We start from the raw sequence: 56,281 nt of genomic DNA, 5'->3' as shown, positions 1-56,281 counted from the left end.
CGAAGGTGTCGATGCCCAGCCCGTGCACCCATTCGCGCAGTTGCTCACCGCCGAAGGCCTGCAGCCAGGGCCGCAACTGCTCGCTGCGGCTGCCGTAGCGAGACAAGAACGGCTCGGCCGGCTCGGAGTGGGTGATGTTCATGCCGCCGACGCCGGCCAGCAGGAACTTGCGCCCGACCGAGGGCATGGCGTCGTAGACGTCGACCTGTGCGCCTTGCCGGCTCAGCACTTCGGCCGCCATCAGTCCGGCCGGACCGCCGCCGACGATGGCGACGCGGCGGCTCGGGCCTGTTGCTGTCGTGGTCATCGTCGGCGCTCCGTGGTGGCGGGCGGCATGGCGGCGTGTGTCATCGCTTCTGGTCCTGGCTATGGCTGGTGAGTGGCGGGCGGCGACGGCGGCCGCTAACGCCTTGTTTTGGCGGGCAAAGGCAAGCGTCACGTGGCGTCCCTGCCCGAGAGGGGCTGATTGTCACAGAAACGTCGTCAAAACCCAAGCGGGCCGCCGCCAGCCGCCGCCGCCCTTGTGCGGGTGTGGTGTTCGGATTTCCGTGTGCTAATGTCCGGGGAAGTACGGTGTTCCGTCTGTTTGTTGGAGTGGCCGGAATTTGTTCGATAAAAATCAATGGGTTGGGTTTTGGTTTGTCTGGTCGCGGGCTGGCCCGATTCCTGCTCAATAGCGACCCGGGCTAGAACATGGCAGCAGGTCGCAAGAACCTGCGCCGCTTGCCGGGGGCGCCCCGCCTGCCGCCATCGAGGCGGCCGTGGCGACCCCGCCTCTACCGGTCGGGGCGAATCACGCTCTGGCCACGATGAATCCTCAAAGGAGAGAACATGTTTGTCGATAAACGCTTTGCTCGCGCTGCCGCCCTGCTGGCTTGCTCCGCCGTCTTTTCCTTCGCCCATGCCGAAGACGCCGCTCCGGCCAAGCTGCCCAACGTGGTGATCCTGGCCACCGGCGGCACCATCGCCGGCACCGGTGCTTCCACCACCACCACCATCGGCTACACCGCCGCCAAGGTCGGTGTCGACAAGATGATCGAAAGCGTGCCGGAACTGAAGAAGGCCGCCAACGTGCGCGGCGAACAGGTGGTTCAGATCGCCAGCGAAAGCATGACCAATGAGGTGTGGTTGAAGCTTGCCAAGCGCGTCAACGAACTGCTGGCGCAGAAGGACGTCGACGGCGTGGTGATCACCCACGGCACCGACACCATCGAAGAAACCGCCTACTTCCTCGACCTGACGGTGAAGAGCAAGAAGCCGGTGGTGATCGTCGGCTCCATGCGCCCGTCCACCGCGATCAGCGCCGACGGCCCGATCAACCTGTACAACGCCGTGCTGCTGGCCGGTAGCAAGGAAGCCGTCGGCAAGGGCGTGCTGGTGACGCTGAACGACCAGATCAACGCCGGCCGCGATGTCACCAAGACCAACACTTCCACCGCCGACACCTTCAAGACGCCGGAACTGGGCTTCCTGGGCTACATGCAGGACAACAAGCCGCACTTCTACCGTCTGCCGGTACGCAAGCACACCGCCGAGACCGAGTTCGACGTCAGCAAGCTCGACAAGCTGCCGCAGGTCGACATCGTCTACGGCTACGCCAACATGAACCGCGTGGCGCTGGACGCCGACGTCGCCGCTGGCGCCAAGGGCATCGTCCAGGCCGGCGTGGGTGACGGCAGCATGGCCGCTCAGATGCTGCCGGCCTTCCGCGAAGCCCGCCAGAAAGGCGTCATCGTGGTACGCAGCTCGCGCGTGGGTTCCGGCATCGTCGCCCGCAACGGCGAAGTCAACGACGACAAGGAAGACTTCGTCGTATCCGACACGCTGAACGCGCAGAAGGCCCGTATCCTGCTGATGCTGGCCATGACCAAGACCAACGACACCAAGAAGATCCAGCAGATGTTCTACACCTACTGAGCGGCTCTTCGCCCGGTCACAAACAGCAGCCCGCGGGCTGCTGTTTTTTATTGGCGGGAAGCCGGCCCGGCGCGGCAAAAGGTTGGCCGAAGATTGCCCGTACAGGCCCGGGAATGCGCCGCACGCCGTCTGCAATAGCGAGACGTGCCGGCCGGGGAAGCAGGGGAAAAGGTATCGACACGCCTCAGGATAGAGGGAGTTGCAGCGCCTCGGTGCTGGCGGGGCGCGCACGCAAGGCGGCGTACCAGCGTTCCAGTTCCGGGCGTGGCGTGCGCTCCAGCGGCAGGTTGAGCCAGGTGTGCACGCTGCAGCCGAGCACGATGTCGGCCATGGTGAAGCGCTCGCCGCTCAGCCAGGTGCGCCCGGCCAGCTGCTGCTCGAGCAGGCCGGCCAACCGGTCGACCTTCACGCGCGCGGTGTCGATCGCGTCCTGGCTGCGCTGCTCCGGGGCCACGCGCAGCAGGTTGTAGATCGCCGGCACCAGGGCCGGGTTGAACACCGTGGCCTGCCAGTCCATCCAGCGGTCGGCGTCGGCGCGCTGCTGCAGATCGTCCGGATACAGGCTGCCGTGGCCGTACTTGGCGGCCAGATAGCGCACGATGGCGTTCGATTCCCACAGGGTGAAGCCGTCGTCGTCGATCAGCGGAATGGTCCCGTTCGGGTTGCGCGCCAGGAATTCCGGCGTGTCGAGCCCGCCGAACGGGCCGCCGGCGTCGATGCGCTCGAACGGCAGCCCCAGTTCGGCCGCGCACCACACCACCTTCTTGACGTTGAGCGAGTTGAGCCGTCCCCAGATTTTCAGCATGCCTTTGTCCTTTCGTGGTGGATTCGGCCATTGTAGCCCGAAACCGCTGGACGGCTTCGGGCGAGGGTTCAGGCCCGCGGCTTACCCTGCGCCGTGATGACCACGTTGCCGTACGTCAGCTTTTTGTCATGGGCCTTGTGTGGCATTCTGGAGAGAATGGGCGCAGCAGCCCGAATTGCCACCTTCAGGGCGCCTGTTGCTTGGCCCTCGAGCCGAGGAGTTACCGATGGTTGCCGTTCCCGATCTCTTGCTTTTTGCCGGTGCCTCCCTGCTGATGGTGCTGACGCCGGGGCCGAACATGATCTACCTGATTTCGCGTTCGATCTGCCAGGGGCGCCAGGCCGGGGTGATTTCCTTGTGCGGGGTGGTGGCCGGCTTTCTGGTCCACATGCTGACGGCCGCTCTGGGATTGTCCGCGCTGTTCCTGGCGGTGCCCTTTGCCTACGAGCTGCTCAAGTGGGTCGGGGCGCTTTATCTGCTCTGGCTCGCCTGGCAGGCCGTGAAGCCGGGGGCGCGCTCGCCGTTCGAGCCGCGGCAGCTCGCGGCGGACCCTGTGCCCAAGCTCTTCCTGATGGGTTTTCTCACCAATCTGCTCAATCCCAAGGTCGCCGTGTTCTATCTGTCGATTTTCCCGCAATTCGTGTCGCCCGAGCACGGCTCGGTGTTCGCGCAGAGCGTCACGCTGGGGCTCACGCAGATTGCGGTGAGCTTCTCGGTCAATCTGCTGATCGCGCTCAGTGCCGCCGGCATGGCGTCGTGGTTCGCGCGCAAGCCGCTGTGGCTGGCGGCGCAGCGCTACCTGATGGGCTTCGTGCTGGGGGCGTTGGCACTGCGCCTGGCCCTCGAGCCGCGTCGCAGCGTCTAGTCGTGTGGTGCGCGCCATGAGTAAACGCATCCTCGTCATCCAGGGACATCCCGACCCCGCCGGTGACCACTTCTGCCATGCGCTGGCGGAGGCCTACGTCCAAGACGCGCGCGAGGCCGGGCACGAGGTTCGGCTGATCGAGGTGGCCACGCTCGACTTCCCGTTGCTGCGCTCCAAGGAGGAGTTCGATAACGGTACGCCCGTCGAAGTGATCCGGCGGGCGCAGGAGAGCATCAACTGGGCCGAGCACCTGGTCATCGTCTACCCGCTGTGGCTGGGCTCCCTGCCGGCCTTGCTGAAAGCCTTTCTGGAGCAGGTGTTCCGTCCGCAGTTCGCTTTCGACCAGTCCAACGGTAAGGGATGGCGCAAGCGCCTGAGCGGTAAATCGGCCCGCATCGTCGTCACCATGGGCATGCCGGCGCCGATCTACCGCTGGTATTTCGGCGCTCATGGCCTCAAGAGTCTGAAGCGCAGTATCCTCGGCTTTTCCGGCATCGGGCCGATTCGAGACAGCCTGATTGGCATGGTCGAGGCGGAGGATGGCGAGCGACGTGGCCGGTGGCTGGAAACGATGCGCCGGCTGGGGCGGGAGGGGCGTTAGGGCGGAAGCGCCCTGGCCATCTTCCGACGATAAAAAGCCCCGCGTGTGAACCACGCGGGGCTTTGTTATGGGTGCTCAGCGCCGGCCGCGCGGTTTGGCGCTGCCGCTGCTCGCGGCGGCCTGGCGCGAGGCCGGCTTGGAGGCGGGTTTGCCACCCGGTTTGGCGGAGGCTCCTGCCGGCTTGCCGCGCGTGGCGGCCGGGGCGCGGCCGCGTGGCGGCGCGTCCTGGAAGCGCTGGGTCGGGTGGTGCGCGGTGCGCGCCACGTTGAAGCGCTTGCCCTTGTCCTCGGCGCCCTTGGGCGGAGTCGGCGGGATCAGCTGGTGCTTGCCGTAGCCGATCAGGTCCTGGCGGCCCATGTTGATCAGCGCCTCGTACAGGATGTGCCAGTTGTCCGGGTGGTGGTAGCGCAGGAAGGCCTTGTGCAGCTTGCGGCGGTAGCCGTCGCGCACCACGTCGACCTTTTCCGAGCTGCGCGCCAGGCGCTTGAGCGGATTGCGCCGGGTGTGCCACATGGTGGTGGCCATGGCCATCGGCGTCGGCGTGAAGGTCTGCACCTGGTCGAGGCGGAAGTTGTTCTTTTTCAGCCACAGCGCCAGGTTCATCATGTCCTCGTCGCTGGTGCCGGGGTGGGCGGCGATGAAGTACGGGATCAGGTACTGTTCCTTGCCGGCCTGGCGGCTGAAGCGCTCGAACAGTTCCTTGAACTTGTCGTAGGCGCCCATGCCCGGCTTCATCATCTTCGAGAGCGGGCCTTCCTCGGTGTGCTCCGGGGCGATCTTGAGGTAGCCGCCGACGTGGTGCGTCACCAGTTCCTTGATGTACTCCGGCGAGCGTACCGCCAAGTCGTAGCGCAGGCCGGACTGGATGTTGATCTTCTTGATGCCCGGCAGCGCGCGCGCCTTGCGGTAGAGCTGGATCAGGTGGCTGTGGTCGGTGCCCAGGTTCTCGCAGATGTCCGGGTAGACGCAGGACAGCTTGCGACAGGACGTCTCGATCTTCTTGTCCTTGCAGGCGAGCCGGTACATGTTGGCGGTGGGGCCGCCCAGGTCCGAGATGTGGCCGGTGAAGCCGTCGGTCTTGTCGCGGATTTCCTCCAGCTCCTTCAGGATCGATTCTTCCGAACGGCTCTGGATGATGCGGCCCTCGTGCTCGGTGATCGAGCAGAAGGTGCAGCCGCCGAAGCAGCCGCGCATGATGTTGACCGAGTACTTGATCATCTCCCACGCCGGGATGTGCGCCTTGCCGTAGGACGGGTGCGGGTTGCGCGCGTAGGGCAGGCCGAACACGTGGTCCATTTCCTCGGTGGTGAGCGGAATCGGCGGCGGGTTGAGCCACACGTCGCGCTCGCCGTGCAGTTGCACCAGGGCGCGGGCGTTGCCGGGGTTCGATTCCAGATGCAGGATGCGGCTGGCGTGGGCGTACAGCACCGGGTCGTGCGCCACCGCCTCGTAGGCGGGAATCCTGACCACGGTCTTGGCGCGCTGCGCCTTGCGCGCCGCCACGCGCTCCTGCAGCGGCATGAAGGTGATCGGCTGGGCGGCGGCGGGGTCCTTGCCCTGGCCGCTGGCGCAGGCGGCTTCTTCCTTTTCCGGCACCATCTCGTACGGGTTCTGATGCGCCTCGACCTTGCCCGGCTGGTCGAGCGTGGTGGAGTCCATCATCTGCCAGTCGTCGCCCGGCATCCAGCCGTGCGGCGCCAGGAAGGCGGTACCGCGCACGTCTCGGATCTCCGACAGCTTCTCGCCGGCGGCGGCGCGGTGCGCCACTTCCACCAGCGCGCGCTCGGCGTTGCCGAACAGCAGCAGGTCGGCCTTGGAGGTGACCAGCACCGACTGGCGCACCTTGTCGCTCCAGTAGTCGTAGTGAGCGATGCGGCGCAACGACGCCTCGATGCTGCCGATCATCACGCCGACGCCCGGGTAGGCCTCGCGGCAGCGCTGCGCGTACACCGTCACCGCACGGTCCGGACGCTTGTTGGCCTCGGCGTGCGGGGTGTAGGCGTCATCCGAGCGCGGTTTACGGTCCGCGGTGTAGCGGTTGATCATCGAGTCCATGTTGCCGGCGGTGACGCCGAAGAACAGGTTGGGGCGGCCCAGTTCGCGGAACGGGTCGGCCGAGTGCCAGTCGGGCTGGGCGATGATGCCGACGCGGAAGCCCTGCGCCTCCAGCAGGCGCCCGACCAGTGCCATGCCGAAGCTCGGGTGGTCGATGTAGCAGTCGCCGGTGACGATGATGATGTCGCAGGAGTCCCAGCCCAGCTCGTTCATTTCGGCACGGGTCATCGGCAGGAACGGCGCGGTGCCGAAGCGCTGGGCCCAGAATTTGCGGTAGGAGGTGATCGGTTTTACGGGGGCGGAAACGGTGGTCATGGTGCGTGCGATTATTCGGTTGACGCGCATTGTGCCAGATTTTGCCCCCGGAGATCAGTAAATTTGATTGTTTTTCAAGGGCATAACCCCATTTTCAGGCGGGTTTTTGGGGGCGGGACAGGGTTGGCCGAAGGCCGCGGAAAACGGCCTGCACCCGGCACGGCACGCCCGGTGCATTCGGAATATCGACGCTAAATCGGGTACAATCGGGCCATTGGAATCCACCGAAACACTAGACATTCATCCCATGAGTACGGAAAACAACGCGCCCGTTGTCAGCAACTTCATCCGCAATATCATCGACGAGGACCTGGCCTCGGGCAAGCACGCCTCCATCGTGACGCGCTTCCCGCCCGAGCCGAACGGCTACCTGCACGTCGGCCACGCCAAGTCGATCTGCCTGAACTTCGGTCTGGCCGACGACTACCAGGGCAAATGCAATCTGCGCATGGACGACACCAACCCGGAGAAGGAATCCGACGAATACGTCGAGTCCATCAAGGACAGCGTGTCCTGGCTGGGTTTCAAGTGGGATGGCGAAGTGCGTTACGCCTCCGATTATTTCCAGCCGCTGTACGGCTATGCGGTGGAACTGATCAAGGCCGGCAAGGCCTTCGTCTGCGACCTGAACGCCGAGGAAATGCGCGCCTACCGCGGCAGCCTGACCGAACCGGGCAAGAACAGCCCGTACCGCGACCGCAGCATCGAGGAAAACCTCGATCTGTTCACGCGCATGAAGAACGGCGAGTTTCCGGACGGCAGCAAGACGCTGCGCCTGAAGATCGACATGAGCTCGGGCAACGTCAACATGCGCGACCCGGTGATCTACCGCATTCGTCGTGCCCACCACCACCGTACCGGCGACACGTGGTGCATCTACCCGATGTACGACTACACCCACTGCATTTCCGATGCCATCGAAGGCATTACCCATTCGTTGTGCACGCTGGAGTTCGAAGACCACCGCCCGTTGTACGACTGGGTACTCGACAACATCAGCATCGGTTGTCACCCGCGCCAGTACGAGTTCTCGCGCCTGGAACTGCTGTACGCGCTGACCTCCAAGCGCAAGCTGCAGGCCTTGGTGAACGACGGCCTGGTCACGGGCTGGGACGACCCGCGCATGCCGACCATCGCCGGCATGCGCCGCCGCGGCTTCAGCCCGGCCGGTATCCGCTTGTTCGCGCAGCGCATCGGTGTGTCGAGAGGGGAGAACATCATCGACATGAGCGTGCTGGAAGGCGCCGTGCGCGAGACGCTGGAAGCCGAGGCGCCGCGCGTGATGGCGGTGCTCGACCCGATCAAGGTGACGCTGATCAACTTCGAAGAGGGCGTGACCGCCAGCCGCAGCGCGCCGTTCCACCCGCACCACCCGGAATTCGGCGAGCGCGAAGTGCCGATCTCGCGCGAGATCTACATCGAGCGCGACGACTTCGCCGAAGTGCCGCCGCCGAAGTGGCAGCGCCTCACCGCCGGCGGCGAAGTGCGGCTGCGTTATTCCTACGTGATCAAGTGCGACGAGGTGATCAAGGACGCCACTGGCCGCGTGGTCGAGCTGAAGTGTTCGATCGACCACGACACGCTGGGCCAGAACCCGGTCGGCCGCAAGGTCAAGGGCGTGATCCACTGGCTGTCGTGCGAGCACGCCATCGAGGCTCAGGTGCGTCTGTATGACCGCCTGTTCACCGAGCCGCGTCCGGACGCCGTGCGCGGTGAGGATGGCGAATACGTCGACTTCCGCCAGTTCCTCAATCCGCACTCGCTCGCGACCGTGACCGCCTGCGTCGAAGACGTGGTGCTCAAGGCCGAGCCGGAAACGCGCTACCAGTTCGAGCGCCTCGGCTACTTCGTGACCGACCGTTACGAGCACCAGCCGGGTGTCAAGGCAGTGTTCAACCGTACGGTAGGGTTGAAGGATTCCTGGGCCAAGTAAAAACCTATTTCATTGGGCGGCTGTGCCTTTGCATCTTGAGTGCCGGCGCTGCTCTGAGCGTGCGAGTCTCTGCACGGAGACTCGGTCAGCCATGATCCTCATGGGCTACGTGTCCATTCCGGTTCCAGTGCTCCGGCAGCCCTCAACCTGCTTTGGCCAGCTCGCCTACTAAAATCGGTTGTTGGCTGATCCGCATTAGTAAAATGGCGGCCCCGTGGGGTCGCCATTTCTTTTGGCGTGAGGCCTCCGCGTCGAATGGCCGGCAAAACGATTCGTTGACGCATGTCAATAGCTTGCGGTTGCTCCAGGCTCACTATGGGAGTTGAAGCCATTCACGATCGGAGGTCAAAATGTTCCCACTACTACGCAGAGTTGTTCCCGTGGCCGTGCTGGTGTTTGCCGCCCAAGGCAGTGCATGGGCGGATGCCAAGCTGGACGTGGCGATGAAGCAACTGGCGGCGACCAGCGGCTGTGTTGCCTGTCATAGCATCGAGTCGGGCAAGCCGGGTCCGGCAGGCGTGGCGCCGATCGGTCCCGCGTGGCAGGACGTGGCCGCCCGTTACAAGGGTCAGGAAGGCGTCTCGGAAAAGCTGCTGAGAACCGTGATGGAGGGCTCCAACCCCTATGCCAGCCACTGGAAGGGCAAGGTGAGTGGATTGGCGATGCCGCCCAACGCGGTGGCCATCCAGGAGGCGGATGCCAGAAAGCTGGTCCAGTGGATTCTGGACTTGAAACAATGAACTCCAGCTAGGCCGTCGAGCCCGCGACAAGGTGTTCGGGCTCGCCATACGGCAAAGAAAAGCGGCGTCCTGATGGCGCCGCTTTTTCTATATATACCTGCTTGTCGCCAAGGGTGGGTCCCGGTATGTGCCGTCAGCCCGTCCGGATCAGGGTGGCGAGCGACGGAACAGACCGAAGATTTCGCTCTTCTCGCGTGGCCGGCTGCCCTGCCAGAGCATCTGCCAGCCGGGTTCGGCCAGGCCCTCGGCCGGGGTACGGCTGACCAGCAGGTAGTGGCAGGGGACCGGACGACCGGGCGTGTACGGGGTCAGCTTCAGTCCGCCGAAGTAGTGCCAGCTCAGTCGTGTCAGCAGATTGTCGCGTTCGGTGGCCACGCAGCGCGCGTCGGCGGGCAGCGCACGCATCATGCTCACCACCACCGGCCGATAGCTCTTGGCGGCGTCCAGCCACGGCAGCCACAGGCTCATCGCCAACCCCCAGAACAGCGTGATGCCGGCAGCCCAGTTCGTCACTGCCTGCCGTCCGCGCAGGTTGCGGCGCGTCACCGCCCACAGCCACACCAGGGTGGCAAACAGCGCGCACAGTGCGGCCAGTGTCGAGACCGAGGGTTCGTAGTAGGGGCTGAAGTACTTGGCGCGTTGCGCCAGCCGTTCTGGCCAGCCAAAGTTCATCGCCGCCCAGCCGGCCCAGATCAACAGCCCGAAAAAGCCGAAGGTCATCAGGCCGAACCAGTTCAGGAACGCCGCGGCACCGCGCTTCAGGGTGTCGAGCTCGACCGCGGCCAGCATGGCCATCGGCAGCAGCATCGGCAGGGCATACTCCGAGCTTTGCCGAGTAGACAAGGTCAGCAGGATCATGACCACGCCGAAGAACATCAGCGGCAATTGCAGTACCGGCTTGTCGAGATGGCGGTGGCGGTACAGCGTCCACGCTGCCAGTGGCCAGGCGGGCCAGGTGTACCACAGCGAAACCAGGGGGTAGTAGCCGAAATCGTGGAAGACACCGACATGGCCGAAGCCGTTGAGCGGTCCCAGCGCGTGTCCTTGCCACCAGGCGGCGAATACCGCCGGCTGCGCCTTGGCCAGCATCATTGGCCAGATCATCATCAGCGGCAGGGCCAGTACCAGGCCCATGAGCAGGGTGATCAGGTAGCGTTGGCTGCGCCAGGCGCTGAACGCCGGCAGCAGGATTGCCACCAGCCAGATCAAGGTTACCTCGAGCAGGCTGGCCGAGAGGAATACCGTCGCGGTGGCGGCTCCCAGGATTGCCCCGGCCAGGCCCGGGGAGCGCAGCGTCAGTACCAGTGCGTAGAAGGCCGCGGCAAAGCCGGCAAAGCCGGCGACCGCGGCATTCATCTGGTGGCCGGTGGCGATCAAGCCGATGCATCCGATCAGGATCAGCACCACGCTGCGGCCGTGGCGCCGGCCTATCAGTTCGCGTCCGGCCAGACCGGCCAGCGTCAGCCCGATCGCCATGAAGAACGGCGTGGCCAATCGGGCCGCGTCGTGCAAGGGCAGGGCCCAGGGGGACAGCAGCCGCGCAAAGCCGGCCGCGACCCAGTAATACAGCGGTGGGGACTCCAGGTACGGCAGACCCTGGATGGAGGGCAACAGCCACTGGTGGTGCCGCAGCATGCCTTCGACTACCGCCAGGACGTAGGGCTCGTCAGGTTTCCATGGGTCGTGGCCCAAGATGCCGGGCCAGAGCCAGACGAAGGTCAGCAGCAGCAGAAGCCAGGGCTTCTCGGTCGGTTGGGCGAGACGGGAGTCGGAGTCCGGGGTGTACGTCAGCATGCGGGAGCGGGAAGGGCGCGGTCAAAGGCAGTAGCTTAGCGCCCATTTCACCGGGCGGCTACGGCTACGCGTCTGGAGTATTGGCGGGATGGCTAAAGGCACGGCGGCCGGCATCGGCTTGTCGTCGGCGCGGTGGTGCGTCCTTGCCATGGTTCATGGCGGGATCGCTTCCGGTTTGGCGGCTGTCGGGCAAGGCAATGGAGGGTGGAATGCAAAAAAGGCAGCTCGCGCTGCCTTTTCTCTACCCGAAGGGGCAATCCCGAAGCGCTTAGCGCTTGAAGAAGCTGCCGAACTTCTGGTTGAACTTGTCAACGCGGCCGGCGGTGTCGACGATCTTCTGCTTGCCGGTGTAGAACGGGTGGCACTGGGAGCAAACTTCGATCGTGAAGTTTTCTTTGGCCATGGTCGACTTGGTCACGAACTGGTTGCCGCAGGAGCAGGTCACGTTCACTTCGTGATAATTCGGGTGAATATCGGTTTTCATCGTGGTTCCCTTTCAAATCGGGTACAGGGGTTTTGCCTGTACCGCTTGTCGAAACGCCAGATTATCCGCCCTTTGACTTGACTTGACAAGCGCAAGGGGCGGCGTTTCCGTAAATGACGGACTCAGAGCGGGTGAAAGAAACCGCAGGGTGCCCCCGAGGCCGGTCAGGGACGCGCAGCCGTCCAACTGGCACGGTGAGCGTCATAGGTCCGGCATGGGGCGGCGGGTTTATTTCCAGCCTAATCAGGCGCGGCGCCAGGTGGTGCCTTGGGCTCCGTCTTCCAGGATCACGCCTTTGGCGGCCAGTTCGTTGCGGATGCGGTCGCTTTCCGCCCAGTTCTTGGCGGTGCGGGCGTCGCGGCGGGCCTGGATCAGTGCCTCGATGGCGTCGGCCGACAGTTCGGCCGCAGTACTGCCACCTTGCAGGAACTCCTGAGGGTCACGCTGCAGCAGGCCAAGCACTGCGCCCAGGGCCTTCAGCAGGCCGGCCTGCACGGCGGATTCGCCGCGGTTGACTTCACCGGCCAGATCGAACAGCACGGCCATGGCTTCCACGGTGTTGAAGTCGTCGTCCATTGCCTGCCTGAAGCGGCGGGCGTAGTCGTTTTCTTCCCAGTCGATAGCGATGTCGGTGGCTGCCACGTTCTTCAGCGCGGTATAGAGGCGCGTCAGCGACTGCTTGGCGTCGTCCAGGTGTACGTCGGAGTAGTTGAGCGGGCTGCGGTAGTGGGCACGCAGGATGAAGAAGCGCACCACTTCGGCATCGTACTTCTCGAGCACTTCGCGGATGGTGAAGAAGTTGCCGAGGCTCTTCGACATCTTCTCGTTGTCGACGCGGATGAAGCCGTTATGCAGCCAGTAGTTGACGAAGTCGTGGTTGTGCGCGCCTTCCGACTGGGCGATTTCGTTCTCGTGGTGTGGAAACTGCAGGTCAGCGCCGCCGCCGTGGATGTCGAAGTGTTCGCCCAGGTGGTGTTCGCTCATCACCGAGCATTCGATGTGCCAGCCCGGGCGGCCTTCGCCCCAGGGGCTCGGCCAGGAGGGTTCGCCCGGTTTGGCGGCCTTCCACAGCACGAAGTCGAACGGGTCGCGCTTGTTGACGTCCACTTCGACGCGCTCGCCGGCACGCAGATCTTCCAGGCTCTTGCCGGACAGCTTGCCGTAGCCGGGGAACTCGCGTACCGCGTAGTACACGTCTCCGTTCGGTGCGGGGTAGGCGCGGCCGTTGGCGATCAGCGTCTCGATCAGCGCGATCATGCCCGGCACGTGCTCGGTGGCGCGCGGCTCGAAATCGGGGTGGATGACGCCCAGTGCATCGAAATCCTCGTTCATGGCGTCGATGAAGCGGGCGGTCAGCGCCTGGATCGGTTCGCCGTTCTCGGCGGCACGCTTGATGATCTTGTCGTCGATGTCGGTGATGTTGCGCACGTAGGTCAGGTCATAGCCGGTGGCGCGCAACCAGCGTGCCACCATGTCGAACACCACCACCATGCGGGCGTGACCGAGGTGACAGTAGTCGTACACCGTCATGCCGCACACGTACATGCTGGCTTTGCCGGGCGTGATCGGTTTGAAGACTTCTTTCTGTCGGGTCAGGGTGTTGTAGAGGTTCAGCATGGTGGTCATAAACCTGTAGCGTCGAAGGCAAAAAAGGGCATTGTACCAGAGCGGTCAAGTGCCTGTTGTGCCGGGACAACGCCGCATTCAATGCCTGGCGGGTAAACTTGGGTTGAGGCACTTGTCATGAAGGCCGATGCAGCAAGCCTTGCAGGGCAAGCTCCGGGCGAGGCAGGCGTTGATGATGTAAGGGCCGGGGTATTGCCTGTTCTCAAAGAGGAATAAAAACGGTTATCATTAACTAGATACTACACAACTCGGAGTCAACTCACGTCATGCGTACCCTGCTTGCTTCTGCCCTGATGGTCTTTGCTGTTTCCAGCTATGCCGCTGATGCCGACAGCTTCACCCTGAACCTGACCGACAAGGGCTTCGAGCCGGCCTCCCTCGAGGTGCCGGCAGGTAAGCCGTTCAAGGTAATGGTAAACAACCAGACCAAGAAGACGGCCGAATTCGAAAGCAAGCAGCTGCACAAGGAAAAGGTTGTGGCCGCAGGCAAATCGGTCAGCGTCAGCTTTGCCGCACTGAAGGCCGGCACCTACAACTTCGTTGACGAGTACAACGAAGACAAGGCCAAGGGCACCATCGTCGCCAAATAAGTTTTACCGTCGTCTGAGGCGGCGGATGCTTCGGGTTCGCCGTTTTGTATTGAGAGAAGGAACACATCATGTTCAACGCCCTGTTCATCATCTGGCGTGAAAGCGTCGAGGCTCTGTTGGTGGTCGGCATTCTGCATACCTGGCTGAAAACCAGCGGCTATGTGGCGCAGGGCGGCCGCTATCTGTGGGGCGGCGTTGCCGCCGGTCTCGGCTTGGCCGGGGCGCTGGCCGGGGTGATGCTGGTGCTGGAGAGTAGCCTGCCGGAGGGGGCGCTGGAGTATTTCCAGGTCGCGATGGTGCTGGTGGCGGCGGTGTTGATCGTGCAGATGGTGTTCTGGATGCGCAAGCACGGACGCAAGCTCAAGAGCGAACTGGAAGGCGAGATGGCGAAGACGGCATCGAGCGCCAACTGGTGGGGCATGTTCGTGGTGGTGATGCTGGCGGTGGCACGTGAAAGCGCCGAAACAGTGGTCTTCCTGTACGGGTTGGGCAGCGATATCGCCAACACCGGGCTGGCCAGCTTCCTTGGCGTGACGGCAGCCGGTTTCGGACTGGCCTATCTGACTTTCTGGCTGCTGCAGCAGGGCGGCAAGTATCTGTCGTGGCGGCTGTTCTTCCGCGTCACCGAAATCATGCTGTTGATGCTGGCCGGCGCCTTGCTGGTGACCGGCATCGACAAGATGATCGGCATGGGTTGGTTGCAGGCCTGGTCCGGTTCGGTGTGGGATACCTCGGCGCTGCTGGACGATTCCACCCGCTTTGGCGGTACGGTGGCGGCGCTGACCGGCTATCGCGCGCAGCCGGCGGTGGCGATGCTGGTGGCCTACGCGGGCTACTGGTTGGTGGTGCTGGCCGGGCTGAAACGGCTCAAGCGTTGATGCTTCCTGATCGGCAGGCACGATAATTCGAGGCCGGCCGAGTCAGGAGGTTAGCGAGTACTGACTGGCGCACAAGCCAAGAGAGGCGCCACGGCAAGAGACACGATGCGTCGATGCCGATTTCCGAATGGCCGCAGAGCGATCTGCGGCCATTGTCGTTTCATCGTCCGGGAGGGCCGCGGAAATGGGGGTCGAAGCGGCGGTAGTCTTGCTGCGGATTCGGCCGGAACAGCGGGGCGCCCCGTCCGTGCGGGTAGCGCCGTTCCAGGTCGTTGTGCCATCGGGGCGGCACGCGCACCCAGCGTCGGTCATGATCCCAGTAGCCCCAGCCGAAGCTGGCATCGAAGATGATGGGGTAGGGATAGCCGGCGACGAACTGGACCGGCGCGCCATCGATGTATACCGGGTAGGCGTCGACCTCTGCCGTCGTGGCTTGGACCGGGTAGCCGTAAGGGGCGACCACGCAGCCCTGCAGCAGGGCGAGGGTTAGCAGGGGGATGAGGGCCAACTTCGTTGCCATGTTTCCATCCTTCACATTCCGTTGGGGCAACAACGCTGCCCGTTTACGGGCATGGCTGCCGCTACCCTGTAACTGTAGCCAGAGAGCGAGGTAGTTGCACCCGCGATCGACACCCTAAGCGGGCCATCGGGGCCAGGAATGGGGTGGCTCGCACGGAAACAGGCCGGCACCGGCACCGTGATGAAACGAAAATGGCTGCCTCTCGCGGTGAGGGCAGCCATTCAGGAACATCCACCGCCACCAGGCTGTTGCGGCCTGTCATGGTTGACGGGCCGGCTCGCGGTCCGGTGCTAGGAAGATCAGCTCTGCAGTTCCCGCAGGTGCTCGAACAGCTTGAGCGCCTGCGGGTTGGCCAGTGCCGTGACATTGCTGACTGGCTCGCCGTGGATCACGTTCTTGACCGCCAGTTCGACGATCTTGCCGCTGATGGTGCGCGGAATGTCGGCGACCTGGATGATCTTGGCCGGCACGTGGCGCGGGCTGGCGCCGTGCTTGATCTTGTCGCGCAGCCGGTCGACGAGGTCGGCGTCGAGCGTCAGCCCCTCGCGCAGGCGCACGAACAGGATCACCCGCTCGTCGTCCTGCCAGCGCTGGCCCACCGCCAGGCTTTCCAGAATGTCCTCGAACGCTTCCACCTGACGGTAGATCTCGGCGGTGCCGATGCGCACCCCGCCGGGGTTGAGCACGGTGTCGGAGCGGCCGTAGATGATCAGGCCGTCGTGCTCGGTCAACTCGGCGTAGTCGCCGTGACACCAGGTGTTGGGGAAGCGCGCGAAGTAGGCCTTGCGGTATTTCTCTCGCTCCGGGTCGTGCCAGAAGCCGATCGGCATCGACGGGAAGGGGCGGGTGCAGACCAGTTCGCCTTTCTCACCGCGCACCGGCTGGCCGCGGTCGTTCCAGATGTCCACCGCCATGCCGAGGCCGCGGCACTGCAGTTCGCCACGGTACACCGGCAGGTTGGCCGAACCGAGCGCGAAGCACGACACGATGTCGGTGCCGCCGGAGATCGACGCCAGGTTGAGGTCCTGCTTGATGTGCTGGTACACCCAGTCGTAGCTTTCCGCCACCAGCGGCGAGCCGGTGGAGAAGATGGCGCGCAGTTGGGAGAGGTCGTACTCGGCGCCGGGCTCCACGCCGAACTTCTTCAGCGCGTCGAGGTACTTGGCCGAGGTGCCGAAATGGCTGCAGCGGTAGGCGCTGACGTAATCCCACAGGACGCGCTGGTTGGCGGCGAACGGCGAGCCGTCGTAGAGCAGCAGCGTGGCGCCGCTGGCGAGCCCGGAGACCAGCCAGTTCCACATCATCCAGCCGCAGGTGGTGAAGTAGAGCAGCACGTCGCCCGGGTGCAGGTCGCCGTGCAGCTGGTGTTCCTTGAGGTGCTGCAGCAGCGTGCCGCCGTGGCCGTGCACGATGCATTTGGGCTTGCCGGTGGTGCCGCTGGAATAGAGGATGAACAGCGGGTGGTTGAACGGGACGCGTTCGAAGCTCACCTCGTTGGCGATGTAGGGTTGGATGAAGTCGTCCAGCGTGACGGCCTTCGGGACGGCAGCGGCGAAGGCTGCGGTCTGGCCGAGGTAGGGCAGCACCACGACCTTTTCCACGCTGGGCAGGCCGTCGGCGATGACCTGCATCTTGCCGCGGATGTCGATGGCCTTGCCGCCGTACCAGTAGCCGTCCGGGCAGAACAGCAGCCTGGGTTCGGTCTGGCCGAAGCGGTCGATCGCGCCGTCGGTGCCGAAGTCGGGCGAACACGATGTCCAGATCGCGCCGAGGCTGGTGGCGGCCAGCATCGCAGCGACGGTTTCCGGCATGTTCGGCACGAAGCCGGCGACGCGGTCGCCGGCGCGCACGCCCATCGCCGACATGGCCTGCTGCAGGCGCGACACCAGGTCGTGCAGTTCCCACCAGGTCAGCTCGCGCTTGACCTTGTCCTCGCCCCAGAACACCAGGGCCAGCGCGTCGTCGCGGCGGCGCAGCAGGTTCTCGGCGTAGTTGAGCCGGGCGTCGGGAAAGAAGCGCGCGGCGATCATGTCGTCGCCGTGAATGAGGGCCGTCTCTCCCTTGCTGCCGATCACGCCGGCGTAGTCCCACAGCAGCGACCAGAAGCGAGCCGGGTCGTCGATGCTGGCCTGCCACAGCGCGTGGTAGTCGTCCAAAGGTTGGCCGAAGGCGGTTTCGGCGAGGCGGGTGAAGGCGGTGAGGTGGCTGCCGGCCAGACGGCTCGGCGAGGGTTGCCAGATCGGGCTCCAGTCTTCCTGCATGGTTTCTCCTCTAGCCCGACGCGCCGGCGGTGCCGGCGGCCGTGGATTGTTATCTTTAAGCAGCAGTGTCAGCGGGGGCGGGCGACAACGCAGACGCTTGCTGTCATTCGGGCAAGGCCAAGGCCTTGCCCACGCGCGAACCGACTTCCCTGCCCAATGCGCCGGAAATGAAACGGGCCGTCGCCACCAGCTGCGGCAGATCGATGCCGGTCTCGTAGCCGAGGCCGTGCAGCAGGTAGACCACGTCCTCGGTGGCCACGTTGCCCGAGGCTCCCCGAGCATACGGGCAGCCGCCCAAACCTGCAACCGAGGAGTCGAATGTGCCGATGCCGGCGCCTAGTGCGGCATGAATATTGGCGATGGCCATGCCGTAGGTGTCGTGAAAATGCCCGGCAAGCCGTTCTGTTGGCACAAGCTTGCTGACGGCACCCAGCATCTCCAGCACCGTGTTGGGGGTGCCCACGCCGATGGTGTCGCCCAGCGAAATCTCGTAGCAGCCCATGTCGTACAGCGCCTTGGCCACCATGGCGACTTGCTGTGGCGCGATCCTGCCCTCGTAGGGGCAGCCCACCACGCACGAGACGTAGCCGCGCACGCGAAGGTTGGCCGAAGCGGCGCGTGCCATCACGCTTTCGAAGCGCTGCAGGCTCTCGGCGATGCTGGCGTTGATGTTCTTGCGGCTGAAGCTCTCGCTGGCGGCGCCGAACACGGCGATTTCCCTGACGCCGCAGGCAAGCGCGGCGTCGAGTCCCTGCTCGTTGGGCACCAGCACCGGGTAGTTGACCGGCCCGGACAGGTCGAGCGCCTTGAGCACCTCGGCCGAATCGGCCATCTGCGGCACCCACTTGGGCGATACGAACGCCCCGGCTTCGATGGTGGTCAGGCCGGCGTCGCGCAGCCTTTTGATCAGTTCCAGCTTGGTCGCCAGCGCGACCGGCTGCTTCTCGTTCTGCAGCCCGTCGCGCGGGCCGACTTCGACGATCTTGACGTGTTTCATGACGACGATATCCAGTAGGGCGCCCGCCGTTGCGGGCACCGGGTCAAGCGAAGGGCGTCAGCGCGGGACGACCGGAAGGTAAATCTCCATCTGGCGCCCCGTCTGGCCGGGGCCGCTGCGGCCGTCGTAGCGTTCGAACGATTCGCTGCCGGCATGCTGCCAGGGTGCCGTGGGCAGCCAGTCCTGGTAGGCGGCCTGCCAGGTGGCGACGATGGCGCGCGAGAAGGCCTCGTCGTTGTCGGCGGGCGGCGTGGTGAACATGGCGTAGCGCGCCGGGGCGATGGCATGGCGGCACGCGCCCTCGGGCAGTTGCGGCGCGCCCTGGCATTCGATGCCGATCAGGTAGTCGAAGGTGCTGCTGGCCGGATCGAAGCCGCGCACGACGCCGTATTCGACGGCGTGCGGCAGGTTGAGCGACGCCAGCAACGGCGTGCGCAAGCTCTGGGCGTAGCGCTGCCAGAACGCCGGGATGTCGCGCAGATTGGCCTGCTCCTGCAGGCTGGTGCGGATGGCGAAGCCGGCGAGGGTGATGCCGGGGTGGTCGACGATCTGGGGTGTCATGTCCATTCTCCGTGAGGGTTGGGTTGATCTTTCATGCTTTTGGCATGGAGGATCATGCCCTCACTCCGCCTCGAAATCCACCAGCTCGTCGCCGTCCTTGACCTGTTCGCCGGCGGCGAAGTAGAACGCCAGCACCTTGCCGTCCGCCGGCGCGGTGATGGTGTGCTCCATCTTCATCGCTTCCAGGATCAGTAGCGGTTCGCCCTTGGCGATCGCTTTCCCCGCTTCGGCCAACAGCGCCACCACGCGGCCCGGCATCGGCGCCTTGAGGTGGGTTTCGCCGTGCATGCCGGCTTCCTGATAGGCGTAGGGGTCGACGTAGTCGAGGGCCAGGCGTTCGCCGGCGGCAAACAGCACGCGCTGCAGACCGTGGCGCACCAGGGTGGCGTCGAGCTGCTTGTCGCCCAGCGTCGCCGCGAGGCGGTTCTGCTCGAGGCGGGCGCTGGCCTGGATTGTGTCGCCGCCAATCTCCAGCGCGAAGCTGTCGCCCAGATAGCTCACCATGACCTCATGGCGGGTCTCGCCGTGCTGGAAGGCCACGCGGCGCTTCAGCGTGCCATTCAGGCGCCAACCGGCGAGCACGCCGAAGGCGTGGCGGTCGTCGGTCTGCGTGGCGAGCACCTCGCCCAGCGCCAGCAAGGCCAGTTGTTCGCGGCTCGGTGCCGCCGCGGGCGGCAGCAGGCTGTCGTGGTAGCGGGCGATCAGGCCGGTATCGACGTCGCCGCTGGCAAACGCCGGGTTGGCGACGATGCGGCGCAGGAAACGGATATTGGTGGTGACGCCCGCGACCTGGTACGCCGCCAGCGCGGCGTCGAGCTGTTGCAGCGCGGCCTCGCGCGTTTCGCCCCAGACGATCAGCTTGGCGATCATCGGGTCGTAGAACGGGCTGATGGTATCGCCCTGCAGTACGCCGGTATCGACGCGCACCTGGGCGTTCTCCGCCGGTGGCACCAGGTGCAGCAGGGTGCCGGTGGCGGGCAGGAAGCCCTTGTCCGGATCTTCGGCGTAGATGCGCGCCTCGATGCTGTGGCCATGGATCGCCAGCTTGTCCTGGCTCAGCGGCAAGGGCTGACCCGAGGCCACCTTCAGCTGCCACGCCACCAGGTCCTGGCCGGTGATCATCTCGGTGACCGGGTGCTCCACCTGCAGGCGGGTGTTCATTTCCATGAAGTAGAACCGGCCTGAGTCCACGTCCATGATGAACTCGACCGTGCCGGCGCCGACGTAGCCCACGGCGCGCGCGGCGGCGACGGCGGCCTCGCCCATGGCCTGGCGGGTTTCCGCAGGCAGGTGCGGGGCAGGGGCTTCTTCCAGCACTTTCTGGTGGCGGCGCTGCACCGAGCAGTCGCGCTCGAACAGGTAGACGCAGTCGCCCAAGCTGTCGGCGAACACCTGGATCTCGACGTGGCGCGGGCGGGTCAGGTATTTCTCCACCAGCACCTTGTCGTCGCCGAAGCTGGCGCGCGCTTCGCGTTGGCAGGAGGCGAGGGCGGCGAGGAAGTCGTCGGATTTCTCGACGATGCGCATGCCCTTGCCGCCACCGCCGGCGCTGGCCTTGATCAGCACCGGGTAGCCGATGGCGTCGGCCTGGCTCTTGAGGAAATCCGGTTCCTGGTTGTCGCCGTGATAGCCCGGCACCAGCGGCACCTGGGCCTTTTCCATCAGCGCCTTGGCGGCGGACTTGCTGCCCATCGCGGCGATGGCGGAGGCCGGCGGGCCGATGAAGGCGATGCCGGCGGCCTCGCAGGCGGCGGCGAAGCCCTCGTTCTCGGACAGGAAGCCGTAGCCGGGGTGGACGCCCTGGGCGCCGCTCTGCCTGGCGATGTCGAGGATCAGCTCGGCCTTGAGGTAGGACTCGGCGGCCGGCGCCGGACCCAGCCGGTAGGCCTCGTCGGCCAGCTTGACGAAGCGGGCGTTTGCGTCGGCGTCGGAATACACCGCCACGGTGCGGATGCCCATGGCGCGTGCGGTCTTGATCACCCTGCAAGCGATCTCACCGCGGTTGGCAATCAGTATCTTGTTGAACATGGTGGGGCGCTTCCCTGTTTCTGTTTTCGCCGTTTCCGGAGGAATGGCCGGGCGGCGGTCGGCAAGGTTGGCCGAAGGCGGTGCGGCAAAGGCGCTGGGCGTCGGGTAGGCGTGCATCTCAGTCCTTCGCCCACGCCGGCGGGCGCTTGTCGAAGAACGACGCCAGTCCTTCACGCGCCTCGGCGCCGACGCGGATGGCGGCGATGCGCTGAGCGGTGTCGTCCAGCAGCACGTCGTCGAGTGGCGAGCCGTCGCGCAGCAGCCCCAACAGGTCCTTGGCGGCGGCCAGGGCCTGCGGTCCGCCCTTGGCGAACTCGGCGGCCACTTCGGCCACGCGGGCATCCAGTTCGTCGGCGGCGACGACTTCGTGCACCAGGCCGATCTTCAGCGCGGTGGCGGCGTCGATGCGCTCGGCGCTGAGGAAGTAGCGCCGCGCCTGGCGCCAGCCGATGGCGTCGGCGACGTAGGGGCCGATGGTGGCCGGGATCAGCCCCAGCCGCACTTCGGTCAGCGCGAACCTGGCGGCGTCGGTGGCGATCGCCACGTCGCACACAGCGGTCAGTCCGGTGCCGCCAGCCATTGCCGCGCCGTGGATGCGCGCGATGACGGGTTTCTTGCTGCGGTAGATGCCCTTCAGCATGGCCGCCAGCCGGTTGGCATCGTCCAGGTTCTGCGCCTCGCTGTAGCCCGCGGCGCGGCGCATCCAGTCGAGGTCGGCCCCGGCGGAGAAGCTCTTGCCGCGCCCGGCCAGCACGATCACGCGCACGCCGGCGTCCTCGTTCAATTCGACGAAGGCCCGCGTCAGCTCGGCGATCAGCACCTCGTTCATGGCGTTGTGCAACTCGGGCCGGTTCATCCACACCGTGGCGAGGTGCCCGGTGCGTTCGATTTCCAGGGTGGTATAGCTCATCGTCGCCTCCTTACATACGGAATACGCCGAAGCGCGTCTTCTCGATCGGTGCCGACAGGGTGGCTTCCAGTGCCAGGCTCAGCACCTCGCGTGTCTGCGCCGGGTCGATCACGCCGTCGTCCCACAGCCGCGCGCTGGCGTAGTAGGGGTGACCCTGGTGCTCGTACTGCGAGCGGATCGGCGCCTTGAAGGCTTCTTCTTCCTCGGCCGACCAGGCGTCGCCCAACTGGTCGCGTTTGACCTGGGCCAGCACGCCGGCCGCCTGTTCGCCGCCCATCACCGAGATGCGGCTGTTCGGCCACATCCACAGGAAGCGGGGCGAGTAGGCGCGGCCGCACATGCCGTAGTTGCCGGCGCCGAAGCTGCCGCCGATCAGCACGGTGAACTTGGGGACGCTGGCGCAGGCCACCGCCGTCACCAGCTTGGCGCCGTCCTTGGCGATGCCGCCGTTCTCGTACTTCTTGCCCACCATGAAGCCGGTGATGTTCTGCAGGAAGATCAGCGGAATGCCGCGCTGGCAGCACAGCTCGACGAAGTGGGCACCCTTGAGCGCGGATTCGCTGAACAGGATGCCGTTGTTGGCGATGATGCCGACGCGGTAGCCGTTGAGGCGGGCGAAGCCGGTGACGAGCGTGGTGCCGTAGTTCTGCTTGAACTCGTCGAGGTCCGAATCGTCCACTAGCCGCGCGATGATCTCGCGCACGTCGAACGGTTTTTTCGGGTCGGCCGGAATCACGCCGTAGATTTCCTCCGCGGCGTAACGCGGCGCTTTCGGCTCGGCGCGGTCGAGTTCGCCCTGTTTCTTCCAGTTGAGGTCGGATACGATGCGGCGCGCGATGGAGAGCGCGTGCGCGTCGTTCTGCGCCAGATGGTCGGCCACCCCGGAGATGCGGGTGTGCACGTCGCCGCCGCCCAGTTCCTCGGCATCGACCACCTCGCCGGTGGCCGCCTTCACCAGAGGCGGGCCGCCGAGGAAGATGGTGCCCTGTTCCTTGACGATGATGGTCTCGTCGCTCATCGCCGGCACGTAGGCGCCGCCGGCGGTGCACGAGCCCATCACCACGGCGATCTGCGGGATGCCGGCGGCGGAGAGCTGGGCCTGGTTGTAGAAGATGCGGCCAAAGTGCTCGCGGTCGGGAAACACCTCGTCCTGCAAGGGCAGGAAGGCGCCGCCGGAGTCCACCAGGTAGAGGCAGGGCAGGCGGTTTTCGCGGGCGATTTCCTGGGCGCGCAGGTGCTTCTTCACCGTCATCGGGTAATAAGTGCCGCCCTTCACCGTGGCGTCGTTGGCCACGATCATGCACTCCACCCCGGCCACGCGGCCGATGCCGGCTACCACGCCGGCGCCGGGGGCACCGTCGTGGTACATGCCGAGGGCGGCGAGCTGCGACAGCTCGAGGAAGGGCGCGCCTGGGTCGAGTAGCAGGTCGATGCGCTCGCGCGGCAGCAGCTTGCCGCGCGCCACGTGCTTGGCGCGGGCGGCATCGCCGCCGCCCAGGGCGTTTCGGCCAACCTTTTCCTTGAGGTCGGCCACCAGCGCGCGCATCTTGTCGGCGTTGGTCTGGAACTCCGCTGCGCGCGGCGACAGTTTGGATTCGAGTGTCGGCATGGCTTACCTCGTTTCGGCCATCAGTTCGCGGCCGATCAGCCAGCGGCGGATTTCGCTGGTGCCGGCGCCGATTTCGTACAGCTTGGCGTCGCGCAACAGGCGGCCGGTGGGGTATTCGTTGATGTAGCCGTTGCCGCCCAGGCACTGGATGGCATCGAGCGCCATCTGCGTGGCGTTCTCGGCGGCGTACAGGATCGCCCCGGCGGCGTCCTTGCGCGTCTGGCGTCCGGATTCGCCACGGTCCAGCGCCTGGCCCACGGCGTAGACGTAGGCGCGGCTGGCCGACAACTTGACGTACATGTCGGCAAGCTTGCCCTGCATCAGCTGGAAGTCGCCGATCGCCTGGCCGAACTGCTGACGGTCGTTCAGGTAGGGCACCACCACGTCCATGCATGCCTGCATGATGCCCAGCGGACCGGCGGCCAGCACGGAGCGCTCGAAATCCAGCCCGCTCATCAGCACCTTCACGCCTTCGCCTTCCTTGCCCAGGATGTTCTCCGCCGGGACTTCGCAGTCGTCGAAGAAGATCGGGTAGGTGTTGGAGCCGCGCATGCCGAGCTTGTCGAGCTTGCTACCGTGGCTAAAGCCGGCAAAGCCCTTTTCGACGATGAAGGCGGTGATGCCTTTCGGTCCGGCGTTGACGTCGGTCTTGGCATACACCACCAGGGTGTCGGCGTCGCCACCGTTGGTGATCCACATCTTGCTGCCGTTGAGTACGTAACGGTCGCCCTTCTTGTCGGCGCGCAGCTTCATGCTCACCACGTCGGAGCCGGCGTTGGGTTCGGACATCGCCAGGGCACCGACGTGCTCGCCGGAGATCAGCTTGGGCAGGTAGTGGCGCTTCTGATCTTCGTTGCCGTTCTTGCGAATCTGGTTGACGCACAGGTTGGAGTGGGCGCCGTAGGAGAGGGCGACCGAGGCGCTGGCGCGCGAAATTTCCTCCATCGCGATCATGTGTGCGAGGTACCCCATGTTGCTGCCGCCGTATTCCTCTTCTACGGTGATACCAAGCAGGCCCAGATCGCCGAACTTCTGCCACAGGTCGGCCGGAAACAGGTTGTCGCGGTCGATGTCGGCGGCGCGCGGGGCGATCTCGGCGTCGGCGAAGGCCTTTACCGAGTCACGCAACATTTCATAAGTCTCGCCATGGGCAAAACGCAGGCTGGTGAACATGATCGTTTTCTCCTCTGTCATTCTCGGCGCAAGGGCCATATCGTCGATTTATTTTGGTTTACGTTTACGTAAGCGTCAATATGAAAATGCAAAAAAACCAGCTTGGTGGGGTTCAGATTGCTGACAAACCCGGTCGAGCGCAGTGAGGCCCCCTTGCCGGGCAAGGGCGGACTGCGTGCGAATCTTTAAGATTCACTCAGCGAAGGATTGGGGATAGATAGAGAGGCTGCGGAATCAAATGCTTAGGTGGAGAGGCCCAGCTCTGCCGGGTCCTGTAAACACGTACCAGAGTACTTTGTGAGCAGCCTAACCCCACTTGGCGGGGCTGGGTTCAGCCGTTGGCGGAGTCGGACTTGGCTGTCATCTCGTCGATCACGGTGCGGCAGTGCGCTTCCAGCGTGTCGATCTCGGCCAACACCGCATCGATGTCGTCGCGCTGTTCTTCCAATTGCTGGCGGCGCTCGCTCAACAGCCGCAACAGCTTAAGCGACTGGCTCGCCTCATCCTTCGCCAGTTCATACAAGTCGAGGATTTCGCGGATTTCCTGCAGCGACAGCCCGATGCGTTTGCCACGCAGGATCAGCTTGAGACGGGCGCGATCGCGGCGGGTGAATACGCGCTGGCGGCCGGCGCGTTCCGGCTCGATCAGACCCTGCTCTTCGTAGAAGCGGATGGTGCGCAGGGTGACGCCGAAGTCGCGGGCCAGGTCGGAGATGGAGAATAGCTCTTGCTGGGTCATGGTGATTCCTGTCCTTATGTCGCGATTGTAGCGTTTTCTCCACGCTTGCAGGTCGGTCTTGTGATTACGTTTACGTAATAGTAACTTATCGTTCAGAAGAAAAGCACATCAATTACCGCGTTCCGCGACACAGGAGGAGAGAGCATGACCCAAGCCAGTTATGTCCATGGCGCCAGCGAGACCCCGTTGATCGGGCAGACCATCGGCCAGTACTTCGACGCGACCTGCGCCCGCCACGCCGCGCGTGAGGCGCTGGTGGTGCGCCAGCAGTCCGTGCGCTGGAGTTACGCCGAACTCCACGAGCAGGTGGAACGGCTGGCATGCGGTCTGCAGCGGCTCGGGCTGAAGCCGGGCGAGCGCATCGGCATCTGGTCGCAGAACAACGTCGAATGGGTGCTGATGCAGTTCGCCAGCGCCAAGGCCGGGCTGGTGCTGGTCAACATCAACCCGGCCTATCGCCGTTCCGAGCTGGAATACGCCCTCAACAAGGTCGGCTGCCGCGCCCTGGTGTTGTCGCCCAGCTTCAAGAGCAGCGACTACCTGGAAATGATCAACGACCTGGCGCCGGAACTGGCCCACTGCGCCCCCGGCGCACTGCGCGCCGCCAGGCTGCAGACGCTGGAGATGGTGATCCGCATGGGCGACGAGGCCAGCCCCGGCATGCTGAACTTCAACCAGCTGCTGGCCGAACCGACCGAAGCCGAGCGCGCCAATCTGGCCGACACCGGTACGACGCTGCAGTTCGACGACCCCATCAACATCCAGTTCACCTCCGGCACCACCGGCAGCCCCAAGGGCGCCACGCTGAGCCACCACAACATTCTCAACAACGGCTTCTTCGTCGGCGAGGCGATGAAGCTGGTGCCGGGCGACCGCCTCTGCATCCCGGTGCCGCTCTACCACTGCTTCGGCATGGTGCTGGGCAACCTGGCCTGCCTGACACACGGCACTACCATGATCTTTCCGTCCGAGGCGTTCGAGCCGCTGGCGGTACTGCAAACCGTGGCGGAGGAGAAGTGCACCGCTCTGCACGGTGTGCCGACCATGTTCATCTCCGTGCTCGACCACCCGCGTTTCGGCGAGTTTGACCTCTCCACCCTGCGCACCGGCATCATGGCTGGCAGCCCGTGCCCGATCGAAGTGATGAAGCGCGTGGTCGACACCATGCACATGAAGGAAGTCACCATCGCCTACGGCATGACCGAGACCAGCCCGGTCAGCTTCCAGAGCGCCACCGACACCCCGGTCGAGCGCAAGGTCTCCACCGTCGGCCTGATCCACCCGCATCTGGAGGTGAAGATCGTCGACGGAGAAGGCCGCATCGTGCCGCGCGGCGAAACCGGCGAATTGCTGACGCGCGGCTACTCGGTGATGCTGGGCTACTGGGACGACGAGCCCAAGACGCGCGAGGCGATCGACCCTGCCGGCTGGATGCACACCGGCGACCTGGCGGTGATCGACGAAGCGGGCTACTGCAACATCGTCGGCCGCGCCAAGGACATGGTGATCCGCGGTGGCGAGAACGTCTACCCACGCGAGATCGAGGAATTTCTCTACCGCCACCCCAAGATCCAGGACGTGCAGGTGATCGGCGTGCCGGACGACCGCTTCGGTGAGGAGTTGTGCGCCTGGATCCGCCTGCGCGACGGCGAAACCGCCAGTGCCGACGAAATCCGCGCCTTCTGCCAGGGCCAGATCGCGCACTACAAGATTCCGCGCTATATCGAATTCGTCGACAGCTTCCCGATGACCATCACCGGCAAAATCCAGAAGTTCATGATGCGGCAACAGATGAAGGAGAAGCTGGGGCTGAGCGAGCACAAGACCGCCTGAGGCGGTCCGCCTTGGCATGACGGTGCGGCGGAGGTCTCGGGTCGAGTGGACGGCAGTGCACACGGTGCCGAGCAGTAAAGAACCGTTGCGCACAGCAAGGCATGCGGCTTGGTGGTGCCGGCATGGCCATGCACGCCATGCCGGCACCCGCAACCACAGCCGTCACGCCTCGTCCGCCGCTTGTCATGCCTTGACCCGCACTCACCGTGAAGTGCCCCGCCTTGCGGGGCTTTTCGCTACAATGCCCGGCAAACAACCCGAGGAATCATCATGAGCGACATCGTATTCACCGACGCCGACCTGGCCCGTCTGGAAGAACTGCTGACCCCGCTGTCGCAAAGCGGCAGCACCATGCGCCCGGACGAGGTGCAGGGCTATTTCACTGCACTGGCCAGCGGCCCGGACACGGTCGAGGCCGGCAGCTGGCTCGACGAGGTGCTCGGTGACGCTCCCGAGTTCGAGGATGCCACGACCGAGGCCGAGCTGGGTGCACTGTTGCAGAAGCTGTACGATGCCACCGTGACCGCGCTGGCTGCCGGCGAGGTGCCTGATCTGATCCTGTACGAAGCCGAAGATGCCGAAGAGGCCGACTTCTGGCCGTGGTGCAACGCCTACCTGTACGCGCTCGACAACGTCGATACCGACTGGTTCGAGGCCGCCGATGACGAGGGTTTCGAAGACCTGCTGCTGCCGATCATGGCGCTGGGTGGCATGTTCGAGGACGAGGAAGAGGGCAAGGAGCTGATCACCTTCACCGACGCCGAACTCGACAATTTCAAGGATGAATTGCCCGACGCCGTCCGTGCCGTCTACGCCTACTGGCAGGCCAAGCAACAGGCCCCGAGCACGGTGCGCCGGGAGGGCGACAAGGTCGGCCGCAACGACCCCTGCCCGTGCGGCAGCGGCAAGAAGTATAAGGCCTGCCACGGCAAGAACTGAGTGCTTGTAAATAAATCTGCTGCGCACCCCGATCCCGGTCCTGCGATGCTCGCCGTACCACTTGTACGGCTCCGCTTCTCGAACCAGCCTCGGGCCGCTCGCGACGATTTCTTTCACAAGCTCTGAGAACCTGTTCATGATCTGTCGCGAGCAGCCTTCAACGGGGTGAAGAGCAGCGCAGGAACCGGAATGTACTGGAGTACATGAGGATCATGGCTGAGCGAATCTCCACAGGAGATTCGCACGCACAGAGCAGCACATGAGCCCCGATCAGGGATGCGCAGCAAGATCGTGAACAGGTTCTGAGCGAATTCGATCCGCCACATAACGACCGCCCCGCCGGCTCTACCCTCGTGGGGCGGTTTTCATGTCGGGAGTGATCCATCCTCCCAAGAAAAAAACGGCCCCGAAGGGCCGCCAAAACACACTCCTGCACAGAGTTGAACAAACCGGTTAGCAGGCGAATAGCTCCTCGCCCAAGCTCATCAGCGGCTTGGCGCCGTTCTTGATGGTGGCCTTGAGCGCTTCCACCTCCGGCAGCAGCTTGGCGTAGTAGAAGCGGGCAGTGGTGATCTTGGCCTGGTAGAAATCGTCCTCGCCCTGGCCCAGCTTGGCGTAGGCCACTTCGGCCATGCGCGCCCACATCCAGGCGTAGGTCAGGTGGCCGATCAGGCGCAGATAGTCGGTGGCGGCCGCACCGGCCTCGTCCTTGTCCTTGAACGCAGCCATGCCGACGGCCATGGTGATGTCACCGACTTCCTTCAGCAGCTTGGACAGCGGGCCGACGAACTCCGCCAGCTTGTCGTTGCCCTCGTTGGTTTGGCAGAACTTGTGAATCTGCTTGGTGAACTTGCGCAACTTCTGGCCCTGGTCGAGCAGCACCTTGCGGCCCAGCAGGTCGATCGCCTGGATGCCGTTGGTGCCCTCGTATATTTGCGAGATGCGGCAGTCGCGCACCAGCTGCTCCATGCCCCATTCGCGGATGAAACCGTGGCCCCCGAACACCTGCATCCCCATGTTGGCGGCGGTGTAGCCGTTGTCGGTCATGAAGGCCTTGGCCACCGGGGTCAGCAGCGCCACCAGGTCGGCCGCATCTTGGCGGGCCGCCGAGTCCGGATGCTTCTCCTCGATATCCAGCTGCAGCGCCAGCAGCGTGGTCAGGGCGCGGCCGGCCTCGGTGTAGGCCTTCTGCGTCAGCAGCATGCGGCGCACGTCCGGGTGCACGATGATCGGGTCGGCCGGCTTGTCCGGGCTGTGCACGCCGTTGAGCGCGCGCATCTGCAGGCGCTCCTTGGCGTACGCCAGCGCGCCCTGGAACGACGCCTCGCCGATCCCCAGCCCCTGCATGCCGCAGCCCAGTCGCGCCGCGTTCATCATGGTGAACATGCAGGAGAGCCCCTTGTTCGGCTCGCCGATCAGCCAACCCTTGGCGCCGTCGAGATTGATCACGGCGGTCGCGTTGCCCTTGATGCCCATCTTGTGCTCCAGCGCGCCGCAGTACACGCTGTTGCGGCTGCCGTCGTCGTGGAACTTGGGCACGATGAACAGCGAGATGCCCTTCACGTCCTTAGGCGCGTCCGGCAGGCGTGCCAGCACCAGGTGGATGATGTTGGCGGACATATCGTGCTCGCCGGCCGAGATGAAGATCTTGGTGCCGGTAATGCTGTAGCTGCCGTCGCCGTTCGGCTCGGCCTTGCTCTTCAACAGGCCCAGGTCGGTGCCGCAATGCGGCTCGGTCAGGCACATGGTGCCGGTCCATTCTCCCGAAACCAGCTTGGGCAGATAGGTAGCCTTCTGTTCCTCGCTGCCGTGGGCATGAATGGCGGAATAAGCGCCATGGGAGAGCCCGGGGTACATCGACCACGCCACGTTGGCCGAACACTGCATTTCCATCACCGGGAACGCCAGCGACTTGGGCATGCCCTGGCCGCCGTAGGCCGGATCGCAGTCCAGCGCCGGGAAACCCAGTTCGCAGTACTGGGCGTAGGCTTCCTTGAAGCCGGCCGGCGTGGTCACGTTATGGGTGGCGGCGTCGAAGTGGCAGCCTTCCTCGTCGCCCGGACGGTTGAGCGGAGCCAGCTCGTTCTCGCAGAACTGGGCGGCGGCTTCGAGGTAAGAGGTATAGATATCCTGCGTGGCTTCTTGGTAGCCGGGCAGGGAGGGGATGACGTCCTGGACCTTGATCAGTTCGTTCAGGACGAAATCGAAATCGCGCAGGGGGGCCTTGTAGGCTGGCATGGTGTTGTCTCCTGGGTAGCTCGGCCCGTAGCCGTGCGGTTCGGGCAATCTTTTTCTGATGGTGTCGCACCGATCAGTAAATCAAACGTATGTTTAAATTATAGGCGAAGCTTTGGCAAGCTTTTTCGCTAACATGGACTGAGGCATGGTTGCTAATTAACGACAGTCCGTCCGCATGAGCCAAATACGCCAACATCTGCGCAAGCTGCTGCCAGATCGTCATGTGCTGTTCCAGAACCGCTACCTGAGATGGCTGGCGCCGTATCTGGACCATCCGGCGTTCTGGTCACTGAACCGGCGCAAGGTGGCCCTGGCCTTTGCCATCGGCCTGTTCTCCGGGCTGATGCCGGGGCCGAGCCAGATGATCACCGCCGCCTTGCTGGCGCTCGTGTTCCGCGTCAATCTGCCGGTCGCCATCGTCACCACGCTCTATAGCAACCCGCTGACGTACCTCCCGCTCTATTACCTGGCGTATACCTACGGCAAGCTGCTGTTGGGGAGGGTCAACCACGATACGATGACAGCGGTACCGGAGGGGTCGATGTCGTCACCCATGGAATGGCTGCAACAGGTGGCAGACTGGATGGCGGGCTTGGGCTTGCCACTGGCGGTCGGCGTGCCCATGCTGGGCCTCACGTTCGGGCTTGCCGGATATCTGTGCGTTCGGGCAGGATGGCGCTGTTATATCGTGATGGCATGGAAGAAACGGAAGGGATGGCGTGGAACTCGTTGAACAAACCTTGAGCACGGAAACGGTTTACCAGGGGGGCTTTCTCCAGGTGCGGCGGGATACGGTGCAACTGCCGGATGGCAGCACCGCGTTTCGCGAATACATCCTGCATCCCGGTGCAGTCGCCATCCTGGCGCTGACACCTGATGGCGAACTGGTCATGGAGCGCCAGTACCGCTATCCCGCCGGCAGGGTCTTCCTCGAAATTCCTGCCGGCAAGATCGATCCGGACGAAGCGCGCGACAGCACGGCGCGCCGGGAATTGCGCGAGGAAACGGGCTATCAGGCCGAGCGTTGGACTTACCTGGGCACGGCGCATCCTTGCATCGGCTACGCCAACGAACAGATCAGCTATTACCTCGCCCAGGACCTGACTCTGCACGAACGGCAGCTGGATCACGGCGAATTTCTCGACGTCGTCACCGTGCCGCTGGCCGACGCCATGGGCATGGCCCTGACCGGCGAAATTTGCGACAGCAAGTCGATCGTCGGCCTGCACTGGCTGTCCGCCCACCTCGACGGGAGGTTGCCGGGTGCCGCCGTTTGATCCGCACCACGAACGACGTGGCGCACGACGTGTCCGCATGGGGTGCAACGCCCGCATCAAGTCACGCAATACCGGCGAAACCCATTATGGCGAATGCATCGACCTGTCGATCGACGGGCTTGCACTGCGCACTTCATTCGTGCCGCAATTCGGCGAAAGGCTGCTGGTCGTGGTGCGTGCGCCAGCGGTAGGTGGCCTGGCCGGCAAACCGTTCGAGGCTGAGGTGGAAGTGCGCCGCTGTAATGAAATAGAGCGTGGACGGCTTTACGAAATCGGCGTGCGTATCATCGAGCTGAAGCCCTGACCTGAGGCGGATTTTCTGACATTCGGCTGACATAGATTACAGCGACGCCTCTGGATTCCTGTGCTATACCCAAAAAAACATAATGAACTAGAACCGGTTCTCAAGCAGTCACTCTAATGGTGCAAGGGGGCATGGCGGATGCGCGTACATTCGCCGCCGCCCCCTGCCGAAACGTCAGGAGGCAGAGCCATGTACCCGGATATCTTCAGCCAATACGCTTCACGTTACGACCGGACGCGCGAGGAGGAGTACACCATCCAGGAATACCTGGATATCTGCAAGCGCGAACCCGCCGCCTACGCCACCGCCGCCGAACGCATGTTGATGGCCATCGGCGAGCCTGAACTGATCGACACCCGCCACAATCCGCGGCAATCGCGAATTTTCAGTAACAAGATGGTCAAGATCTACCCGGCCTTCCGCGATTTCTACGGCACGGAAGAGGTGATCGAGCAGGTCGTGGCCTATTTCCGCCATGCGGCCCAAGGGCTTGAAGAGAAGAAACAGATTCTCTATCTGCTGGGCCCAGTTGGTGGCGGTAAATCGTCCATCGCGGAAAAGCTCAAAGAGTTGATGGAACTAGTGCCTTTCTATTGCCTGAAAGGCTCGCCGGTCAACGAGTCCCCGCTCGGCCTGTTCAACTACGACGAAGACGGCTCCATCCTCGAGGAACAGTATGGCATTCCCCGCCGCTACCTGCGTGCCATCCCCAGCCCGTGGGCAGTGAAGCGTCTGCATGAGTTCAACGGCGACATCAGTCAGTTCCGCGTCGTCAAACGCTACCCTTCGGTACTGAAGCAGATTGCCGTGGCCAAGACCGAGCCGGGTGACGAGAACAACCAGGACATCTCGTCGCTGGTCGGCAAGGTGGATATCCGCAAGCTGGAAAAATACGCCCAGGACGATCCAGATGCCTACAGCTATTCCGGCGGCCTGTGCCTGGCCAACCAGGGTTTGCTGGAGTTCGTGGAAATGTTCAAGGCGCCGATCAAGGTGCTGCACCCGTTGTTGACCGCAACGCAGGAAGGCAACTTCAAGGGTACCGAGGGCTTTGGCGCGATCCCGTTCGAGGGCATCATCCTGGCGCACTCCAACGAGTCCGAATGGAAGCAGTTCAAGAACAACAAGAACAACGAGGCCTTCCTCGACCGTATCTATATCGTCAAGGTGCCATACTGCTTGCGTGTGTCCGAGGAAATGAAGATCTACGACAAGCTGATCCGCAATTCTTCGCTGGCCAATGCCCCGTGCGCACCGGGAACGCTCAAGATGATGGCGCAGTTTGCCGTGCTGTCCCGGCTGAAAGACCCGGAAAACTCCAGCCTGTTCAGCAAGATGCAGGTCTACGACGGCGAAAACCTGAAGGATACCGATCCCAAGGCCAAATCGTTGCAGGAGTACCGCGACTATGCCGGTGTGGACGAAGGCATGAGTGGGCTTTCCACCCGGTTTGCCTACAAGATCCTGTCCAAGGTATTCAACTTCGATCATTCCGAAGTGGCGGCCAACCCGGTGCACCTGTTGTACGTGCTGGAAAAGCAGGTGGAGCGCGAGCAGTTCCCGCCTGAGGTCGAACAGAAGTACCTCACCTTCATCAAGGAGTTTCTGGCGCCCAAGTACGTCGAGTTCATCGGCAAGGAAATTCAGACGGCCTACCTGGAAAGCTACTCCGAGTATGGGCAAAACATCTTCGACCGCTACGTGACCTTCGCCGACTACTGGATTCAGGACCAGGAATACCGTGACCCTGATACCGGCGAGAGTTTCGACCGGACTTCGCTCAACGCGGAGCTGGAAAAGATCGAGAAGCCGGCGGGCATTTCCAACCCGAAGGATTTCCGCAACGAAATCGTCAACTTCGTGCTGCGGGCACGAGCCAGCAATGGAGGCAAGAACCCGACCTGGACGAGCTACGAGAAGCTGCGTATGGTGATCGAGAAGAAGATGTTCTCCAACACCGAGGAGTTGCTGCCGGTCATCTCCTTCAACGCCAAGGCGAGTGCCGAGGACGCCAAGAAGCATGAGGACTTCGTCAACCGCATGGTCGACAAGGGGTATACCGCCAAGCAGGTGCGCCTGCTGTGCGAATGGTACCTCCGAGTGCGCAAGTCGTCGTAAGCCCGCTTTTCTGGCCGGGGCTCCGGTCCCGGCCAGGCGTCAGCGGCAAGGTACTCGCCTTGTCGAACCGGGATTGCAGAGGTGGCTATGGCTCACATCATTGATCGTCGTCTGAACGGCAAGAACAAGTCCGCGGTAAACCGCGAACGGTTCCTGCGCCGTTTCAAGGCCCAAATCAAGGAAGCCGTCTCCAAGGCCATCAAGGGGCGGAGCATCACCGATATCGACAGCGGTGAGAAGGTTTCCATTCCAGTAAAGGATGTCTCCGAGCCGGTATTCCATCATGGCAAGGGGGGCGTCACCGAGAATGTTCATCCGGGGAACGAGGAATTCATCAAGGGTGATCGCTTCAACCGGCCGCAGGGCGGGGCCGGAGGAGGGGGAGGCAAGGCCAGCCAGGATGGCGAGGGGGAGGATGACTTTGCCTTCGAACTGTCTCGCGAAGAATTCATGAACGTCTTCTTCGAGGATCTGGCGCTGCCCAACCTGATCAAGACCCAGCTCATGGGGATTGAGGAAATGAAGTCCGTGCGTGCCGGCTATACCAGCGACGGCACGCCAACCAACATCAGTATCGTCCGTTCGCTGCGCGGTGCCTTGGCGCGTCGTGTGGCACTGTCCGCCCCCACTCTGTCTGAACTCAACGAGGTCGAGGAAGATCTGGATACCCTGCTCGAATCCGATGACGAGCATGACATCGAGGTCCGGGAGAAACGTAAGCGTATCCACATGCTGCGCGAGCGGCTCGCCAGCATTCCCTTCATCGACCCTTTCGATTTGCGCTACAACAACCGCGTCAGGCAGCCGAAACCGACCAGCCAAGCGGTGATGTTCTGCATCATGGACGTATCAGGCTCCATGGACGAAGCCAAGAAGGACATGGCCAAGCGTTTCTTCATCCTGCTCTATCTGTTTTTGCAGCGGAATTACGAGAAGATCGAGGTGGTGTTCATCCGGCATCACACCAGTGCCGTCGAGGTCAACGAGCACGATTTCTTCCATTCGCGCGAATCGGGTGGCACCGTGGTGTCGTCAGCACTCAACCTGATGAAGGAGATCGTCTACAAGCGCTACAACAGCAGTGAGTGGAACATCTATGTGGCGCAAGCGTCGGACGGCGACAATTGGGACAGCGATTCGGCGAATTGCGCCCAAATCCTGAGCGAGTCGCTCCTGCCGTTGTGTCAGTACTACGCGTATGTCGAGATCACCGAAAGCGAGCCGCAAAACCTCTGGTATGAGTACCTCAAGGTCAAGGAACGCTGCAAGCACTTCGCCATGCAGCGCATCCACTCTACGGCGGACATCTACCCGGTGTTCCGGGAAATTTTCAAGCGTCAGCCCGCTACCCGTGCCTGACTAGGCCAAGCCGACTTTGCGGAGGTGCAGCATGACACCCATTTCGACTGGTTCCGAATGGACCTTCGACCTGCTCGACGAGTACGAGCGTGCGATTCGCGAGATCGCCGTCAAGGAGTATGGGCTGGATGTGTATCCGGTTCAGCTAGAAGTCATTTCCGCCGAACAAATGATGGATGCCTACTCATCAGTCGGCATGCCGGTGAATTACCATCACTGGTCTTTCGGCAAGCATTTCGTTTCCACCGAAAAGAGCTACAAGCGCGGCCACATGGGGCTGGCCTACGAAATCGTGATCAATTCCAACCCCTGCATCGCCTATCTCATGGAGGAGAACTCCATGACCATGCAGGCACTGGTGATTGCGCATGCTGCCTTCGGCCACAATTCGTTCTTCAAGGGCAACTACCTGTTCCGCACCTGGACCGATGCCTCGGCCATTGTCGACTACCTGGTGTTCGCCAAGAGCTACATCGCACGTTGCGAGGAGCGCTACGGCATCGACGCCGTGGAGGAGTTGCTCGATTCCTGCCATGCCCTGATGAATTATGGTGTGGATCGCTACAAGCGGCCGCAAAAGCTGTCGCTGGCTAAAGAACAAGCCCGGCAGGAGGAGCGTGAGCAGTACCTGCAGATGCAGGTCAACGATCTGTGGCGCACCATCCCGCGGCCGGCCAAGAGCGGTGGCGAGCATGAACCGGTGCGCTTCCCGTCCGAACCGCAGGAGAACCTGCTGTATTTCATCGAGAAGTCGGCTCCGCTTCTCGAGCCGTGGCAACGCGAAATCGTACGCATCGTACGCAAGGTAGCCCAGTATTTCTATCCGCAGCGCCAGACTCAGGTGATGAACGAAGGCTGGGCCACGTTCTGGCACTACACCATCATGAATCGTCTGTTTGCCAAGGGTCTGGTCACCGATGGCGCCATGATGGAATTCCTGCAGTCGCATACCAACGTTGTCTATCAGCCTCCTGTCACGGCGCGCTGGTATAACGGCATCAATCCATATGCTTTGGGTTTTGCCATGTATCAGGACATCAAGCGTATTTGTGAGGAGCCAACTGAAGAAGATCGACTGTGGTTCCCCGATATCGCCGGCAGCAACTGGCAGCAGACGCTCGATTTCGCCATGAAGAACTTCAAGGACGAAAGCTTCGTCTCGCAATACCTGTCACCCAAGCTGATCCGCGATTTCCGCTTCTTCTCCATTCGTGACGATGACCGCGACAGCACCTTGCTGGTGTCGGCTATTCACGACGACGAGGGCTATCGTGACGTGAGGCAGAAGTTGTCCGAGCAGTATAACCTGGGATCACGTGAACCTAATATACAGGTATGGTCGGTCAACGTACGCGGTGACCGTGGCCTGACGCTACGGCACACGATGCATCGTCGTCGGCCGCTGGAGGCCGGAAGCGCTCACGAGGTGCTGAAGCATGTTGCGCGTCTGTGGGGGTTCGATGTTCGGCTGGAGAGCGTCAACGAAGCCGGGGAGGTGGAGCAGACCTTTGAGGTGAAGCATCTGCCCGAACAGTTGTCATTGCAGTCGGCTTGACCCGGCGGGGCAGATTGGATGGTGGCGAGGTACGTCCAGGGAATGAAGGTTGGCCGAACAGTATGGAGCCGTGTCCTTGGCGCGGGCGACCGAGGTAGGTGGTCAGGCCCGGTGTGAAGCGATGAAGTGGTGATTCGCCGTTATAAAGAAGAGGAGGGGCAAGGCCCCTCCTCTTTATTTGTGTCAGCGCAGGCCCAAGACGTCTTGCATGTCGAACAGGCCGGTCGGCTGGGCGGACAGCCATTTGGCTGCACGCACGGCGCCGTTGGCGAAGGTGGCACGGCTGGATGCCTTGTGGGTGATCTCCACGCGTTCGCCATTGGTGGCAAACAAGGCGGTGTGGTCACCGACTACATCGCCGGCACGCACCGTGGCAAAGCCAATGGTCTTGGCATCGCGTTCGCCGGTGACGCCTTCGCGGCCGTAGACGGCACATTCTTTCAGGTCGCGGCCAAGCGCGTTGGCAATCACTTCACCCATGCGCAACGCCGTTCCGGATGGAGCATCCACCTTGTGGCGGTGGTGGGCTTCGATGATTTCGATATCGTAGTCCTCTGCCAGAACTCGCGAAGCGATGTCGAGCAGTTTGAACGTCAGGTTTACGCCAACACTGAAGTTCGGTGCGAACACGATGCCGATCTTTTCCGAGGCCTGGCGGATGGCTTCCTTACCGGCTTCATCGAAGCCGGTGGTGCCGATGATCAGCTTCACGTTGTGCGCGACACAGCTGGCCATGTAGTGGAGTGTGCCTTCCGGTCGGGTGAAGTCGATGACGACGTCTGCACCTTGCAGCGCGACATCGAAGTCGGTGGTGACTTTGATGCCGGTGGCCTGGCCGAGGAACAGGCCGGCATCCTGGCCGATGAAATCGGAACCCGGCCGCTCCACGGCGGCGTGCAGCTGCACGCCCTCGGTCGCCAGCACCGATTCGATCAGCGTACGCCCCATGCGGCCGCTGGCGCCTACGATCACTACATTCATCATGGTTATTGTGCCTTCGATTGCTGAGCGGGGGCCGAGGCATCGGCAGGGAGAATGGCGCGTTCAGCCGGCAGGGCTTCGCCCTCCACGCGCGTCATGGCATCGCCATCGAAGAACACCGTCAGCAGCTTGTCTTCTGCCGGTTTGCCCGCTCGTACCAGGCGATATTTGTAATCCCAGCGATTGCTATGGAAGGCATCGGTCAGGAGCGGTGTGCCCAGCAGGAAGCGGACCTGGCTGCGGGTCATGCCGGGCTTGAGTTTGGCGACGGCATCCTGTGTGACGTAATTCCCTTGAGGGATGTCCATTTGGTAAGGGGTGAACCAGCTCATCGGGTTCAGAGAACTGCAGCCGGACAGGACGATGGCGGCGGCAATAATCAGGACGCGCATGTGACTCCGCTCAGGTAGAATTTATGGGATGGTAATTAGGCAAAGCCGCGAAAAGGCTTTATCATGGTTTTTGGACCACCTACATTTATATCATGATGAGTAAAGCCAGTCACCTTAAAGATATTGGTCTGAAAGCGACCGGTCCCCGCCTGAAAATTCTGGATTTGTTCGAAACCAGCGAGTCGCGCCACCTGTCGGCAGAAGACGTTTACCGCCGCCTCATCGCCGAGAATATCGATGTTGGCCTCGCCACTATCTATCGCGTCCTGACCCAGTTCGAACAGGCCGGTATTCTGGTGCGCCACCATTTCGAAACCGGCAAGGCGGTGTACGAATTGAACGAGGGCGGCCATCATGACCACATGGTGTGCGTCAAATGCGGCAAGGTCGTGGAATTCTTCGATCCCGAAATCGAGGCGCTGCAGGATCGTATTGCGGAGCAGCACGGCTTCCACATCGTCGATCATGCCCTCTACATGTATGGCGAATGCCCTGAGTGCGCCGGCACTAAAAAACCCTGATTGACCCATGGTCCCCTGGCTCAACCGTGAGCTGGCTTTCCCCAGCGTCGAGAATGCCCTGATCGAGCCGGATGGTTTGCTGGCTGCGGGAGGGGATCTTTCGCCCGCGCGGCTGGTGCTGGGGTATAGCCAGGGAATCTTCCCCTGGTTTTCACCGGGGGAACCGATTCTCTGGTGGTCTCCTTCCGAGCGCATGGTGCTGTTTCCGGCCGAGTTGCGCATCACCCGGTCCCTGGCCAAAACACTGCGCAACCACCCTTATGAAATCCGGGTCGACACCGCCTTTCGCGAGGTCATGAAAGCCTGTGCGTCACCGCGTGATGGGCAGCCCGGCACCTGGATCGGCCCGGGAATGGTCGATGCCTACTGTCACCTGCATGAGCTGGGGCTGGCCCATTCCTTCGAAACCTGGCAGCAAGGGGTGCTGGTGGGCGGTTTGTATGGTGTGGCGCTGGGGCGGATGTTTTATGGCGAGTCGATGTTCTCCCGCGTCAGCAATGCCTCCAAGCTGGCTTTTGTGCATATGTCCCGGCACCTGCAGAGCTGCGGTTTCGCCATGATCGACTGCCAGATGTACACCCCGCATCTGGCCAGCCTGGGTGCCCGGCGTATACCGCGGCACGAGTTTCTTGCTACGCTGAAAGAACTGGTGGGGCTTTCCGCCCCTGAAGGCATGTGGTCATACAGGTATAGCAATGAGTCACCGTGATGCCGGCCCGTTGATGGCCATCCATTTCTACGCCACGGCGCCGTATCCGTGTAGTTACATCCCCGATCTGCAGGCTCGCTCGCAGGTGGCGATACCGGCGGAAGCCATCGACAGCGCCGTCTACAGCCAACTGGTGCGGCTGGGGTTCCGGCGCAGCGGGCATTACACCTACCGGCCTTATTGTGACGGCTGCAAGGCCTGCCAGCCTGTACGTATCCCTGTGGCGGCTTTTACCTCCAACCGGACCCAGCGGCGTGCTTGGAAAAGACATGACAGTTTGGCCGTGGAGCTGCTGCCGCTGCTGTACCGGGAGGAGCATTACGACTTGTACCGGCGTTATCAGGCGGCACGCCATGCCGGCGGCGGCATGTCCGAGGACGATTCGGGCCAGTACGCCGAGTTCATCCTGAAAAGCAACGTGGAGAGTTTCCTTGCCGAGTTCCGTCAGGACGGGGTATTGAAAATGGTGAGCCTGATCGACCGGCTGAGCGACGGCCTGTCGGCGGTGTATACCTTCTACGAGCCGGACGATGTACGTGCCAGCTATGGGGTCTACAACGTATTGTGGCAGGTGCAGTTGGCAAGCCGGCTGGGGCTGCCCTACGTCTACCTGGGGTACTGGATCGAGGGGTGCCGCAAGATGGATTACAAGTCGGCGTATCGTCCTTTGGAAAGGCTGCGGGACGGGCATTGGGAGCCATTCTGCTGAGATGGAAGCGAAGAAAAGGGGCCGGTCTGGCCCCTTTTTCGTCTGGTCCTATCAGCCGGACGTGGCTTAGAGCGGTGCCACGCGATCGTTGCCACCACCGGTCAGCACCTTGACGCGTTGTCCCGGGGCAAAGGGGATGTCGGCTTCCTGAACGATCGACAGCATGCGGCCGGAACGGTCGAGCTTGACGGTGATTTCGAGTGCATTCTTGGTGCCGAGGTTGCGCTGTGCGGCCTGGGTGCCAAAGCCACCAGCCAGTGCGCCGACGATGGTGCCGGCGGCGGCCCCGCGACCTTGGCCGATGGTGCTGCCGGCAATGCCGCCCAGCGCTGCGCCACCCAGGGTCAGAAGCTCGTTGTTGTTGCCTTCCATCAGCACGTTCTGCACCGAGACCACCGTGCCAAATTCCACGTTCTGGGCCTGGCGCATCTGGCCCTTGGAGTAAACCGCGGCCGAGTCCGACGTGGCGCAGCCAGCCAGGGTGCCAGTGACGAGGGCCGCCGCGACGAGGGTTCGCAGAGCAGATTTCAGCATGTTCATTTCCTTGCGATGGATCATTTGCCAGAGTCCAGTTGGCGGCGTGCTTTCAACGCTTGCAGCACCTCGCCGACCAAGTCCGGGCCACGATAGATCAGGCCACTGTAGAGTTGCACCAGTGTGGCGCCGGCATCCATCTTTTCGGCGGCGTCCTCACCGGAGTCGATGCCTCCCACTCCTATGATGGGCAGGGCGCCGTCGAGTTCCTTGGCCAGTTTGCGGATCAGGGCGGTGGAGCGCTCGCGCACCGGGGCGCCGGACAGGCCGCCTGCTTCGTCCGCCATGGGGTGCCCGGCGATCTCGCTGCGCGACAGCGTGGTGTTGGTGGCGATGACGCCGTCGATCTTGTGCCCGGTGAGCAGGCGGGCGATGGCGACGATCTGCTCGTCGTCGAGATCCGGGGCGATTTTCACGGCCAGCGGTACGTAGCGGCCATGCTTGTCGGCCAGTTCCTGCTGGCGCACCTTGAGGCTGGCCAGCAGGGCCGACAGCTCGTCCGCCTGTTGCAGTTGGCGCAGGTTCTTGGTGTTGGGCGACGAAATGTTGACCGTGATGTAGCTGGAGTAGGCGTAGACCTTGTCGAGGCAAGCGAGGTAGTCGTCGACCGCGGATTCGATAGGGGTGGTGGCATTCTTGCCGATATTGATGCCGAGGATGCCCTTGAAGCGGCAGTTGCGCACATTCTCCAGCAATGCATCGACGCCCAGGTTGTTGAACCCCATGCGATTGATGATGCCCTGGTGTTCGGGAACGCGGAACAGGCGCGGCTTAGGGTTGCCGGCCTGCGGTCGCGGCGTGACGGTGCCGATTTCCAGAAAGCCGAAGCCGAGTCCGGCCAGGGCGTCGATGTGCTCCCCGTTCTTGTCGAGGCCCGCCGCCAGCCCCACCGGATTGGGGAAGGTCAGGCCCATGGCCTGCACCGGCAGCCGTGTGGTGCTCTGGCCCAGAATGCTGTCCAGGTGGAGCTGGTGCGCCTTGTCGAGCAGCTTCAGGGTGGTTTCGTGGGCGGTTTCTGCGTCTAGCTTGAACAGAAGAGGGCGCAGAAGCGAGTAGAGCATGCGGGTCTCCGGGTAGGAAAATGCCCGGATTATAACCGGGCGGGCGGGGTTGGCCGAAGCCTTATGCGATCAAGCAGGCTTCGTCGAAGCGGAAACGCGGGGCTCGGGCGTGCATTTTGTTGGCCTCGCCGTAGCCGAGATTGATCAGGAAGTTCGATTTGAAGCGACCGTCCGGGAAGAATTCGGCGTCGACCTTGGCATTGTCGAAGCCGGACATCGGGCCGCAGTCGAGCCCGAGCGAGCGAGCCGCCATGATCAGGTAGGCTCCTTGCAGGGTGCTGTTGCGGAAGGCGGTGGTCTGGATCAGTGCCTCGTTGCCCTCGAACCAGCTGCGTGCATCGGTGTGCGGGAACAGCTGTGGCAGGTGCTCGTAGAAACGGGTGTCCATCGCCACGATGACCGTGGCGGGTGCCGCCATGGTCTTGTCGACGTTGCCTTCCGACAGGCAGGGCTTGAGGCGCTGCTTGGCGTCGGCGCTCTTCACGAACACGAAGCGCGCTGGCGAGCAATTGGCGCTGGTCGGCGCCATCTTCAGCAGATCAAACAGCTGATGCAAGGTGTCGTCGCCGACCGGCCGGGACTGCCAATGCGTGTGGGTGCGCGCATTGTTAAACAGTTGATCCAGGGCGGTATTGCTGATCGGGGTGCTCATGGGCGTTCCTCTTGCATGTCGTCAGTTAGGGTTGGCGCGTGGGGTGGCTGCGGCATCGAGCGACTCCACCGCCAAGGGCTTGCTGTCCTCGGCGGCGACGGAGCGCACCGTGATCGACACCCGGCGGTTGCTGGCCCGTCCTTCCTCGCTGGTGTTATCCGCCACGGGCAGGTTCTCGGCACGGCCGACCGCCACCAGGCGGGCCGGTGCGATGCCGTTCTCGACAAACAGCCGCACCACGCTGCCGGCCCGTGCCGCCGACAGTTCCCAGTTGGACGGGTAGAACGTGTTGCGGATCGGGATGTTGTCGGTGAAGCCTTCGACGGTGATCGGATTGTCGACCTGGGACAGCACTTTCGCCATCTGCGCCAGCACCTGCAGCGACTGTGGCGCGGGCTGAGCCTGGGCGATGGGGAACAAGGCGCTGTCGCGGATCTCGATGGTGACGCCTTTCGGGCTCTGGGTAATCTTGACCTGCCCGCCTTTGACCAGGGGCTCCATCACTTTCTGCAGGTCGCTGGCGAGGCTGCCCAGCCGGGCCTGTTCCTTGAGTTGCTGCTCGCCCTTGATCGCCTTGGCCACCGGCTTGTTCTGCGCCACTTCGATCATGGTGTTGGCGCCGCCGGTGGGGGGCGTGGTCTGCAAGCTGATCGCCGTGCCGGTGCGGAAGGCGTCGACGATGGCGCTCGACAGGACCCGGTACTTCCCTTCGTTGACCGAAGAGATGGCGTACATCACCACGAAGAAGGCGAACAGCAGGGTGATGAAATCGGCATAGGAAACCAGCCACCGTTCATGATTTTCATGTTCGTCTTCGCTGCGTCGCCGGCGTGCCATGGTATCCGTTTGCTCAGAAATCAGAAAAAGCGGGGGTCGAACAGGCCCTTGACCCCGCTGCTGAACTCGACGCCCAGGCGGCGCGCGAAACGGCTGGGGAAGGTGTCCTCCGGGGTGTAGTCGACGGTCTTTTCAGACTTGATGACGTCGCGCGCCACGCTGTGCACCGTGCCGTAGCCGTCGGCCAGGCCCAGCGGGATGCTCTTGGTCCCCAGCCAGATCAGGCCACTGAACAGCTCTGGGTCGTTGTGCAGGCGGGCGCCGCGCCCGTCCTTCACCGCCGAGATGAATTGCTGGTGGATGTCATCCAGCAATTGCTGGCGAATGGCTTCCTGCTTGGGGTTGAGCGGCGAGAACGGGTCGCCCATCGCCTTGTTTTCCCCTGAGGTCCTCAAGCGGCGCTCGACCCCCAGTTTCTCCATCACCCCGGTAAAGCCGAAACCGTCCGACAAAACGCCGATCGAGCCGATGATGCTGGCCTTGTCGACGAAAATCTTGTCCGCGGCAGCGGCGATGTAGTAGCAGCCGGAAGCGCACACTTCCTCGACCACGACGTAGAGCGGGATCGCCGGATGCAGTTTCTTCTGGCGGCGGATTTCGTCGTAGACCATGCCCGACAGCACCGGGCTGCCGCCCGGGCTGTTGGCCTGGATGATGATGCCGCGGGTGTTCTTGTCGCGGTAGGCGTCGTTCAGGCCGGTGATCAGCTTCTCGGCGGTATCGTTGTCGCTGTCGATGACGCCTTTGAGCTGCAGCGTGGCGGTGTGGCCGTCGCCGATCAGCCGCTCGCCCGGCACCTCGTCCTTGGTGTAGAACAGGCCGAAAACCGCGGCGCCGATGATGACGAGCCAGGCTAGCCGGAAAAAGATTTTCCACTGGCGGGTGCGGCGCTGTTCCACCAGCGAGGCCATGGCCAGCTTTTCCAGCAGCTGGCGTTCCCATTGCGGGTTATCGTTCACCGTTTTTCTCCGTGTCGCCGCGTGCGGCGGCGGTTACACAAAACACCTGGCCGTCCTGCTCGCTGACGTTGATGGGGGTCAGGCGCTGGCCGCGGCAGGGGCCGCCGACACACAGGCCGCTGTCCGGCAGATAAAGCGCGCCGTGCATGCTGCATACCAGGTAATGCCCGGTCAGGTCGAAGACCTCGCCATCGGTGAGGTCGAGCTCGACCGGAATATGACGACAGCTGTTATGGTAAGCGAAAACCCGGCCCTGGTAGCGAAAGACCAGCGCGCTGACCGGCTGGCCGTTGGCGTCGGTGGTCTCGAAGCGTACCGCCTTACCGCTGTCGGCCAAGTCGGCGGAGGCGCAGATCAGCCGATTTGCGGTTTCAGCCATTGCAGCAGGCTCCGGAAATCGTCGAACAGGGCCAGCGGCTGGCACTCCCATAGCGCGGAAACCGGATGGGCTCCGTAGCTCATGCCGACCTTGTGGGTACCAGCGTTTTGCGCCATCAAGAGGTCGTGCGTGGTGTCGCCCACCATCAGGGTGCGTCCGGGGGCGACGCCGAGCTCGTCGGTCAGTTCCAGCAGCATGGCCGGATGGGGCTTGGAGTGGCACTCGTCCGCCGTGCGGCTGGCATGAAACAGCGTGCCCAACCCGGTTTCGGACAGTGCCCGGTCGAGGCCCTTGCGGCTTTTGCCTGTGGCCACGGCGAGGAAGAGCCCGCTCTGCTGCAGTTCGGCCAACCCTTCCTGCACATGCTCGAACAATTCTATCGTAGCGTCACCGTTCAGGTAATGCTGCCGATAGGCGTCCACCATGTCCTCGAAGCGCTCCTCCGGCAGGCTGGGGCAGACGTGACGCAAGGCATCCCCCAGGCCCAGGCCGATGACATGGCTGGCGGCGCTGCGGTCCGGCACCGGCAAGCCCAGATCGGCGCAGGCCTTCTGGATCGAGGTGGCGATGTGGGCGGTCGAGTCCATCAGGGTGCCGTCCCAATCGAAGACGATCAGATCAAACGTTTTGTTCATGCGGCCTCAGACTGTCGAGGAAGCGGGCGAGTTCGGGCGGAAGCGGGGCCTGAAAGCTGAGCGGCTCGCCGGTCAGCGGGTGCGGCAGCGAGAGCGAGGCGGCATGCAGGAACATGCGGCGCAGGCCGCGCCGGCCCAGTTCGCGGTTGAGTGCCGCGTCGCCGTACTTGTCGTCGCCGGCGATGGGGTGGCCGCTGGCCGCCATGTGCACCCGGATCTGGTGCGTGCGGCCGGTGCGCAGGCGCGCCTCGACCAAGGTGAAGTCGGCAAAGCGTTCCTGCACCTTGAAAATGGTATGGGCGCTCTGGCCGTTGTCGGCGACGCGCACGCGACGCTCGCCCTCGGCGTTGGTGAACTTGAAGAGCGGCAGCTTGACGTGCTTGTCGTCCTGCCAGCGTCCCACGCCCAGCGCCAGGTAGCGCTTGTCCGGCGTGCTCGAACGCATCATGTCGTGCAGCTTGAGCAGGGCCGAGCGCTTCTTGGCCAGCATCAGGAGGCCCGAGGTCTCGCGGTCGAGCCGGTGCACCAACTCGAGGAAACGGTACTCCGGGTAGGCCTTGCGCAACTGTTCGATGACGCCGAACGAGACGCCGCTGCCGCCGTGCACCGCGATGCCGGCCGGCTTGTCGATGACCAGCAGGGCGTTGTCTTCGTAGATCACGGGGAAGGTCGTGGCCGGAGCGTCGTTCTCCTGCCGTTCCGCCACGCGCACCGGGGGGAGGCGGATCTGGTCGTCGGCCTGCAAACGGTAGGCCGCATCGATGCGGCCCTTGTTCACGCGCACTTCGCCGGAGCGCAGGATGCGGTAAATATGGCTCTTCGGCACGCCCTTGAGCAGGCGAACCAGGAAATTGTCGATGCGCTGGCCGGACTCGGCCTCGCCCACCGTGTAGAAGGTTACAGAGTCTTTGCGAATATCAGTCATATTGCTTATACTTCTTGCGCCTCGACACGTTATTTTGCAACGCATCGCTGGCGAATCCGGAAGCAAGGGTCATGGGTTTAGCGCCTGATGACGCTGCTGCGGGGAAAGAGTTCGGCCGGCAGGGTGTTCCCCTGACCTGACGCCGGATGAACCGGCCGCAGCCAAAGGTTAAGTCGCTCACCGAAAAGTAGCGATGGTAATGCATTTGATCGCATAACGCACTCACGAGCATTCCATTCCCTGATGCAAAGCCAGTCAGGGAATCCCGCAGCAAAGTTTGACCCGGCACGAGCGCCCCTGCCCGGCGACATCCCAGAAGCCAATGCCAAGGATGCCGACCGTACCCACTGTATGACAATGCATGCGCGGGCGTCGTTCGTGTGAGAGAAAATCAGGAAGTCGGCTTGTTAAATCCGTTTTTCATGCTCTTTAGACCACTACTTCTTTCGGAAAGCGCCCATTTCTAGCCACTGGGCCGTCAAATACTGGCTGCGTCCTTGCGTGAGTGCCGCGCAGGGAACGTATACATGAAACGTATGCTGTTTAACGCAACGCAAGCCGAAGAGCTGCGCGTTGCCATTGTCGATGGGCAGAAGCTCATCGATCTGGATATCGAAACGGTCGGGAAAGAACAGCGCAAGGGGAACATCTACAAAGGTGTGATCACCCGCATCGAGCCTTCGCTCGAGGCCTGCTTCGTCGATTACGGCACCGACCGTCACGGTTTCCTGCCCTTCAAAGAAGTCTCCCGTTCCTATTTCCAGAACTACGAAGGTGGCCGTCCGCGCATTCAGGACGTGCTGCGTGAAGGCATGGAAGTGATGGTGCAGGTCGAGAAGGACGAGCGCGGCAACAAGGGCGCGGCCTTGACGACCTACATCAGCCTAGCCGGTCGTTATCTGGTATTGATGCCCAACAACCCGCGTGGCGGCGGCGTTTCGCGTCGCATCGAGGGCGAGGAGCGGCAGGAACTGAAGGATCTGCTGGCGCAGCTGGAAGTGCCGCAGGGGATGAGCCTGATCGCGCGCACCGCCGGCATCGGCCGTACCTTCGAAGAGCTGCAGTGGGACCTCAATTACCTGCTGCAACTGTGGCGCGCCATCGAAGGCGCCGCCGGCGCCCAGAGCGGTCCGCTGCTGATCCTGCAGGAAGGCAGCCTGGTGATTCGCGCCATCCGCGACTACTACCAGCCGGACATCGGCGAAATCCTCATCGATACCGAGGAGATCCACGAGCAGGCGCGCCAGTTCATGGCGCACGTGATGCCGAACACCATCAACCGGGTCAAGCTGTACCAGGACCCGGTGCCGCTGTTCTCGCGCTTCCAGATCGAACACCAGATCGAAACCGCCTTCTCGCGCAGCGTGCAGCTGCCGTCCGGCGGCGCCATCGTGATCGACCATACCGAGGCGCTGGTGTCGGTGGACGTCAACTCGGCGCGCGCCACCAAGGGCGCGGACATTGAGGAGACGGCGCTCAAGACCAACCTGGAGGCGGCCGAGGAAATCGCCCGCCAGCTGCGCCTGCGCGACCTGGGCGGTCTGATCGTGATCGACTTCATCGACATGGAGATCCAGAAGAACCAGCGCGAGGTGGAAAACCGCTTGCGCGACGTGCTCAAGCACGACCGCGCCCGCGTGCAGATGGGCAAGCTGTCGCGCTTCGGCCTTCTGGAATTGTCGCGTCAGCGCCTGCAGCCGAGCCTCGGCGAGACCAGCCACGAGCCGTGCCCGCGTTGCCACGGCATCGGCTTCATCCGCGGCACCGAGTCCTCCGCGCTGCACATCCTGCGCATCATCCAGGAAGAGGCGATGAAGGAGAACACCGGTGCGGTGCATGCCCAGGTACCGGTGGACGTCGCTACCTTCCTGCTCAACGAGAAGCGCGCCGAAATCTATTCGATCGAAGAGCGCCTCGATGTCAGCGTGGTGCTGATCCCGAACATCCATCTCGAAACCCCGCATTACAAGATCGTGCGCGTGCGCCACGACGACATGAGCGAACTGGGCGATCTGCCGAGCTACAGCCGTGTCGAAATCCAGGAAGAAGAAGGCACCGCCAACTTCGGCCAGGCCAAGCCCAAGATCGAACGTCAGGAAGCCGCGGTCAAGGGGATTACCCCGTTGCAGCCGGCTCCGGAAGTGGCCGCCCCGGCGGCCCCGGTCGAGCAACCGGTTGTCGCTGCCGCCGCGCCGGTGCAGAGCGCGGGTCTGATCGAACGCTTGGTGGGCTGGTTCAAGTCGGTGCTGGCACCGGCAGAGCCGGCCAAGCCGGCGCCGGTGGAAGTCAAGAAGGAGCCGGTGCGCGAACAGCGCAACCCGCGTTCCCGCCAGGGCGATCGCCGTCATGGCAACCAGGTGCGTCGTGACCGTGACGAGCGCCGCCAGGGTGGTGCGCAGCAGGAAGATCGTCGCCGTCCGGCCGCGCCGGCCGAGGCGCGTGGCGAGGCTGGCCAGGAGCAGCAAGCGCGTCAGGAGCGTGCACCGCGCCGCGAGCGTGCCGAGCGAGGCGAACGCGCCGAACGCGGAGAGCGTCGTGAACCGCGCGAACCGCGTGAGGCACGCGATACCCCGCGTCCGCAGCCGCAGGCTGCCGAGGACAAGGCGCCGCAGTCGCCGCGTCAGCAGGAACCGCGTCGTCGCCCGACCCCGCAGGCCAGCGAAGTGGAGCAGGTCAAGGAGCCGGTCGAGCAGGCTAATCTGGAGGAAGTGAAGTCGGCCGAGATGGTGCCGGCGGTTGCCGAGGAGGGCGGCGAGACCGCGGAGCGCGGTGAGCGTCGTCGCCGTCGTGGCCGTCGCGACCGTAACCGTCGTGAAGGCATCGAGGCACAGCGTGACGGCACCCTGCAGCAACCGACCGAGGCCGAGGGCGAGGTCGTGGCGGAAGCCGTCGCGCCCACCGAGGCGGCCGTGACGGAAGCGGTTCAGGTTGCCGAGGCCCCGCAAGTGGCCGAACCGGTGGTTGTCGCTGCCGAAGCCGCGACCGAGGTGGCGGTGGAAGCGGTTGCCGCAGAGGCGGTTGTCGAGGCGCCCGTGGCAGTGGTCGAACCGACGGTAGCGGAAGCGCCGGTCGCCGAACCGGTACAGCCGGAGGTGGCCGAAGTCGCCGAACCTGAAGTGGCGGCGCCGGTCGTCGTCGCGGCGGTTGAGGAGGTGGTCGCGGCGGAGGTGGTGACGCCTGCCGTGGCGGTCGAGCCGGTCCAGGTCGTCGAAGCGCCTGCCGAAGCGGTGGCCGAGGTAGCGGCGGAGCCGGTTGCGGCACCGTCGAGCCAGGAGCCGGTGGCCGAGGTCGTTGCCGTCGCGGTGGAGACGGCCGCTCCGGTTGTCGCTGCTGCGCCTGCAGCGATCGACCTGGGTGGTCTGGTGATGGTCAGCACCAAGCCGACGGCCGAGGCGCAGCCTCAGCCGCTGGTCGAGCCGGTGGTGACGGGGGTGCGCCGTCGTGAAGCGGTGCGCGAGTCGCTCGAGTCCGGCGCCCCGGTGGAGCTGGTGCAGGTGGAGACCCGGCACTGAGGTAGAAAAAATCGTCGAGGTGACTCGACGGTGTTGACGAAGGGGAGAGTTTTGTTTATGATTCTTCCCTCTTCAGATGTTCCCTGATAGCTCAGTTGGTAGAGCGACGGACTGTTAATCCGCAGGTCGCAGGTTCGAGCCCTGCTCGGGGAGCCAAAGTATTTCCAAGGACGCCGTCTGCAAAGCCGGCGTCCTTTTGTTTTTGTCCCTTCACTATTGTCTTACGTGCTAACCGCCGCGCCGGCGTCGGCATGGCGTCGCCGGCGGTGCCATATGGCGTTGCCATGTACTGCGGGCACGACTCTCTCCTTTCCATCGTTTTGCCGGCGTTGCCCGGCGCTTGCTGCCGATCCGGGGAGGGGGCGCCTGCCCGTTTGGGTTTTCGGATGGCGTCACCTGGTCTTGACTCTTCTGGGTGAGGACCGCCGTGCCTGGTTCCGGATAGGGCCTGGTGGCTTGGGTTTGGGTGGTGGCATCGGGAAGCGGCGCCGCGGTGTGTTGGCGGGGGTGTGATTTTTCACACTCACCGAGGTTTAATGTGCTCGCTGGTTTGGTCGCTTTGTACTGGTGACGGCGATGACGCCGGTCCCGATTAGCCCAAAAGGAGCACTAAACCATGCTGAGCCTGCAAACCAACGCCGCCGCCCTGTTCACCAAGAGCAACCTGAACGCCAGCCAGAGCGCCCTGACCACCGCGATGACCCGCCTGGGTACCGGCTTCCGCATCAACTCGGCCATGGACGACGCCGCCGGCCTGCAGATCGCCACCCGCCTGGACGCGCAGAGCCGTGGCATGACCGTGGCGATGAAGAACGCCCAGAACGGCATCAGCATGCTGCAGACCGCCGATGGCGCCTTGGGTGAAGTGTCCAACATCATGCTGCGCATGAAGGACCTCGCCACCGAAGCGGCCAACGGCACCGCCAGCGCCGCCGACCAGACCGCGGCCCAGGCCGAATTCGCTCAGTTGGGCAACGAACTGACCAACATCATGAGCAACACCAAGTTCGGCGGCACCGCCTTGCTGGCTGGCGGCAAGCTGGGCACCGGCCCGGTCACCTTCCAGATCGGTTCCTCCGCCAGCGAAACCTACGCCTTCGATGCCTCCACTCAGATGGGCACCTTCGCCACGTCGATGGCCGCGCTGCAGGCCGGCGACCTGACCACCGGTGCCAACGCCGCGATCACCCTGGCCGAGACCGCGCTGAATGACCTGGGCACGGTGCGTTCGGCCATCGGTGCCGGCGCCAACCGTCTGGACCATGTCTACAACAACCTGTCCAACGTCAACAACAACACCCAGATCGCCAAGGGCCGCATCATGGACACCGACTACGCTGCCGAGACCGCGTCGATGACCACCAAGCAGATGCTGATGCAGGCCGGCACCGGCATGCTGAAGCAGAGCGGCACCATCGGCCAGCTGGCCATGTCGCTGATGCAGTAAGGTGCAGGGAGGATGGGGAGGGCCAGAGCGGCCTTGCCCCGTCGGGAGCGTGCGATGGGTTTCACGACGCTCCTCCCTTCCCACGGTATCCAGGCCAGCCGCTTTTGTGCGGCTGGCCTTTTTCATTGGGGTTGACCGATGGTGGAACGTATTGCGGCGCTGTCGCCAGTGGCAGCGGTGAGGCGCAGTACCGCCGCCGAGAGCGGACGCTTGCCGGTGGCCGGCGAGGAGCTGCGGCTGACCCTCGCTGCGCGGCGGAGCGACGGCGCGCTGGAGCTGCAGGGGGCGGACGTGACATGGCTGCTGCCGGCGTGGCCGTTGCCCGGAGAGGTTCCGCCGCCGGGCAGCGAGTTGCGCTTGCTGGTGCGCGCGGTGACGCCACGCCTGGAACTGGTGTGGCTGGATGCCCCCCCAGGGGTTGCCGCGACACCGGAGGAGGGCGCTGCGGCGCCGGCCTGGCAGAGGGATCAGGCGAGCTGGCCACGGCTGACCCCCGAGCGTCCGGATGCGGCGAAGTTGGGGGGCGATTGGCGTGAGGCCTTGCTGGGCAAGCTGGCCGTCAGCGCGGCGCGCTTCCGGCAGGAAGGCGGCAGCCATCTGTCCGGCGCCTTGCTGCTGGCCGCGCCGCAACTGGCGCTGGCCGGGTTGCGGGGGCAAACGTTGGCCGAAGCCCCGTTGCCGCTGAGCCTGCCGTTGTGGTTGTGGGGCGGGCCGGCGCTGGCCTTGAGCGTGGAAGACGCCGTGCCGGGGCAGGACGAGGCGTCGGACGACGACACGCTGGATCTGCTGCTGGAGGCGACCTTGCCGGAGCTCGGCTGGATGCGGCTGCGGCTGCGTCTACAGCCAGCGGGCGTGGTTCTGGTGTTGGTGGCGTCTGCCGCGGGCTGCCGGTGGCTGGCGGCGTGGCGCGAGCCGATTCGCCAGGCGGTGGAGCGTACCGGGCTGCATCTTGTCGCCTGCCATATCGGCGAACGGGATGTACTGCCGGGGCTGGCGCTGGGGCGCCACGGCGTCAGCCTGCTCGAGGCGAGGCGGGTGTCGCTGGCGCTGTTTGCTGTGGCGGCGGAAGTGATGTTGTTGCTCTGCCCGCCGCCGGAATCGGTGCAGGGCGGCACGCCGGCCGGGCTGGTTTAGGGGGCGATGTGCTGCACCCAGCCTATGTTTCTGTGGGGGAGGCTAGTTCGCTGCTGTCTGCTTGTCGGGAGGCGCGCGTGGGGCTGTGCTGCGCTGCACCCTCTAACGTTTTAGCCTCCATCCTGCGTGTCTTCCCCTCCGTACCGTTCAGCCCAGCGTGCCGATCAGGCTGACTTCGCGGTTTTCCGGTACTTCGTTGTAGGACAGCACGTTGAGACCGGGGGCGAACAGCCGGCCGTAGCGCGCCAGGAGCGGGCGGATCTGCGGCATCACCAAGAGGATCGGCGCGGTGGCGTGTTGTTTCATCTGGTCACGGATGATCGGCATGTTGACCTGCAGCTGCTGCAGCACGTTGGGGTCGATCGGGAAGCTGTCGAGCGCCGGCTTGCCGGTCTGCTGCGCCTGCGACAGTGCGCCCAGCAGCAGGTTTTCCAGCTCGGCGGTGAGGTTGAACGCCTTCATCTCGCCGCGCGGCCCCAGGATGCCCTGCACGATCTGGCGCTTGAGCGCACTGCGCACCTCGGCGGCCAGCATGATCGGGTCCTTGCTGGTGTCGGCGGCTTCGACCAGGGTGGTGGCGATCGGCACGATGTCCTTGAGCGACACGGTGTCGGTCAATAGGGCGCGGAAGACCTTGAGTTGCTGGCTGGGCCCCAGCGCCTGGGTCAGTGCCTGGGAGAGCTTGGGGGCCAGCGCCGACAGCCGCTCGCCCAGCGCGGCGACGTCGTCGTGGCGGAACAGCTCGGCCAGGTTTTCGCGCATCACCTTGTTGAGGTGGGTGGCGATCACGCTGGGGCAGTCCACCACCTGGTAGCCCAGCCCCAGCGCGCGCGCCTTGTCGTCCGGCGCGATCCAGGTCACCGGCATGGCGTAGGCCGGGTCGATGCCGGGGAGGCCGTCGAGCTGGCCGTACACCTCGGGCGAGGGAATGGCCATCAGGCGGTCGGCGTAGACCTCGGCTTCGGCCAACGTCGCCCCGTTGATGGCGATGGCGTACTGCGAGGGCTTGAGGCGCAGGTCGTCGCGCACCGTCACCGCCGGCAACAGGACGCCCATGCTCTCGCTCAGGGTCTGGCGCACGCCCTTGACGCGCTTGCTGAGCGGCGCGCCCTGCGCCTTGTCGATCAGCCCGACCAGCTTGTAGCCCAGCGTCAGCGACAGCACCTCGACGTAGGGCAGGGCGTTCCATTCCAGCTCGATTTCGCCGTCGGCCAGCAGCGCCTGGTGGACCTTGGCCGGGTCGGCCTCGGCCGGGGCATGCTCGCCCGCGCGGCGCAGGCGCCAGCCGACGAAGGCGAGCAGGGCGGCGAAGGCGAGGAAGGTCGGCCAGGGCATGCCGGGGATGATGGCCAGCACGAACATCATGCCGGCGGCGGACAGCAGCACCGTGGGCGAGGCCAACAGCTGCGAGCCGACCTGCTCCTGCATGTCGCCGGAGTCGCTGACGCGGGTGACGATGATGGCAGCGGCCGACGACAGCAACAGCGCCGGGATCTGCGCCACCAGGCCGTCGCCGATGGTCATCAGCGCGTACTGGCGGAAGGCGTCGGCGAAGCCCATGTCGTGCATCAGAGCGCCGATCGCCACGCCGCCGAACAGGTTGATGATCAGGATCAGGATGCCGGCGATGGCGTCGCCGCGCACGAACTTGGAGGCGCCGTCCATGGCGCCGTAGAAGTCGGCCTCGGTGGCGATGTCGCGGCGGCGCTGCTGCGCGGCTTCCTGATTGATCACGCCTGCGTTGAGGTCGGCGTCGATCGCCATCTGCTTGCCGGGCAGGGCGTCCAGCGTGAAGCGCGCGGACACCTCCGAGATGCGCTCGGCGCCCTTGGTCACCACCACGAAGTTGATGATCATCAGGATCACGAACACCACCAGGCCGACCACGAAGTTGCCGCCGATCACCACGTGGCCGAAGGCCTCGATCACCCGGCCCGCCGCCGCCGTGCCCTGGTGGCCGTTGAGCAGCACCACGCGCGTGGAGGCGACGTTGAGCGTGAGGCGCATCAGCGTGGTGGCGAGGATGATGGTGGGGAACACCGAGAAATCCAGCGGCCGCCTGGCCGACACGCTGACCAGGATGACGATGATCGCCAGCACGATGTTGAAGGTGAACAGGACGTCCAGCATCAACGGCGGCAAGGGCAGGATCACCATCGCCAGGATGGCGAGCAGGTAGAGCGGCGCGGCCACCTTGTGGCGGGCGATTTCGGCGAACAGGCGGGACAGTGACTTCATGCTGGATTTCGGGGTTCGGCCAACTCGTGCGGGACCGGCAGCTCGACCGGCAATTCCGGCCGGCTATGCCGCGAACCCGCGCGGAACGCCTTCAGTTGCAGAACATAGGTCAGCACCTGCGCCACCGCCCGGTAGAGCGGGGCGGGAATCTGCTGGTTGACCTGGGTGGTGTGGTAGACGGCGCGCGCCAGGGGCGGGATCGGCAAGACCTCCACCGCGTGCTCGGCCGCCACCTGGCGGATATAGAGCGCCATCTCGTCGATGCCCTTGGCGATGATGAACGGCGCCTCGGCGCGGTCTTCGTCGTATTTGAGGGCCACGGCGTAGTGGCTGGGGTTGACGATCACCACGTCGGCGGTCGGCACCGACTTGCGCACGCCGCGCTGCGCCATCTGCAGCTGCAGCTGGCGCACGCGCTGCTTGATCTCGGGGCGGCCTTCGGTGGTTTTGTACTCGTCCTTGATCTCCTGCTTGCTCATGCGCTGCTGGCGCAGGAACAGCAGGGTCTGCAGCGGCAGGTCGATCAGCGCGAAGGCGATGAACACCGCGGTCAGCGCCAGCAGCGCGTCCATCAGCAGGCTGGCGGCGCGGCTCAGCGCCTCGTCGAGCGGCACGCCCTGCAGCGCGAAGAAATCCTGCGCCGCGCCGCGGCTGACGTGGTACAGCACCGCGCCCAGCACCAGCGCCTTGACGATGGACTTGGCGATGTCGCTGGCGTGCTGCGGCGAGGCGATGCGGCCGAAGTGGGCGAGCGGGTTGAGGCGGTCGAGGCGGGGCTGGAAGTGGCGGGCGGCGAAGACCCAGCCCCCCGGAAACAGCGACACCGTCGCCACCAAGAGCGGAATCACCGCGAGCGGCAGGATCATCTTGACCAGCAGCGTCAGCGTGCCGGAGAACAGCATCGACCAGGTGTTGCCCAAGGCGCCCTGGCCCGACAGCGTGGCGAACGACAGCGCGAACAGGCGGCGGAAGTCGTCCAGCCAGCCCGGCATCGACAGGAAAGCGAGCTTGAGTGCGATGAGCAGGCCGATGGCGCTCGCCATGTCGCGCGAGCGCGCCACCTGGCCCTGCTGGCGCGCCTGGCGCAGTTTGTGTGGAGTGGCCTTTTCGGTCTTGTCGCCGCCGCGCGTCTCAGCCATGGCCGTGTCCCAGCATGCCGTCGAGCATCTGCAGCAGCTGTCCGGACAGGCGCAGGTACTGCTCCGGCACGAAGCGCACGATCAGCCCCAGGGTGCCGAGCCCGAACAGCGTCACCACCGGGAAGCCCAGCGAGAACAGGTTGAGGGCGGGGGCGACGCGGTTGATCAGGCCGAAGCCGATCTGCACCACGAAGGTGGCGAACACCGCCGGCAGCGCCAGCAGGATGGCCGCCGCCAGCACCCAGCCGACGCTGTTGGCGAGGGTCTGTAGCGACAGCGCATCGATGCCGCTGCCGACCGGCCAGGCCTTGAAGCTGGTGTACACCACCTGGATCAGTACCAGGTGGCCGTCCACGGCGAAGAACACCATGGCGCCCAACAGGTAGAGCAGGGTGGAGACGACGTCGGAGGAGTTGCCGTTGCCGGGGTCGTTCATCACCGCCATCGACAGCCCCATCTGCGACGACACCAGGAAACCCAGCAGCGACAACAC

At 64.0% G+C, this 56,281-nt stretch carries 50 protein-coding genes and 1 tRNA gene (2 of these 51 only partly in view); 22 read left to right on the top strand and 29 right to left on the bottom strand.

Annotation, left to right across the window (positions count from 1 at the left end; all coding sequences use genetic code 11):
• Positions 1-307, bottom strand: partial view of a TIGR03862 family flavoprotein gene (locus tag AC3WG5_RS02300; RefSeq protein ID WP_492567628.1) — the 5' end (the start) only. 950 nt of this gene lie to the left of the window's left edge; only the first 307 of its 1,257 coding nucleotides appear in the window; its start codon is at positions 305-307; the stop codon falls past the left edge of the window.
• A gap of 524 nt (positions 308-831) precedes the next feature.
• Between AC3WG5_RS02300 and AC3WG5_RS02295 the strand changes: the two genes are divergently transcribed.
• Complete coding sequence (locus AC3WG5_RS02295) at positions 832-1,917, top strand: type II asparaginase (RefSeq protein ID WP_294867462.1); 1,086 nt, start codon at positions 832-834, stop codon at positions 1,915-1,917.
• Positions 1,918-2,101: 184 nt separating this feature from the next.
• On the opposite strand, the gene AC3WG5_RS02290 is transcribed toward AC3WG5_RS02295, so the two are convergent.
• Positions 2,102-2,722 (bottom strand): glutathione S-transferase family protein, encoded by a 621-nt coding sequence (locus tag AC3WG5_RS02290; protein WP_492567627.1) that lies wholly within the window; start codon positions 2,720-2,722, stop codon positions 2,102-2,104.
• A 226-nt stretch (positions 2,723-2,948) separates the two neighbouring features.
• Between AC3WG5_RS02290 and AC3WG5_RS02285 the strand changes: the two genes are divergently transcribed.
• Positions 2,949-3,587 (top strand): LysE family translocator, encoded by a 639-nt coding sequence (locus AC3WG5_RS02285; protein WP_492567626.1) that lies wholly within the window; start codon positions 2,949-2,951, stop codon positions 3,585-3,587.
• 16 nt (positions 3,588-3,603) lie between these two features.
• A complete protein-coding gene (locus tag AC3WG5_RS02280) occupies positions 3,604-4,188 on the top strand; it encodes an NAD(P)H-dependent oxidoreductase (RefSeq protein WP_492567625.1) in 585 nt (194 codons plus the stop codon).
• A 75-nt stretch (positions 4,189-4,263) separates the two neighbouring features.
• Here the strand turns inward: AC3WG5_RS02280 and AC3WG5_RS02275 are convergent, their stop codons facing one another.
• On the bottom strand, positions 4,264-6,558 hold the full coding sequence (locus AC3WG5_RS02275) for a YgiQ family radical SAM protein (protein WP_492567624.1): 2,295 nt from the start codon (positions 6,556-6,558) through the stop codon (positions 4,264-4,266).
• Between the two features lie 247 nt (positions 6,559-6,805).
• Between AC3WG5_RS02275 and AC3WG5_RS02270 the strand changes: the two genes are divergently transcribed.
• Both AC3WG5_RS02270 and AC3WG5_RS02265 read left to right on the top strand, forming a co-directional pair.
• Positions 6,806-8,491 (top strand): glutamine--tRNA ligase/YqeY domain fusion protein, encoded by a 1,686-nt coding sequence (locus tag AC3WG5_RS02270; protein ID WP_492567623.1) that lies wholly within the window; start codon positions 6,806-6,808, stop codon positions 8,489-8,491.
• A gap of 350 nt (positions 8,492-8,841) precedes the next feature.
• The gene (locus tag AC3WG5_RS02265) at positions 8,842-9,231 is read left to right on the top strand and encodes a c-type cytochrome (protein ID WP_492567622.1); all 390 of its coding nucleotides are present in this window, start codon (positions 8,842-8,844) and stop codon (positions 9,229-9,231) included.
• 147 nt (positions 9,232-9,378) lie between these two features.
• Here AC3WG5_RS02265 and AC3WG5_RS02260 read toward each other — a convergent pair whose 3' ends face one another.
• The 3 genes from AC3WG5_RS02260 to cysS all read right to left on the bottom strand — a co-directional run bounded on the left by AC3WG5_RS02260 (position 9,379) and on the right by cysS (position 13,126).
• A complete protein-coding gene (locus AC3WG5_RS02260; protein ID WP_492567621.1) occupies positions 9,379-11,025 on the bottom strand; it encodes an ArnT family glycosyltransferase in 1,647 nt (548 codons plus the stop codon).
• Positions 11,026-11,293: 268 nt separating this feature from the next.
• Positions 11,294-11,509, bottom strand: a complete 216-nt coding sequence (rpmE, locus tag AC3WG5_RS02255) for a 50S ribosomal protein L31 (protein WP_008954336.1) — start codon at positions 11,507-11,509, stop codon at positions 11,294-11,296.
• Positions 11,510-11,752: 243 nt separating this feature from the next.
• Entirely contained in the window at positions 11,753-13,126 is a 1,374-nt protein-coding gene (gene cysS / locus AC3WG5_RS02250; RefSeq protein ID WP_492567672.1) for a cysteine--tRNA ligase, read from the bottom strand.
• Positions 13,127-13,401: 275 nt separating this feature from the next.
• On the opposite strand from cysS, the gene AC3WG5_RS02245 reads away from it, so the two are divergent.
• Together AC3WG5_RS02245 and AC3WG5_RS02240 are read left to right on the top strand one after the other, a co-directional pair.
• On the top strand, positions 13,402-13,725 hold the full coding sequence (locus AC3WG5_RS02245; protein WP_008954338.1) for a cupredoxin domain-containing protein: 324 nt from the start codon (positions 13,402-13,404) through the stop codon (positions 13,723-13,725).
• 68 nt (positions 13,726-13,793) lie between these two features.
• On the top strand, positions 13,794-14,603 hold the full coding sequence (locus AC3WG5_RS02240; protein WP_014087931.1) for an FTR1 family iron permease: 810 nt from the start codon (positions 13,794-13,796) through the stop codon (positions 14,601-14,603).
• Positions 14,604-14,763: 160 nt separating this feature from the next.
• Here AC3WG5_RS02240 and AC3WG5_RS02235 read toward each other — a convergent pair whose 3' ends face one another.
• The 9 genes from AC3WG5_RS02235 to AC3WG5_RS02195 all read right to left on the bottom strand — a co-directional run bounded on the left by AC3WG5_RS02235 (position 14,764) and on the right by AC3WG5_RS02195 (position 25,401).
• Entirely contained in the window at positions 14,764-15,123 is a 360-nt protein-coding gene (locus tag AC3WG5_RS02235; RefSeq protein ID WP_008954340.1) for a hypothetical protein, read from the bottom strand.
• A gap of 299 nt (positions 15,124-15,422) precedes the next feature.
• Positions 15,423-17,384, bottom strand: a complete 1,962-nt coding sequence (locus tag AC3WG5_RS02230; RefSeq protein WP_492567620.1) for an acetoacetate--CoA ligase — start codon at positions 17,382-17,384, stop codon at positions 15,423-15,425.
• A 103-nt stretch (positions 17,385-17,487) separates the two neighbouring features.
• On the bottom strand, positions 17,488-18,381 hold the full coding sequence (locus AC3WG5_RS02225; RefSeq protein WP_492567619.1) for a hydroxymethylglutaryl-CoA lyase: 894 nt from the start codon (positions 18,379-18,381) through the stop codon (positions 17,488-17,490).
• Positions 18,382-18,438: 57 nt separating this feature from the next.
• Entirely contained in the window at positions 18,439-18,942 is a 504-nt protein-coding gene (locus tag AC3WG5_RS02220; protein WP_482580716.1) for a GyrI-like domain-containing protein, read from the bottom strand.
• Between the two features lie 60 nt (positions 18,943-19,002).
• Complete coding sequence (locus AC3WG5_RS02215) at positions 19,003-20,970, bottom strand: acetyl-CoA carboxylase biotin carboxylase subunit (protein WP_492567618.1); 1,968 nt, start codon at positions 20,968-20,970, stop codon at positions 19,003-19,005.
• A 118-nt stretch (positions 20,971-21,088) separates the two neighbouring features.
• Positions 21,089-21,880: an enoyl-CoA hydratase/isomerase family protein gene (locus tag AC3WG5_RS02210; RefSeq protein ID WP_492567617.1), complete on the bottom strand. Its 792-nt coding sequence runs from the start codon at positions 21,878-21,880 to the stop codon at positions 21,089-21,091.
• Positions 21,881-21,890: 10 nt separating this feature from the next.
• Complete coding sequence (locus tag AC3WG5_RS02205; protein WP_492567616.1) at positions 21,891-23,489, bottom strand: carboxyl transferase domain-containing protein; 1,599 nt, start codon at positions 23,487-23,489, stop codon at positions 21,891-21,893.
• 3 nt (positions 23,490-23,492) lie between these two features.
• Complete coding sequence (locus AC3WG5_RS02200) at positions 23,493-24,662, bottom strand: isovaleryl-CoA dehydrogenase (RefSeq protein ID WP_492567615.1); 1,170 nt, start codon at positions 24,660-24,662, stop codon at positions 23,493-23,495.
• Positions 24,663-24,993: 331 nt separating this feature from the next.
• Positions 24,994-25,401 carry a MerR family transcriptional regulator gene (locus AC3WG5_RS02195; RefSeq protein ID WP_008954348.1) on the bottom strand — a complete coding sequence of 136 codons (408 nt, stop codon included), beginning with the start codon at positions 25,399-25,401 and terminating at the stop codon, positions 24,994-24,996.
• A 144-nt stretch (positions 25,402-25,545) separates the two neighbouring features.
• Here AC3WG5_RS02195 and AC3WG5_RS02190 point away from each other — a divergent pair, with 144 nt between their 5' ends.
• Complete coding sequence (locus tag AC3WG5_RS02190; RefSeq protein ID WP_492567614.1) at positions 25,546-27,234, top strand: AMP-binding protein; 1,689 nt, start codon at positions 25,546-25,548, stop codon at positions 27,232-27,234.
• A gap of 270 nt (positions 27,235-27,504) precedes the next feature.
• Positions 27,505-28,173, top strand: coding sequence for a UPF0149 family protein (locus AC3WG5_RS02185; protein WP_492567613.1), 669 nt, complete (start codon positions 27,505-27,507; stop codon positions 28,171-28,173).
• 453 nt (positions 28,174-28,626) lie between these two features.
• Here the strand turns inward: AC3WG5_RS02185 and AC3WG5_RS02180 are convergent, their stop codons facing one another.
• Positions 28,627-30,411 (bottom strand): acyl-CoA dehydrogenase C-terminal domain-containing protein, encoded by a 1,785-nt coding sequence (locus tag AC3WG5_RS02180; protein ID WP_492567612.1) that lies wholly within the window; start codon positions 30,409-30,411, stop codon positions 28,627-28,629.
• A gap of 175 nt (positions 30,412-30,586) precedes the next feature.
• Here AC3WG5_RS02180 and AC3WG5_RS02175 point away from each other — a divergent pair, with 175 nt between their 5' ends.
• From AC3WG5_RS02175 to AC3WG5_RS02150, 6 genes are all read left to right on the top strand, one after another.
• On the top strand, positions 30,587-31,144 hold the full coding sequence (locus AC3WG5_RS02175; protein WP_482580723.1) for a DUF2062 domain-containing protein: 558 nt from the start codon (positions 30,587-30,589) through the stop codon (positions 31,142-31,144).
• On the top strand, positions 31,131-31,688 hold the full coding sequence (locus AC3WG5_RS02170) for an NUDIX domain-containing protein (protein WP_492567611.1): 558 nt from the start codon (positions 31,131-31,133) through the stop codon (positions 31,686-31,688). Before AC3WG5_RS02175 ends, AC3WG5_RS02170 begins: the two co-directional genes overlap by 14 nt.
• Entirely contained in the window at positions 31,675-31,992 is a 318-nt protein-coding gene (locus AC3WG5_RS02165; RefSeq protein ID WP_081455953.1) for a PilZ domain-containing protein, read from the top strand. The genes AC3WG5_RS02170 and AC3WG5_RS02165 overlap by 14 nt, the downstream gene beginning before the upstream one ends.
• A gap of 189 nt (positions 31,993-32,181) precedes the next feature.
• Positions 32,182-34,110 carry a PrkA family serine protein kinase gene (locus AC3WG5_RS02160; RefSeq protein WP_008954355.1) on the top strand — a complete coding sequence of 643 codons (1,929 nt, stop codon included), beginning with the start codon at positions 32,182-32,184 and terminating at the stop codon, positions 34,108-34,110.
• A gap of 87 nt (positions 34,111-34,197) precedes the next feature.
• Positions 34,198-35,469 carry a YeaH/YhbH family protein gene (locus AC3WG5_RS02155; RefSeq protein WP_482580725.1) on the top strand — a complete coding sequence of 424 codons (1,272 nt, stop codon included), beginning with the start codon at positions 34,198-34,200 and terminating at the stop codon, positions 35,467-35,469.
• Between the two features lie 31 nt (positions 35,470-35,500).
• Positions 35,501-37,024: a SpoVR family protein gene (locus tag AC3WG5_RS02150; RefSeq protein WP_014087915.1), complete on the top strand. Its 1,524-nt coding sequence runs from the start codon at positions 35,501-35,503 to the stop codon at positions 37,022-37,024.
• 183 nt (positions 37,025-37,207) lie between these two features.
• Here the strand turns inward: AC3WG5_RS02150 and dapB are convergent, their stop codons facing one another.
• Together dapB and AC3WG5_RS02140 are read right to left on the bottom strand one after the other, a co-directional pair.
• Positions 37,208-38,008 (bottom strand): 4-hydroxy-tetrahydrodipicolinate reductase, encoded by an 801-nt coding sequence (dapB, locus tag AC3WG5_RS02145; protein ID WP_492567610.1) that lies wholly within the window; start codon positions 38,006-38,008, stop codon positions 37,208-37,210.
• Between the two features lie 2 nt (positions 38,009-38,010).
• A complete protein-coding gene (locus AC3WG5_RS02140) occupies positions 38,011-38,397 on the bottom strand; it encodes an outer membrane protein assembly factor BamE (RefSeq protein WP_008954359.1) in 387 nt (128 codons plus the stop codon).
• A gap of 95 nt (positions 38,398-38,492) precedes the next feature.
• Between AC3WG5_RS02140 and fur the strand changes: the two genes are divergently transcribed.
• Genes fur through AC3WG5_RS02125 form a run of 3 tightly spaced genes read left to right on the top strand, consistent with a single transcriptional unit; the run spans position 38,493 to position 40,336 of the window.
• Positions 38,493-38,918, top strand: a complete 426-nt coding sequence (gene fur, locus AC3WG5_RS02135) for a ferric iron uptake transcriptional regulator (protein WP_040652867.1) — start codon at positions 38,493-38,495, stop codon at positions 38,916-38,918.
• A gap of 7 nt (positions 38,919-38,925) precedes the next feature.
• Positions 38,926-39,627 (top strand): leucyl/phenylalanyl-tRNA--protein transferase, encoded by a 702-nt coding sequence (gene aat, locus AC3WG5_RS02130; protein WP_492567609.1) that lies wholly within the window; start codon positions 38,926-38,928, stop codon positions 39,625-39,627.
• Positions 39,614-40,336, top strand: a complete 723-nt coding sequence (locus tag AC3WG5_RS02125) for an arginyltransferase (protein ID WP_492567608.1) — start codon at positions 39,614-39,616, stop codon at positions 40,334-40,336. Before aat ends, AC3WG5_RS02125 begins: the two co-directional genes overlap by 14 nt.
• Positions 40,337-40,402: 66 nt before the next feature.
• On the opposite strand, the gene AC3WG5_RS02120 is transcribed toward AC3WG5_RS02125, so the two are convergent.
• From AC3WG5_RS02120 to rluC, 8 genes are all read right to left on the bottom strand, one after another.
• Positions 40,403-40,870, bottom strand: coding sequence for an outer membrane lipoprotein (locus AC3WG5_RS02120; protein WP_232503471.1), 468 nt, complete (start codon positions 40,868-40,870; stop codon positions 40,403-40,405).
• Between the two features lie 20 nt (positions 40,871-40,890).
• Positions 40,891-41,931 carry a quinone-dependent dihydroorotate dehydrogenase gene (locus AC3WG5_RS02115; RefSeq protein ID WP_294865096.1) on the bottom strand — a complete coding sequence of 347 codons (1,041 nt, stop codon included), beginning with the start codon at positions 41,929-41,931 and terminating at the stop codon, positions 40,891-40,893.
• A gap of 61 nt (positions 41,932-41,992) precedes the next feature.
• The gene (locus AC3WG5_RS02110; RefSeq protein WP_014087910.1) at positions 41,993-42,583 is read right to left on the bottom strand and encodes a malonic semialdehyde reductase; all 591 of its coding nucleotides are present in this window, start codon (positions 42,581-42,583) and stop codon (positions 41,993-41,995) included.
• 21 nt (positions 42,584-42,604) lie between these two features.
• Positions 42,605-43,420 (bottom strand): flagellar motor protein MotD, encoded by an 816-nt coding sequence (motD, locus tag AC3WG5_RS02105; protein ID WP_492567607.1) that lies wholly within the window; start codon positions 43,418-43,420, stop codon positions 42,605-42,607.
• Positions 43,421-43,440: 20 nt separating this feature from the next.
• Positions 43,441-44,379 carry a S49 family peptidase gene (locus AC3WG5_RS02100; protein WP_482580730.1) on the bottom strand — a complete coding sequence of 313 codons (939 nt, stop codon included), beginning with the start codon at positions 44,377-44,379 and terminating at the stop codon, positions 43,441-43,443.
• Positions 44,369-44,758: a Rieske (2Fe-2S) protein gene (locus AC3WG5_RS02095; RefSeq protein ID WP_008954368.1), complete on the bottom strand. Its 390-nt coding sequence runs from the start codon at positions 44,756-44,758 to the stop codon at positions 44,369-44,371. Before AC3WG5_RS02095 ends, AC3WG5_RS02100 begins: the two co-directional genes overlap by 11 nt.
• The gene (locus tag AC3WG5_RS02090) at positions 44,734-45,393 is read right to left on the bottom strand and encodes an HAD family hydrolase (RefSeq protein WP_492567606.1); all 660 of its coding nucleotides are present in this window, start codon (positions 45,391-45,393) and stop codon (positions 44,734-44,736) included. The genes AC3WG5_RS02095 and AC3WG5_RS02090 overlap by 25 nt, the downstream gene beginning before the upstream one ends.
• Complete coding sequence (gene rluC, locus AC3WG5_RS02085; RefSeq protein WP_492567605.1) at positions 45,377-46,318, bottom strand: 23S rRNA pseudouridine(955/2504/2580) synthase RluC; 942 nt, start codon at positions 46,316-46,318, stop codon at positions 45,377-45,379. Before rluC ends, AC3WG5_RS02090 begins: the two co-directional genes overlap by 17 nt.
• Before the next feature lie 527 nt (positions 46,319-46,845).
• Between rluC and AC3WG5_RS02080 the strand changes: the two genes are divergently transcribed.
• The 4 genes from AC3WG5_RS02080 to AC3WG5_RS02065 all read left to right on the top strand — a co-directional run bounded on the left by AC3WG5_RS02080 (position 46,846) and on the right by AC3WG5_RS02065 (position 52,411).
• Positions 46,846-49,830 (top strand): Rne/Rng family ribonuclease, encoded by a 2,985-nt coding sequence (locus tag AC3WG5_RS02080; protein ID WP_492567604.1) that lies wholly within the window; start codon positions 46,846-46,848, stop codon positions 49,828-49,830.
• Positions 49,831-49,910: 80 nt separating this feature from the next.
• Positions 49,911-49,986: transfer RNA gene (locus tag AC3WG5_RS02075), tRNA-Asn, on the top strand.
• A 460-nt stretch (positions 49,987-50,446) separates the two neighbouring features.
• Positions 50,447-51,277 (top strand): flagellin N-terminal helical domain-containing protein, encoded by an 831-nt coding sequence (locus AC3WG5_RS02070; RefSeq protein ID WP_008954372.1) that lies wholly within the window; start codon positions 50,447-50,449, stop codon positions 51,275-51,277.
• Positions 51,278-51,415: 138 nt separating this feature from the next.
• Positions 51,416-52,411 carry a hypothetical protein gene (locus AC3WG5_RS02065; protein WP_492567603.1) on the top strand — a complete coding sequence of 332 codons (996 nt, stop codon included), beginning with the start codon at positions 51,416-51,418 and terminating at the stop codon, positions 52,409-52,411.
• A 147-nt stretch (positions 52,412-52,558) separates the two neighbouring features.
• Here the strand turns inward: AC3WG5_RS02065 and AC3WG5_RS02060 are convergent, their stop codons facing one another.
• The 3 genes in view from AC3WG5_RS02060 to fliR are tightly spaced (each overlapping or abutting the next) and all read right to left on the bottom strand, a layout consistent with a single transcriptional unit that may run on beyond the window.
• Positions 52,559-54,649 carry a flagellar biosynthesis protein FlhA gene (locus tag AC3WG5_RS02060; protein WP_492567602.1) on the bottom strand — a complete coding sequence of 697 codons (2,091 nt, stop codon included), beginning with the start codon at positions 54,647-54,649 and terminating at the stop codon, positions 52,559-52,561.
• Entirely contained in the window at positions 54,646-55,788 is a 1,143-nt protein-coding gene (locus AC3WG5_RS02055) for an EscU/YscU/HrcU family type III secretion system export apparatus switch protein (protein WP_492567601.1), read from the bottom strand. The genes AC3WG5_RS02060 and AC3WG5_RS02055 overlap by 4 nt, the downstream gene beginning before the upstream one ends.
• Positions 55,781-56,281 carry the 3' portion of a flagellar biosynthetic protein FliR gene (fliR, locus tag AC3WG5_RS02050; RefSeq protein ID WP_492567600.1) on the bottom strand. It continues 279 nt past the right edge of the window, so 501 of the gene's 780 nt are visible here — the last part of the coding sequence; its start codon lies beyond the right edge, outside the window — the gene reads right to left on this strand; it ends in the stop codon at positions 55,781-55,783. Before fliR ends, AC3WG5_RS02055 begins: the two co-directional genes overlap by 8 nt.

This window comes from Pseudogulbenkiania sp. FW507-F1, assembly GCF_058781125.1.
Note: the sequence above shows the minus strand (reverse complement) of the source record. Positions and strands in the feature narration are given on the sequence as shown.

Bases quoted from the DNA above. Each gene is read 5' to 3' on its own strand.
- AC3WG5_RS02285 (WP_492567626.1), top strand. From the start codon at position 2,949: ATGGTTGCCGTTCCCGATCTCTTGCTTTTTGCCGGTGCCTCCCTGCTG.
- AC3WG5_RS02270 (WP_492567623.1), top strand. From the start codon at position 6,806: ATGAGTACGGAAAACAACGCGCCCGTTGTCAGCAACTTCATCCGCAAT.
- AC3WG5_RS02070 (WP_008954372.1), top strand. From the start codon at position 50,447: ATGCTGAGCCTGCAAACCAACGCCGCCGCCCTGTTCACCAAGAGCAAC.
- motD (WP_492567607.1), bottom strand. From the start codon at position 43,420: ATGGCACGCCGGCGACGCAGCGAAGACGAACATGAAAATCATGAACGG.
- AC3WG5_RS02210 (WP_492567617.1), bottom strand. From the start codon at position 21,880: ATGAGCTATACCACCCTGGAAATCGAACGCACCGGGCACCTCGCCACG.
- AC3WG5_RS02190 (WP_492567614.1), top strand. From the start codon at position 25,546: ATGACCCAAGCCAGTTATGTCCATGGCGCCAGCGAGACCCCGTTGATC.
- AC3WG5_RS02230 (WP_492567620.1), bottom strand. From the start codon at position 17,384: ATGCAGGAAGACTGGAGCCCGATCTGGCAACCCTCGCCGAGCCGTCTG.
- aat (WP_492567609.1), top strand. From the start codon at position 38,926: ATGGTCCCCTGGCTCAACCGTGAGCTGGCTTTCCCCAGCGTCGAGAAT.
- AC3WG5_RS02185 (WP_492567613.1), top strand. From the start codon at position 27,505: ATGAGCGACATCGTATTCACCGACGCCGACCTGGCCCGTCTGGAAGAA.
- rluC (WP_492567605.1), bottom strand. From the start codon at position 46,318: ATGACTGATATTCGCAAAGACTCTGTAACCTTCTACACGGTGGGCGAG.
- AC3WG5_RS02275 (WP_492567624.1), bottom strand. From the start codon at position 6,558: ATGACCACCGTTTCCGCCCCCGTAAAACCGATCACCTCCTACCGCAAA.
- fur (WP_040652867.1), top strand. From the start codon at position 38,493: ATGAGTAAAGCCAGTCACCTTAAAGATATTGGTCTGAAAGCGACCGGT.
- rpmE (WP_008954336.1), bottom strand. From the start codon at position 11,509: ATGAAAACCGATATTCACCCGAATTATCACGAAGTGAACGTGACCTGC.
- AC3WG5_RS02120 (WP_232503471.1), bottom strand. From the start codon at position 40,870: ATGCTGAAATCTGCTCTGCGAACCCTCGTCGCGGCGGCCCTCGTCACT.
- AC3WG5_RS02080 (WP_492567604.1), top strand. From the start codon at position 46,846: ATGAAACGTATGCTGTTTAACGCAACGCAAGCCGAAGAGCTGCGCGTT.
- AC3WG5_RS02245 (WP_008954338.1), top strand. From the start codon at position 13,402: ATGCGTACCCTGCTTGCTTCTGCCCTGATGGTCTTTGCTGTTTCCAGC.
- cysS (WP_492567672.1), bottom strand. From the start codon at position 13,126: ATGCTGAACCTCTACAACACCCTGACCCGACAGAAAGAAGTCTTCAAA.
- AC3WG5_RS02290 (WP_492567627.1), bottom strand. From the start codon at position 2,722: ATGCTGAAAATCTGGGGACGGCTCAACTCGCTCAACGTCAAGAAGGTG.
- AC3WG5_RS02110 (WP_014087910.1), bottom strand. From the start codon at position 42,583: ATGAGCACCCCGATCAGCAATACCGCCCTGGATCAACTGTTTAACAAT.
- dapB (WP_492567610.1), bottom strand. From the start codon at position 38,008: ATGATGAATGTAGTGATCGTAGGCGCCAGCGGCCGCATGGGGCGTACG.
- AC3WG5_RS02055 (WP_492567601.1), bottom strand. From the start codon at position 55,788: ATGGCTGAGACGCGCGGCGGCGACAAGACCGAAAAGGCCACTCCACAC.
- AC3WG5_RS02140 (WP_008954359.1), bottom strand. From the start codon at position 38,397: ATGCGCGTCCTGATTATTGCCGCCGCCATCGTCCTGTCCGGCTGCAGT.
- AC3WG5_RS02095 (WP_008954368.1), bottom strand. From the start codon at position 44,758: ATGGCTGAAACCGCAAATCGGCTGATCTGCGCCTCCGCCGACTTGGCC.
- AC3WG5_RS02235 (WP_008954340.1), bottom strand. From the start codon at position 15,123: ATGGCAACGAAGTTGGCCCTCATCCCCCTGCTAACCCTCGCCCTGCTG.
- AC3WG5_RS02160 (WP_008954355.1), top strand. From the start codon at position 32,182: ATGTACCCGGATATCTTCAGCCAATACGCTTCACGTTACGACCGGACG.
- AC3WG5_RS02280 (WP_492567625.1), top strand. From the start codon at position 3,604: ATGAGTAAACGCATCCTCGTCATCCAGGGACATCCCGACCCCGCCGGT.
- AC3WG5_RS02215 (WP_492567618.1), bottom strand. From the start codon at position 20,970: ATGTTCAACAAGATACTGATTGCCAACCGCGGTGAGATCGCTTGCAGG.
- AC3WG5_RS02200 (WP_492567615.1), bottom strand. From the start codon at position 24,662: ATGTTCACCAGCCTGCGTTTTGCCCATGGCGAGACTTATGAAATGTTG.
- AC3WG5_RS02150 (WP_014087915.1), top strand. From the start codon at position 35,501: ATGACACCCATTTCGACTGGTTCCGAATGGACCTTCGACCTGCTCGAC.
- AC3WG5_RS02220 (WP_482580716.1), bottom strand. From the start codon at position 18,942: ATGACACCCCAGATCGTCGACCACCCCGGCATCACCCTCGCCGGCTTC.
- AC3WG5_RS02225 (WP_492567619.1), bottom strand. From the start codon at position 18,381: ATGAAACACGTCAAGATCGTCGAAGTCGGCCCGCGCGACGGGCTGCAG.
- AC3WG5_RS02240 (WP_014087931.1), top strand. From the start codon at position 13,794: ATGTTCAACGCCCTGTTCATCATCTGGCGTGAAAGCGTCGAGGCTCTG.
- AC3WG5_RS02065 (WP_492567603.1), top strand. From the start codon at position 51,416: ATGGTGGAACGTATTGCGGCGCTGTCGCCAGTGGCAGCGGTGAGGCGC.
- AC3WG5_RS02265 (WP_492567622.1), top strand. From the start codon at position 8,842: ATGTTCCCACTACTACGCAGAGTTGTTCCCGTGGCCGTGCTGGTGTTT.
- AC3WG5_RS02195 (WP_008954348.1), bottom strand. From the start codon at position 25,401: ATGACCCAGCAAGAGCTATTCTCCATCTCCGACCTGGCCCGCGACTTC.
- AC3WG5_RS02060 (WP_492567602.1), bottom strand. From the start codon at position 54,649: ATGAAGTCACTGTCCCGCCTGTTCGCCGAAATCGCCCGCCACAAGGTG.
- AC3WG5_RS02295 (WP_294867462.1), top strand. From the start codon at position 832: ATGTTTGTCGATAAACGCTTTGCTCGCGCTGCCGCCCTGCTGGCTTGC.
- AC3WG5_RS02155 (WP_482580725.1), top strand. From the start codon at position 34,198: ATGGCTCACATCATTGATCGTCGTCTGAACGGCAAGAACAAGTCCGCG.
- AC3WG5_RS02180 (WP_492567612.1), bottom strand. From the start codon at position 30,411: ATGCCAGCCTACAAGGCCCCCCTGCGCGATTTCGATTTCGTCCTGAAC.
- AC3WG5_RS02175 (WP_482580723.1), top strand. From the start codon at position 30,587: ATGAGCCAAATACGCCAACATCTGCGCAAGCTGCTGCCAGATCGTCAT.
- AC3WG5_RS02125 (WP_492567608.1), top strand. From the start codon at position 39,614: ATGAGTCACCGTGATGCCGGCCCGTTGATGGCCATCCATTTCTACGCC.
- AC3WG5_RS02115 (WP_294865096.1), bottom strand. From the start codon at position 41,931: ATGCTCTACTCGCTTCTGCGCCCTCTTCTGTTCAAGCTAGACGCAGAA.
- AC3WG5_RS02090 (WP_492567606.1), bottom strand. From the start codon at position 45,393: ATGAACAAAACGTTTGATCTGATCGTCTTCGATTGGGACGGCACCCTG.
- AC3WG5_RS02260 (WP_492567621.1), bottom strand. From the start codon at position 11,025: ATGCTGACGTACACCCCGGACTCCGACTCCCGTCTCGCCCAACCGACC.
- AC3WG5_RS02205 (WP_492567616.1), bottom strand. From the start codon at position 23,489: ATGCCGACACTCGAATCCAAACTGTCGCCGCGCGCAGCGGAGTTCCAG.